We start from the raw sequence: 55,318 nt of genomic DNA, 5'->3' as shown, positions 1-55,318 counted from the left end.
CGGTGCACGACATCAAGAGCTGGGCCGACGTGAAGAACCGGCTCGACAGCGACCGGCGCTGCTACGGCTTCTTCCACCCTCGGCTGCCCGACGTGCCGCTGATCTTCGTGGAGGTCGCGCTGGTCGACCACATCAGCGACGGCATCGTGCCGCTGCTCGACGAGGCCGCGGCCCTGGCCACCGCCGCCAAGGCGACGACCGCGATCTTCTATTCGATCAGCAACACACAGACCGGACTGCGTGGCGTGAGCTTCGGCGATTCGCTCATCAAGCGCGTGGTCGAGACGCTGCAGGCCGAGTTCCCGAAGCTCAAGGTCTTCGCGACGCTGTCTCCGATCCCGGGCTTCCGGCAATGGCTCGGCAAGCATGCGGCCGAGGTGCTGCTGCGGCTGGACGACAAACGCGCCGCCGAACTCGGCCGCGCGCTCGGCTCGCTGCCGCCCACGCCGGACCGCCTGCTGGCCGCGGCCGACCAGGCGCTCGCGCTCGATCCCAAGTCGCCGGTGCGGCAGACGCTGATGCAGTGCGCCGCCGAGTACCTGGGCCGCGCCACGGTCGAGGGCAAGCCGGTCGACCCGGTGGCGCGCTTCCACCTGGGCAACGGCGCCCGCGTCGAACGCCTGAACTGGGCCGGAGACCCCTCGCCCAAGGGGTTGAAGCAGTCCTACGGGCTCATGGTCAACTATCTTTACGATCTCAAGCGGCTCGACAAGCACCGCGCCTTGCTCGCACAGGGCAAAGTGGCGGTGTCGGGCGACATCGACGCCCTGTTCCTCAAGGGCTGACCCGACATCCCTTTTCCCCAAGGGCCGAACCTGCACCGAAGGCCCCGGTGCGCAGCGATTCCAACAAGACAGGAGACACATCCATGACCCACCCTTTCCAGCGGCGCGACATGCTGCGCCTGGCCGCCGCCGCGGCCGCCGTCCTCGGTGGCGGCGCGCGCGCGCAGTCCGGCTGGCCGTCCAGGCCGGTCACGCTGATCGTGCCGTTCCCGGCCGGCGGCGGCACCGACGCCTTCGCGCGGCCGCTCTCGGCGCAGTTCTCGAAGATCACCAGCCAGACGCTGGTGATCGACAACCGCGGGGGCGCTGGCGGCACGCTGGGCGCGAGCATCGCGTCGAAGCTGCCGGCCGACGGCTACGGGCTCTTCATGGGCGCGGTGCACCATGCGATCGCGCCGTCGATCTACCCCCGGCTCGACTACGACATCCAGAAGGACTTCGTGCCGCTGATGCTGCTGGCCAATGCGCCGCAGGTGGTGGTGGTCAACCCGAAGCGGGTGACGCAGCCGACCATCCAGGAATTCATCGCCTACGCCAAGCGCAACCCGGCGAAGATGAACTACGGCTCGGCCGGCGCGGGCACCTCGCACCATCTGGCGGGCGAGCTGTTCAAGCAGCAGACCGGCACCTTCATCACGCACATCCCGTACCGCGGCGCCGGCCCGATGCTGCAGGACCTGATCTCTGGCAACGTCGACGTCTGCTTCGACGGCCTGGGCTCGTCGTCCGCGCACATCAAGGGCGGGCGCATCAAGGCGCTGATGATGTCCGGCGCCAAGCGCAACCCGGCCTTTCCCGACGTGCCCTGTGCGGCGGAGGTCGGCCTGCCCGACTACACCGTGACGACCTGGTACGGCCTGTGGGCGCCCAAAGGCACGCCGGCCGACGTGCAGGCGAGAATCGTCGACGAGATGAAGAAGGCCCTGGCCGCCGACGAACTCAAGACGATCTGGGCCGCCAACGGCTCGGACATTCCCAACGTCACGATGGCCGCCTACGGCGACTTCGTGAATGCCGAGGTCAAGCGCTGGGCGACGGTCGTGAAGGCCTCGGGCGCCAAGCTGGAGTGATGGATACATATGGCCGGTGAGATCAGGATCGAACGCGAAGGCGCCATCGCCGTCGTCACGCTGGTGCACGCGGGGCGGCTGAATGCCATGTCGCGCGCGATGTGGCGCGAACTCCGCGCGGCCTTCGAGACGTTCGGCGCCGACGCCGCACTGCGATGCATCGTCGTGCGCGGGGAGGGCGGTGCCTTCTGCGCGGGCGGCGACATCTCGGAGTACCCGGCCTTCCGTTTCGATCCGGCCGAACTGCGCACCTTCCACGAGGACGAGGTGGGCGCCGCGCTGCAGGCGATGCTCGACTGCAGCGTGCCCGCCGTCGCGCAGATCGAGGGCGCCTGCATGGGCGCCGGCCTCGAGATCGCGAGCTGCTGCGACATCCGCCTGGCCGGCGCGTCCGCCCGGTTCGGCGCGCCGATCGCCAAGCTCGGCTTCCCGATGGCGCCGCGCGAGGCCGCCGTGGTGCACCGCGCCGTGGGCGACGTGCTGGCGCGCGACATGCTGCTGGCCGCCGGCGTGCACGATGCGCGTCGGCTGCTCGACGCCGGCTTCCTGCTGCGTGTGGTGTCCGACGACACGGTGGCCGACGAAGCCATCGCCTACGCGCGTCGCATCGCCGCACTCGCTCCCGAGGCCGCACGCGCCAACAAGCGCGTGCTGGCCGCGCTCACGTCCCAGGCCATGGCGGGGGTTGCGGGCTTGCTGCCCACCGCCTACGACTACGCCGACGCTTCCGAACACCGTGAGGGCATCGCCGCCTTCCTGGCCAAACGACCGCCGCATTTCTGACAGATACCGAGACAACGATGACCTCGAACGCCAATCTCTTCGCCGCGCTTCGCGCCGCCTTCCCCGCCGACCTCGATGCGGTCGCCGTCGAGACCGACGACGGCCTGCTGTACACCTGGGGCGACCTCGACCGCGCCAGCGCGATGATCGCCAACCTCTTCGTCGCCCTCGACCTGGAAGAGGGCGCGCGCATCGCGGTGCAGGTCGAGAAATCGGTCGAGGCGCTGATGCTCTACCTGGCGACCCTGCGGGCCGGCTATGTGTTCCTGCCGCTGAACACGGCCTACCGCGGCGCCGAGATCGAGTACTTCATCGGCAACGCCGAGCCGGCCGTGGTGGTGTGCAGCAGCGCGAATGCCAACTGGGTCGGCCCGATCGCGCTGGCCGCGGGCACGCGCCACGTCTTCACGCTGAACGACGACCGCACCGGCACGCTGCTCGACATGGCCGTGCAGTGCGGCGACCGGCACACCGTGGCGCAGCGCGGGGAGGACGACCTCGCCGCCATCCTCTACACCAGCGGCACCACCGGCCGCAGCAAGGGCGCGATGCTGACGCACCGCAACCTGTTGTCGAACGCCGAGGTTCTGAAGGACTACTGGGGCTGGACGGCCACCGGAGGGCCTGACGGCCGGGGCGACGTGCTGATCCACGCGCTGCCCATCTTCCACGTGCACGGCCTGTTCGTCGCCATCCACGGCGCGCTGCTCAACGGCAGCAAGATGATCTGGATGAACAAGTTCGACCCGAAGCGCGTGGTCGCGCGGTTGCCGGAGGCGACGGTGTTCATGGGCGTGCCCACGCTCTACGTGCGCATGCTGGCCGAACCGGGCCTCACGAAGAAGGCCTGCAGGAACATGCGCCTCTTCATCGCCGGCTCGGCGCCGCTCCTGATCGAGACCTTCCATGAATGGCAGGCGCGCACCGGCCACACCATCCTCGAGCGCTACGGCATGAGCGAAACCGCCATGCTCACGTCGAACCCCTACAACCCGGTGCAGGGCGAGCGGCGCGGCGGCACCGTGGGCTTCGCGCTGCCGGGCGTGCAGCTGCGCGTGCGCATCACCGACGAGAACGGCGACACGCGCGACGCCGGCACCGACGAGATCGGCGACATCGAGGTCGACGGCCCCAACGTGTTCGCCGGCTACTGGCGCATGCCCGAGAAGACGAAGGAAGAATTCACCGCCGACGGCTTCTTCAAGACCGGCGACGTCGGCAAGATCGACGGGCTGGGCTACATCACCATCGTCGGCCGCAGCAAGGACCTGATCATCAGCGGCGGCTACAACGTCTACCCGGCCGAGATCGAGGGCGTCATCAACGAGATGGCCGGCGTGGCCGAAAGCGCGCTGGTCGGCGTGCCGCACCCGGACTTCGGCGAGGTCGGCGTGGCGGTGGTCACCGTGAAGCTCGGCGCCCGTGTCGACGGCGACGCCATCGTCGCGGAACTCAAGGCCAGGCTGGCCAATTTCAAGATCCCGAAGCGCTGTTTCGTCGTGCCCGAACTGCCGCGCAACGCGATGGGAAAGGTGCAGAAGGCGCTTTTGCGCGAGCAGCACAAGGACCTGTTCAAAAGCTGAGTGTGGGGTTAATCGGGGAGGTCAGGAAGGCCTAAGTCGAGCACCTGCCGCAAAGGGGTGTTTTGGGGCCGAAAACAGCGTTGACAGGCTGATTTCTCGCCCGGTATGGAGGTGTGCGCCGACCGGCGTGCAAGCGCGCCACAGCGGCGCGGGACGACATGGATGTGTCATGGGGCGTTTCTACCGTTGGTCGGCAGCGATCCCGCTGTCGAGCCCTGTGCGCAGGGCGTTCGAAGGGGTCGCGGCACGCATCCCTCTGGTCCAACAACACATCCCATATCCCATGAGAACCTCGACCCACACCAAGGTGTTGAACACCACGCTGACGCTGCTCGCAGCGTCCATCCTCGCCGCATGCGGCGGCGGTGGTGACGACCCCGCACCCGCCGCATCCGGCACGTCCGGCTCCGGCTCCACCTCCGTCAAGATCAGCGGCGTGGTGACCGCCACCAGCCTGGTCGCGGGCAGCGCGACCGACCCGACCATCCAGCCTGCGTACATCCAGGGTGCCAAGGTCTGCGTCGACGCCAATGCCAACGGCGTCTGCGACGCGGGCGAGGGCGGCGTGCTGACCGACGCCAAGGGCAGGTTCACGATCACGCTCGCGGCCAATGCGGCGCTGATCGCCGACATCGGCACCGATGCCGTCAACACCGCGAGCGGTGCCAAGGTCGCCAGCCGCGACGTGCTGCGCGCTTCGCTCGAGCAGGTGGTGGCGCAATCCGGCGGCGTGGTGATCAGCCCGCTGTCGTCCGAAGTGGCGCGCCTGCGCGAAGCCAACGGCAGCACGCAAGACACCGAGGTGCAGAACGTCGCCAAGCGCATCGGCGTGTCGGCGGCCACGCTGCTAGCCGACGTCAACACCGTGAGCGGTACCGACCAGCGCGCCATGCTCGCGGAAGCGCGCGCGCTCGACAACCGCTTCACCTACGCCGTCACCAAGCTCGACCGCGGCGACCTGTATCCCGATGACCTGGCCGTCGCCGGCGGCGACCCGCGCCTCGTCAGCCAGGCCAACGTGACGCAAGCCACGGTGCCGACCAAGCCCGACACCCGTGCCCGCATCACCTTCGCGCAATCGCAGCAGGCGGCCTTCGAGGTCGAAGGCGTGCCGCGCTACGACAACATCTTCGTCGTGATGCTGGAGAACAAGGCGACCTCGTCGATCCTGAACTCGGCCTTCGCACCAAAGATCAATGCGCTGCTCAAGGCGGGCAACCAGCTGACCAGCTACTACGCGACCGGCAACCCCAGCGAACCGAACTACACCGCGCTTGGCGGCGCCGACGACTTCGGCATCAGCGACGACAGCCAATGGAACTGCGATGCCACCGGCGCCAACGCCGTGCAGGACTTGCCGCTGCCCGACAACACGCAGCCCGGCCTTGCGAAGTCGCCATTCGCTGCGAGTTGCACGCAGGCCGCGGCCATCAACCACAACATTGTCGGCAGGCCGAACTTGTTCAACGCGCTGACCGCCGCCGGCCTGAACTGGCGCACCTACAGCGAGTCGATGAACCCGGGCCAGGACTTCCGCACCGACAGCGTGGCCGACGCCGCGGTGGTCGGGCAGGACCATGTCTACGCACCCGGCACGGTCGGCGGCAACCCGGCGACGGTGGGAACGACCGGCCTGAACCTGCCGATGCCGGCGGGCCTCTACAAGACCAAGCACCATCCGGGCATGGCCTACCAGAACGTGCGCAGCGCACCGGAATGGAAGTACAGCAACCGCACGATGGGCGGCGGCCAGTGGGATGCCGCACTGGCGAGCAGCACCGACTATGCGATCCCGACGGGCTACGACATCGACCAGCTCGGCACCGATCTGGCCAGCGGCAATGTGGGCAGCCTCAACTTCGTGATGCCGGACCAGTGCGACGACATGCACGGCATCACGGTGAAGGGTACGGTCGGCGGCGGCAGCACGCAGGTCACGGCGAGCGACTGCGGCGGTAGCGCCATCATCACGCGTGGCGATAACTACGTCGATGCGCTGGTCAAGAAGATCCAGGCGTCGCCACTGTGGCAGAACCCGCAGCGGCGCGTAGCCATCGTGGTGATGTTCGACGAGGGCACCGCGACGGGCGGCTTCAATTCCTGCTGCGGCTGGAACGTGTCGAACAGCACGCTCGCCAACCCGCTGAAGGACAACGGCGACGGCACCTTCTCGCCCGACACCTCGATCAACAACTATGCCAAGGGCAACCGCGGCCATGGCCAGAGCATCTTCGGCATCCTGACCAACCAGGCCGTTGCCCCCAAGGGCATCGTGGACGGCGACGCCTACAGCCACTTCTCGCTGGTGCGAACCTTCCAGGACATGTTCCAGCTGGCCGATCCGGGAGTCGAGGGCTCGTACATGAACCGCTCGAAGTACACCGAGCATTTCGTGGCGGCGAACATCCTGAAGTTGCCTGAGTACGCCGGCAGCGCCGACACCCACTTCGACGCGGTGCGGCCGATCAACCATGCGTGGGTGGCACCGTCGAACTACACGCAGAAGCAGTCGTCCGACGTCACGACGCCGGCACAGGTGGGGCCTGACGCCGTCCAGACCAGCGTCTGGGCACTGAAGTAAAGGGAACGGCGCCGACCGGCCCGCCGCAACGCGGGTGGGCCGGTCGGTCTTTCACCATGAACAAGCTCTTCATCACCCTCGCGCTGGCCGCATCGGCTGCGCTCATCGGTTGCGGCGGCGGCGGCGGCGACAGCGGCGCCGCACCCGCTGCGGCGGCCGCCACGCCCGTCACGCCCGTCACGCCAACGACGGCGGCCGCATCCACCGCCACCAGCCCACTCAGCCCCGCCGCGCAGGTCGGTCAGAAGATGTTCGTCGACGTCACGCTGTCCGGCTCCGGAAAGATGTCGTGCGCGAGCTGCCACGACGCGAAGTCGGCCTATGGGCCACCCAATGATCTGTCGGTCCAGCTCGGCGGCCCCGACCTCCAGGCACCCGGCACGCGCGCCGCGCCCTCGCTGCGCTACAAGGACGCCACGCCGGCCTATGCCGACCTGCTCGACAACCCCGACGGCATCAGCGTGCCCGGCCCCGGTGGCGGCTTCACCTGGGACGGGCGCGCGCCGACGCTGGCCGACCAGGCCCGCATCCCGCTGCTGGCTGCCAACGAGATGGCCAACGCGAGCATCGCCAGCGTCGTGGCCCGGCTGCGCGACGGCAGCTATGCGGACCTGTTCCGCCAGGCCTTCGGCAAGGACGCCTTCGCGAACGACGACACGGCCTTCGCCAACGGGTTGAAGGCGCTGCAGGCCTACCAGCTCGAAGACCGTGACTTCCATCCGTACAGCAGCAAGTTCGACCTGTACGCCGGCAACAAGATCGGTGGCAACCTCACGCCCGCCGAAACGCGCGGCCTCAAGGTCTTCGCGAACCCGGACGTGGGCAACTGCGCGTCGTGCCACTACCAGGGCGCGGGACTGAACGGCACCTCGGCGTTGTTCACCGACTTTTCCTACGAAGCGATCGGCGTGCCGCGCAACCGGAAGATCGCCGCCACCGACGACCCGGCGTACTTCGACCTCGGGCTGTGCGGCCCGGCGCGGACCGACCACCCGCCGGTCGCCGGCAACACCTTCTGCGGCATGTTCAAGGCGCCGACGCTGCGCAACGTGGCCACGCGCAAGAGCTTCTTCCACAACGGCGCGATGCACTCGCTGGAGCAGGTGATCCGCTTCTACAACACGCGCGACACGATGCCCGAGATCTGGTACCCGACCGTCGGCGGCACGCCCAAGGCGAAGCCCGATGCGGACTTCCCGACCTACGGCCTGATCACCACGCAGTACGTCGGTGGCACGGTGCAGAAGTTCGACGACCTGCCGCCCGGCTTCGTCGGCAACATCGACACGCAGATGCCGCAGGACGGCCGCCCCGTGCACAGCAAGCCGCCGATGTCCGAGCAGGACATCGCCGACCTGGCCTGCTTCCTCAACACCCTGACGGACGGCTACCAGCCGCCCGCCGACGCACCCACTTCCGGCCCATGCATCCAATGACCATTCCCCGCATCCTGTCATCCGCCGCGCTCTGCGTGCTGGCCCTGGGCGCCTGCAGCAGTGCCGACGCACCGAGCGACGCCGTCTTCGGCACCGCGGTCCGAAGCTATCTCGCGCAGCACGGCGACCTGTGCCTGGGCAAGAGCCGCTGGCCGATCGATGTCACCCAGCACGAGATTGACGTCGGCGGGCGCAACGCGCGGCAGATGCCGGTGCTGGAGCGCCTCGGCCTCGTGAGCTCGTCCGTCGCCGAGGTCGATGTCGACGACGAGGGCACGCTGCACCACATGAAGGTGCGCCGCTTCGCGTTGACCGACGCCGGCCTCAAGTACTACCTGACTCGCGCGGGCGGCAGCGGCGCGGCGGCCGGGCAGGGCGACTTCTGCGCCGGGCACCTGAGCCTGGACCGCGTCGTCGGCTGGAAGCTCGGCCCGCCCGGCGAAGGCGGCCCGCAGCGCGCCGTCGTCAGCTACACCTACACGATCGACCCGGCGCCCTGGACCGCCGACGCCGAAGTGCAGCGCGTCTTCCCGGTCGTCGCCGGCGTCGTGCGTGGCGCGGGCACCGCGCAATTGGAGGAGAGCTTCCGGCGGACGAAGGACGGCTGGGTGCCCGCCGACCTCGAGGGCATATGACCGGCAGCGCGCATCACGCCGCGCCGCAGGTCGTGCGCTTCGCACCCGCGCTCGGTGACTGGGTCCGGGGCCACCTGACCGACGGCCATGCGCCGGACGCCCTGGTCGATGCCATGCAGGCGCAGGGCATGGCGGGCGATGCGGCGCGGGCGATCGTCGCGGCCTTCGTCCGCGCGCTTCGCGAGGGCAAGGCGCCGCCGGTCGATGGGGTCGATCTGCCGGCGCCTGCGGCCGGCGCTGTCGGGCGTGTCGTCGCCCGCGCCGAGCCACTCAGGATGACCGTCCTCGACAACGTGATCGACGCGAACGAGTGCGAGGAACTCATCGCCTTGGCCCGCCCCCGGCTGAAGCCGTCGACCATCGTCGACCCGTCCACCGGACGCGACACCGTGAGCGGCCTGCGCGCGAGCTTCGGCATGTTCTTCCGGCCCCTGGAGAACCCGCTGGTCGAACGATTGGACCGGCGCATGGCGGCACTCATGAACCTGCCGGTCGCGCACGGCGAAGGGCTGCAGGTGCTGCACTACCCGGAAGGTGCGGGCAGTGCGCCGCACTTCGATTTCCTGGTGCCCTCGAACGACGCCAACCGCGCATCCATCGCGCGCAGCGGCCAGCGTGTCAGCACGCTGGTCACCTACCTCAACGATGTGCCCGAAGGCGGCGAGACCGCGTTTCCGGTGGTCGGCTGGACGGTGTCGCCGCGACGCGGCCATGCGGTGTACTTCGAGTACTGCAACGGGCAGGGCGAACTCGACCACGCGTCGCTGCATGCGAGCCAGGCCGTGCTGTGCGGCGAGAAATGGGTCGCGACCAAGTGGATGCGGTCGCGGCCTTTCGTCAGCGCCTGAGGCCGCGCTCGGCCGGTCACCATGTGGCGCGCGGGCGATCGTGGCGCCTTCGGTGTGCGCGGGAACCGTGCCGGGCGCGTCGATCGACGGCGGGGCCTTGCAGTACAGTGACGGCGGCAGCCCATCCCTTCGACGGCCACTCATGAAAAGCTCTCCTATCCGGCCTACGCTATCGAGTCCTTACCGCTGGGCCTCCTGGCTCGCAGCGGCGTCCATGGCCTTCCTTGTCACATCCGTTGAAGCCTCTCAATCCATGAGCTGCAACGGATGGCTCGTCGGCGAGGGTGACTCGCCTGTGTTGTTGCTTCAGAAGTGCGGCGAGCCGATCTATCGCCAGAGCGTCTGCGTGCCGATGCTGCAGCTGGGCTGGGTGGTGACCCCCTATCGTGGGGGTGGTCCTGCTGCGATTCTTGCGAACCAGTGCGTCCCCATGGAGGAATGGACCTACGACCGGGGACAAGGCGCGTTCTTCGGGATCGTTCGCATCTACAACGGCACGATCGAATCCGTGCGCGACGGCGACCGCAACCGTTGATCGGCGCACCACAGGGGAGCCGTGCAGGGACTTCTGCGAATGCGGTGCATGCCTGACCGGCAGCGGTCCTCAGCAGAATGCGCCAGCGCATCCGGCGCGAAGGAACAGGAGCAGGCGACATGAAAGCAGAACGATGCGAAGCCCTCATCGAGACATGGAAGCTGCGCTTCAGGCAGCACCAGCACCGGCACCCAGGCGTTGATTGGACCGACGTTCATGCCCGCTTGCAGCGCAGCCCGAGAAGCTCAAGTCGCTTGCCGAGATGGAGACGACGGGGGGCGAACCCGATGTCGTTGGCGCAGCGGACGAGGGCGGCGCCTACCTCTTCGTCGATTGCGCCCCGGAAAGTCCGCTGGGGCGCAGGAGCCTTTGCTATGACGCAGAAGCCTTGCGCTCCCGGAAACAGAACAAGCCGCAGAACAGCGCCATCGACCTGGCTGCCGCCATGGGCGTGTCGCTGCTGACCGAGGCGCAATACCGCGACCTTCAGCAGTTCGGGGAGTTCGACCTGAAGACGTCCAGTTGGGTGGCGACACCGCTCGACATCAGAAAACGGGGCGGCGCGCTGTTCTGCGACAGACGGTACGGCAAGGTCTTTGTATCACAACGGCGCTGAGTCCTACTACGCCTCGCGAGGGTTTCGATGCACGGTAAGCGTCTGAGCGTCGGCGCCGAAGTCGGGCAGAACCGGACATCATCGAGGAGTTGAGCGACCGACCGGCGGCCGGGGACGGTGAGTTTTCGGGTTCACCCACGCTTCGCCGCCCTGGACGAATGTGCACTCTCTTTCAAGCCAAGATAGCTCAGGATGCCTCCGGCGGACAAGAGAGCGACCGCCAGGGCAATCGACACATGCATGCCGTGCAGAAAGAGGCTTGGTTCTGTGTCTCGCACGAAGAACCCACACACAGCCACGCCCAGCATGCCTCCAATCTGTCGGGCCGAATTCAGGACGCCGGAAGCGATGCCTGCATACGCTGCATCGACGGATGACAATGTCGCGTTGGTCATGGTCGGAACGACCAATGCGATACCACTGGCTGCAAGCAGCATCGGCAATACCAGCGTCAGATAGGAGCGGTCTGCGTCGACTTGAAGCAGCAGCAGATAGCCCAACGACGCGAGCGCCAGTCCGGCGACCATCAAGGCGCGCGTACCCACGCGCGTGACCAATCGTCCGGCGACGATGTTCATGACCATCAGGATGGCCGTCATCGGCAGGAAAGCCAAGCCGGTCTGTTGCGGCGTGAGCTGCTGGACCGCCTGGAAGAACAGGCTGAAGACGAACACCAGCCCGTAGTACGCAAAGTTCACCACCAGACCCACCGCAGTCGCTGTCGAGAAGGTCGCACTGCGGAACAACGACAGCGGAAGCATCGGCGCCTGGCTGTGCTGCTCCAGCCGGTAGAACGCGGTTGCGCTGATGAGCGACAGGGCCATTCCGCCGCAGACCAAGGGATGCAACCATCCCAGCCGACTGGCTTCCGTCAACGCGGCGGTCAGCGAAGCGAGCGCAAGGATGGCTGCGAGTTGACCCGGCAGGTCGAGTCCACGGCCTGCCTTTGCGACTGCGGTGGGCGCATAGCGCAGGGTCAGTGCCAACCCGAGCACGCCAATCGGCAAATTGATGAGGAAGATGCCGCGCCATCCCACATGCGCAATGAGCAGGCCGCCCAGGACCGGGCCGGCTGCCAGCGCGATACCTCCAGCCGCTCCCCACCAACCGACCGCGCGGCTGCGTTGCGCAGGATTCGGAAATGCCTGCTGAAGCAGCAGCAGGGAACTGGGAACCAGGAGCGCCGCGCCCATACCCTGGACGATGCGCGCGACCACCAGCAACGTCAGGCTCGCCGCGAGACCGCATGCGAGGGAGGCCACCGTGAAAACGCCGAAGCCCGCCACAAAGACTCGTTTTGCGCCCATCCGGTCACCCAGCGCGCCGCAGGTCAAGAGCAGCGCCGCAAAGACCAATGTGTAGGCATTGACGACCCACTGCAGCCCGGCGACATCGGTGCCGAAATTGACGCGCAACGTCTCGAGCGCGACGTTGACGACACTGACATCGAGCAGCACCACGACGAAGCCCAGGCCCGCGGCAACCAAGGTCCCGCGCTGACGGCGATTTAGAGGAACAGTAGCCATCGAACGGCACCCCATGAGATTGAGAGGGTCGAATGCTAGGCAGGGCATCGCTGTGCGTAAATTCCCAAAAAATGCAACCCATCCTGGAGAAAATGCACAGATGTTCGATTGGGAAGACTTGAGGCATTTCATCGCCGTCGGCCGCGTGGGCACGCTGTCGGGTGCGGCCCGCGAGTTGAAGGTCGACCATGCGACCATCAGTCGCCGACTGACCTCTTTGGAACGCGATTTGCAGGTGCGTCTCGTGGAGCGACTGCCGCGGGCTTGCCGCCTGACGGATGTGGGGTCGCATGTGTTCACGTTGGCGCGGGCCTTGGAAGACGATGCGTTCGCCATCGAGCGAGCCGTCCGCGCCAGCCAGTCACCACTGGCCGGCAAGGTATCACTGAGCGTGCCACCGGTCTTGGCGGCGAGCTTCCTGGCGCAGCACCTGGCCGAGTTCCGCCAACGGTTTCCTGCCATCCAGCTGTCCGTCTCCGGCCAAGCGCAGCAGGTGTCTCTGAGTCGGCGCGAGGCGGACATCGCCGTTCGACTGGTGCGGCCCACGGAACCGGGCAGCGTCGTGCGGAAGTTGGGAACCATGGCCTTCGCTCTGTACGCGAGTCGCAGCTACGAGACGCTCTCGCACCCAGAGCGCTGGGAGTTCATCGCCTACGACGCGCGCTTCGAAGACATGCCACAGCAAAAATGGCTTCGCAGCGTGGCGGGCAAGCGCCTCATTGCCTGCGAACTCGGCGACATCAACGGCCACCACGCGGCAGTCCGTGCGGGCGCAGGCGTGGGCGGGCTTCCCTGCTTCCTGGGCGATGCAGACGAGACATTGCTGCGTGTTGCCGATGACGAGCCATCGTTTGGCAGAGACATCTGGCTGGTGGTCCATCGCGACCTGAAGAGCGCCGGACCGGTGCGTGCCGTGATGGACTTTCTTGTTGAGGTGATGAAACGAACCCCTGCCTTCAACGGCTCATCAGCGCTCGGCTGACCGGGACGTCCGCTTTCGAGAATCATGTACAGCCGGTACGCCCCAAAGCCGACAGCCGTCCCTCAAGAACATGCGTGGACTCGAGGCCGTCTGACGGCATCGACCCGCCAACCGTGCCCACGGTCGCATAGCCGCGGATTCCCCGTCGTCCCGCAGCCCGCCCTTTCCAGCAAGCAGCGGACGAACCCGCCCGCACGCCAACACGTACCATTGCCCCCGGCTCTTCGGCCGTCTTCCAACTTCAGCGTTCGCTCCCGATTCAGCGCGACCGCAAGGGCTCGACATGGACAAGTTGTCTTCGCGTGAACGTCTGGGCATCGGTACGGTGGTTCCGGTCACCTGCCTGTTGCTGCTGCTGCATTTCGGGCAGGACGTGCTGCGGCCGATCGCGATCGCCGCCGTGCTGAGCCTGGTCATCGCGCCGCTCGCGCGCAAGCTCACGCGCACCGGCATGGGCCGCACGGCCGCGACGCTGGTGTCGGTGCTGCTGGTCGCCGCGTGCGTGGTCTGGATGAGCGCGGTGCTGGCGATCCAGCTCGTCGCCGTGGGGGCGGGGCTGCCGCAGTACCGGGCCGCCATCACCTCGAAGGTCGAATCGGTCCGGGAGGTCGTGGTCCGGCCTTTCGAGCGGCTCGAGGCGGAAATCAGGGGGGCGGTGCCGCAGGCCACGCCCACGCCGACACCGGCCCCCTCCACGCGTGCGCGATCGGCCGCGCGGTCCAGCGCGCCGGTGGCGAGCACCGAGCCCTTGCCGGTGCAGATCCGCCAGACTCCGCCGTCGGCCGGCGACCTGGTGTCGAAGCTGCTGTCGTCGCTGTGGGGCCCCATCGGCGAGGCCGGCATCGTCTTCATTCTTCTGGTGTTCATCCTGCTGGAGCACGAGTCGCTCAGCGACCGCTTCATCCGGGTGATCGGCGTGGCCGAGCTCGGTCCCACGGTGCAGGCGCTGAGCGACACGGCGCAGGGCGTTTCGCGCTACTTCATGTCGCAGTTCGCCGTGAACCTGACCTTCGGGGCGGTCGTCGGCGTCGGGCTGTGGGCGATCGGCATCCCGCACGCGGCGCTGTGGGGGTCGATCGGCGCGCTGCTGCGCTTCATCCCCTACGTCGGGGTGCTCGGTGCCGCGGCGCTGATCGCCGTCTTCAGCGCCGCGGTGGACCCGGGCTGGTCGCTGGTGCTGTCCAGCCTGAGCCTGTTCGTCGTGCTGGAGTTGCTGGTCGCCCATGTGGTGGAGCCGCAGGTCTACGGGCACAGCACCGGGCTGGCGCCGCTCGCGGTGATCGTGTCGGCGCTGTTCTGGGGCGCGATGTGGGGGCCGGTCGGCCTGCTGCTGTCAACGCCGCTGACACTGATCATCGTGGTGGTCGGCCGCTACGTGCGCGCGCTGGAGCCGCTGTCCATCCTGCTGACCGATGCCCCGGGCCTGACGGCGGGCCAGCGCTTCTACCAGCGCGCGCTGTCGAACAACACGGCGGCGATCATCCAGGACGCGCAGCGCTATCTGCGGCGCGGCACCTTCGCCAAGTATTGCGACCAGGTGATGCTTCCGGGCCTGGCCATGGCGGGCGCCGACTTCCAGCTCGGGCGCATCGACGAGCGGCAGCGCGTGCGCATCGACACCACCGTGGTGGGCCTTGCCGAGAGTCTGGCGACGGCGCGGCTCGGCAAGCGGCCGGGGCGGCGGCGCTCGACCGTGTCGCTCGCCGATGCCAGCCTCGGCAGCTATCTGCGCCAGATCCGAGAGTCGCGCCTGGGGCCGTGGCAGGGGCGGCTCGACGTGCCCTCGCAGTCGATCGTGCTGTGCGTGGGCTTCGGTTCCGAGCGCGACGAGCTCCTGACGGAGCTGCTGGTGCGCGCGCTGCGCCAGGACGACGTGGATGCGCGCAGCGTGTCGATGGCCGACCCCCGGGATCCGGCGGCGGCCGACAAGTCGATCCTGATCGGCACGGTGTTCCTCGCGTACCCGCGGCAGGACGCGATCGAGGCGTGGCGGGCCGCGGCCGCCGACATGCGTGCCGCGCTGCCGCAAGCCGCGATGGCGACGGTGCGCCTGCCGCTGGACGAATCGGGGGCGCCGGAAGAACTGGTCAGGGCGTCGGTGGACCTGATTCTTCACTCCTACTCGGAGGCCGAGGCCTTCGTGATGCAGGGCGCAAAAGCCAGTTCGTAGCCAGTTCGCAGCCCGGCCGGTGCGCGGCCGGTGCACGGCCTGGGCTGCGGGGGCTACTTGACCAGCAGCACAGACACCGGGCTCTCGGCGATCACCTTGGTGGCGACCGAGCCCATCAGCGCGCGGCCGAACATGCCGTGTCCGTGCGTGCCCATCACGATCAGGCCGGCGCCGACCTCCTTGGCCGCGGCGACGATCTCCTCCGGTGCGTAGCCGTGGCGCAACTGGACCGCGTAGCCCGTGACGCCCTGCGCGTCGAGGTACTTCTTGACCGGGTCCATCACCTTGGCGGCCTCGTCGGCGTAGTAGCCCTCGACGATGTCCTTGGTGACGTGGCGCGTGACATTGGCCGGCAAACCGGTGCTCACGTTGACCAGCACGAGGTCGCTGCCCTGGCCGAACATGCTGCGGTTGGCGGTGAGATAGGCGAGGGCTTTCTGCGTGAAGGCGCTGCCATCGACGGCGACGAGAATTTTCATGGTGCTTTCTTTCCTTTTTCGTGAAGACGGGGCGGCCTCATGGCCGCACGGCGTGCATGTGACCACAGCGCCGCGGGGCTTCCAACGAAGCCCCCGGAACGGCTGCGGTCTTGTGCCGCCGCAGGTTCAGCGTAGCACCAGAACCGGCAGTGTCGAATGCGTCAGCACATGCTGCGTCTCGCTGCCCAGCAGCAGGCGCTTGATGCCCTTGCGGCCGTGCGAGGCCATGACGATCAGGTCGCACTTGTGCTTCTTCGCGGCGGCGACGATCGACTCGGCGACCAGGTCGGAACTGACCGTGACGGTCTTGACCTTCACACCGCTGCTCTTGGCTCGCGTGGCGACGGTGGCGAGCGTTTCCTCGGCGGCCGCCGCCCATTGCTTCTCGATGCGGGCGATGTCGTCCGGCGCGAACACCATGGCGCCGTCGAAGTAGGCCTTCGGGTAGCGCGGCACCACCGTCATCGCCACCAGGTCGGCGCCATGCTGGGCGGCCAATGCGATGCCGGTGGCCACGGCCTTGCGCGAGAGGGTGGAGCCGTCGGTGGCGATCAGGATGCGCTGGAACATGAGGTTTCTCCGTGTTGGGTATGGCTCGAGCCTAGGCGGCGCCCTGGCGCGCGGCTTGATCCAGATCAAGCGATTTCGCGCTACCCGCCGCTAGCCTTGCGGCATGCAAGCTGCCCTTCCGTTCGCCGCGCCAGGCCTCGCCATGCCGGACGCCGCTGGAACCGCGGTGCCGGCCTCGTCCGCCGCGCTCGACGACCCGGCCGAGTGGGCGGCCTTCGGCCAGCCGATCGACGGTGATGCTGCGGGCGGTCGCTGGTCGTCGCAGGTGGTGGTGGAGGGCATGCACTGCGCGGCCTGCGCCTTCACCGTCGAGGCCGCGCTGGCGCAGGTGCCCGGCGTGCTGCGCGCCGAGGTCAATGCGGCGACGCGGCGCGCGCGCATCGTGTGGTCGTCGGCCGAGGTGCAGCCCTCGCGCTGGTTCGCCGCCTCCGCCGCGGCCGGCTACCCGCTGGTGCCGGCCGGCGACCTGCAGGCCCGTGCGCAGCGGGCCCGGGTGGCGCGCCTGGCGCTGTGGCGCTGGCTGGTCGCCGGCTTCTGCATGATGCAGGTGATGATGTATGCGTACCCCGCGTACATCGCGCAGCCCGGCGACATGTCGGCCGACGCCGCGCAGCTGCTGCGCTGGGCCTCCTGGGTGCTCACGCTGCCGGTGGTCTTCTTCTGCTGCGGCCCGTTCTTTCGCAGTGCGTGGCGCGACCTGCGGCAACGCCGCGTCGGCATGGACCTGCCGGTCGCGCTCGGCATGGCCATCACCTTCGCCGTCAGCACCGCCGCCACCTTCGACCCCACCGGGCCGCTCGGCGCCGAGGTCTACTTCGACTCGCTCACGATGTTCGTGTTCTTCCTGCTGACCGGCCGCTGGCTGGAGACGCGGCTGCGCGACCGCACGGCCGGCGCGCTCGAGGCGCTGATGAACCGGCTGCCCGACAGCGTCGAACGGCTGGCGCCCGACGGCAGCTTCGTGCGCGTGGCCGTGCGGCGTCTGCAGGCAGGCGACACCGTGCGCGTGCTGCCGGGCGAAGCCTTCCCGGCCGACGGCGTGATCGTGCTCGGCGACACCAGCGCGGACGAAGCATTGCTCACCGGCGAGTCGCGCCCGGTGCCGCGCCCCTGCGGCGCGCGCGTGCTGGCCGGCAGTCACAATCTCGCCGCGGCCGTGCAGGTGCGCATCGACGCCGTCGGCGGCGGCACGCGTTTCGCGGAGATCGTGGCGCTGATGGAAAGCGCATCGCTCGGCAAGCCGCGCCTGGCGCAACTGGCCGACCGCGTGGCACGGCCCTTCCTGATCGGCGTGCTGGGTGCAGCCGCTCTGGCCGGCGCCTTGTGGTGGCAGGCCGGCCCGGGACATGCGCTGATGGTGGCGGTCGCGGTGCTGATCGTCACGTGTCCCTGCGCGCTCTCGCTGGCCACGCCCGCCGCGATGCTGGCCAGCGCCGGCTCGCTGGCGCGCGGTGGCGTGGTGGTGCACGACCTGCAGGCGCTCGAGGCGCTGGCCTCGATCGACACCGTGGTCTTCGACAAGACCGGCACGCTCACGCGCGACACGCCGCGGCTCGACCGGGTGTACAGCCGGCGCGGCGTCATGCCGGGCGACGCGGTCGAGCTGGCCGCCGCGCTGGGTGCGCAGTCGCTGCACCCAGCGGCGCGGGCGCTGGTCAACGCGTGGCAGATGCAGCATCGGGTGCCGCCGGACTGGGTTGCCACGCAGGTCAGCGAACAGGCGGGGCAGGGCCTCGAAGGGGTGCTTCAGCGGCGCCAGCACCTCGCAGGCGCCGCGCCGCGCCGCCTGCGCCTGGGCGCGGCGGACTTCTGCCGCGTGCCGGCCCTGGCGTGCGACGCCACGCAGGTCCATCTGGCCGACGAGGCCGGCTGGGTCGCGAGCTTCGTGCTGGCCGAAGACCTGCGCGAGGACGCTGCCGCCGCGGTCGACGCGTTGCAGGCGCAGGGCATCGGCGTGCAGCTGCTCTCGGGCGACCGCGACGCGGCGGCACGCGAGGTCGCGCAGCAGGCCGGCATCCGCGACGCACGCGGCGGCTGCACGCCCGAAGACAAGCTGATGGCCATGCGGTCACTGCAGGCGGCCGGATGCAAGGTCGCGATGGTGGGCGACGGCCTCAACGACGGCCCCGTGCTGGCGCAGGCGCACGCGTCCTTCGCCTTCGGCAAGGCGGTGCCGCTGGCGCAGGCGCGCGCCGACTTCATCGTGCTGGGCGATGCGCTCTCGGCCATCCCCGAGGCGATCGCGCAGGCGCGGCGCACGCTGCGCATCGTGCGGCAGAACCTCGCATGGGCCGCCGGCTACAACGCGCTGTGCGTGCCGCTCGCGCTGGCCGGCTGGCTGCCCGCGTGGCTCGCCGGGCTGGGCATGGCGGGCAGTTCGCTGGTGGTGGTGCTCAACGCCGCGCGGCTCGCGCGGCCGATGGCGCGGCACGCGATGCCGGCCATGCAAGCGCGAGAGCAGGGCGCCTGATGGACATCCTCTTCCTGCTCATCCCGTTCTCGGTCGTGCTCGTGCTGCTGATCCTCGGCGGCCTGTGGTGGGCCGTGGACCGTGGGCAATTCGACGACGTCGAACGCGAAGGCGAGCGCATTCTTCAGGGCGATTGATCTGTATCAATCCGTAGGACGTGTCTCACCAAGACACTGACCGGGTCTCATAGAAAAGGCCCGACGATGCAAGTTCCCAACCCTCCCGCGGCGGTCTACAGCGACACCGCTGTCCGTCAGTTCGCCATCATGTCCGTGGTCTGGGGCGTGGTCGGCATGCTGGTCGGCGTGATCATCGCGTCGCAGCTCGCCTGGCCCGAGCTCAACCTCGGCATCTCGTGGCTCAGCTACGGGCGGCTGCGCCCGCTGCACACCAACGCGGTGATCTTCGCCTTCGGCGGCTGCGCTCTGATGGCGACCAGCTTCCATGTGGTGCAGCGCACCTGCCAGGTCCGGCTTTTCGCGCCGGCGCTGGCGTCCTTCGTGTTCTGGGGCTGGCAACTGGTCATCGTGGCCGCGGCCATCAGCCTGCCGATGGGCTACACCAGCGGCAAGGAATACGCCGAACTCGAATGGCCGATCGACATCCTGATCGCCGTGGTGTGGGTGGCCTATGCGGTTGTGTTCTTCGGCACGCTGGCCGTGCGCAAGGTGCGCCACATCTACGTGGCGAACTGGTTCTACGGCGCCTTCATCATCGCCGTGGCGCTGCTGCACATCGTCAACAGCGCGGCCATTCCCGCCGGCTGGATGAAGAGCTATTCGGCCTACGCCGGCGTGCAGGACGCCATGGTGCAGTGGTGGTACGGCCACAACGCGGTGGGCTTCTTCCTCACCGCGGGCTTCCTGGGAATGATGTACTACTACATTCCCAAGCAGGCTGGCCGGCCGGTGTATTCGTACCGGCTCTCCATCGTCCACTTCTGGGCGCTGATCTTCACGTACATGTGGGCCGGCCCCCACCACCTTCACTACACCGCGCTGCCCGACTGGACGCAGTCCATCGGCATGGTGTTCTCGCTGATCCTGCTGGCGCCCAGCTGGGGCGGCATGATCAACGGCGTGATGACGCTGTCGGGTGCCTGGCACAAGCTGCGCACCGACCCGATCATCCGTTTCCTGATCGTCGCACTGTCCTTCTACGGCATGTCGACCTTCGAGGGTCCGATGATGTCCATCAAGACGGTGAACGCACTGTCGCACTACACCGACTGGACCATCGGCCATGTCCATTCCGGCGCTCTCGGCTGGGTCGGCTTCATCACGATGGGCTCGCTCTACTACCTGATCCCGCGCCTGTGGGGCCGCACCGAGATGCACAGCGTCAAGGCGATCGAGGTGCACTTCTGGATGGCGACCATCGGCATCGTGCTCTACATCGCCGCGATGTGGATCGCCGGTGTGATGCAGGGCCTGATGTGGCGCGCCGTCAACCCCGACGGCACGCTCACCTACACCTTCGTCGAAGGGGTGAAGGCCACCTATCCGTACTACGTGGTGCGCCTGCTTGGCGGCCTGCTGTACCTGGGCGGCATGCTGGTCATGGCCTGGAACGTCGCCATGACGGTGGTCGCCGGCCGCTCGGTGCGCGCACCGATTCCCGCACTGGTCCACGCCTGAAGAGAACAACACCATGAGTTCCAACGCACCCAAGACCGGCTTCTCCCACGAGAAGATCGAGACCAACAACTTCCTGATGATCGTGCTGATCCTGCTGGTGATCGCCGTCGGCGGCCTGGTGGAGATCGTCCCGCTGTTCTTCCAGAAGTCGACCACCGAGGCCGTGACCGGCGTGAAGCCGCTCGAGCCGCTGCAGCTCGTCGGCCGCGACATCTACACCCGCGAGGGTTGCTACAACTGCCACTCGCAGATGATCCGCCCCTTCCGTGCGGAGACGCTGCGCTACGGCCACTACTCGGTGGCGGGCGAGTTCGTCTACGACCACCCCTTCCAGTGGGGCAGCAAGCGCACTGGCCCCGACCTGCACCGCGTGGGCGGCAAGTACAGCGACGAGTGGCACCGCATCCACCTGAACAACCCGCGCGACCTGGTGCCCGAGTCGAACATGCCGGCCTACACCTGGCTCGCCGCTGCACCGGCCGACGCGGCCAGCATCGGCACCCACATGACGGCGCTGCGGCGCGTCGGTGTGCCCTACACCGACGAGCAGATCGCCGGTGCCAAGGAGGCCGTGGCCGGCAAGACCGAGATGGACGCCCTCGTGGCGTACCTGCAGTCGCTGGGCCTCGCGCTCAAGTAACCGAAGGAGCGAACCATGGACATCGACATCACCACGCTGCGCATCGCGGCCACGCTGGTTTCCTTCGTCACCTTCATCGGCATCCTCCTGTGGGCCTATGCCGGCCGCAACCGCCGGGGTTTCGACGAAGCCGCGCAGTTGCCCTTCGAACAAGACTGAAGCGAACATCATGAGCGATTTCATCAGCGGCTTCTGGTCGCACTACGTCACCGTCATCTCACTGGCCAGCATCGCGGCCTGCGCATTCCTGTTGTGGATCACCAACCGTGCGCGCGCCCCGGCGGGCGGCGACAACACCACCGGCCACGTCTGGGACGAGGACCTGCGCGAGATGAACAACCCCTTGCCGCGCTGGTGGGTGGGCCTGTTCGTGCTGACCATCGTGTTCGGGCTGGGCTACCTCGTGGCCTACCCGGGCCTGGGCAGCATGCGGGGCCAGCTGGGCTGGAGCACCGTCGGCGAATACGACAAGGAGATCGCCAAGGCCAACGCCGAACTGGCGCCGGTGTACGCGAAGTTCGCCGCGATGCCGACGGACCAGATGGCGCGCGACCCGCAGGCCATGGCGATCGGCGAGCGCCTGTTCCTGAACAATTGCGCGCAGTGCCACGGCTCGGATGCGCGGGGCAGCAAGGGCTTTCCCAACCTGAGCGACGGCGACTGGTTGCACGGTGGCGACCCCGCCAAGATCCAGGAATCCATCACGCTCGGGCGCATCGGCGTGATGCCGCCGATGGCCGCGGCCGTGGGCACGCCGGACGACGTGAAGAACGTCGCCAACTACGTGCTGAGCCTGTCGGGCAGCCCGCACGACTCGGTGCGCGCCGGGCTGGGGAAGGCCAAGTTCGCCGCCTGCGCGGCCTGCCACGGCACGACCGGCGGCGGCAACCAGGCCCTGGGCGCGCCCAACCTGTCGGACCGCATCTGGCTGCACGGCTACGGGCAGGACGCGATCATCTCGATGATCAACACCGGCAAGACCAACCAGATGCCGGCGCAGCAGGGCCGTCTGACCGAGGCGCAGATCCATGTGCTGGCGTCCTACGTCTGGGGCCTGTCGAACAACCCGCAGTCGGCTTCGCGCTGAGCGCGGCCGTCCATCGTCCGCACGCATGTCCGCATCCCCACGACCCCCACCGGCGCCCGCACCGGCATCCGCTGCGCCGCGCAAGGTGATTCCCATCGCCCCGGCAGAGGGTGAAAGCGTCGGCCTCTACGAGTCGCACAAGAAGATCTATGCGCGCAGCATCCAGGGCGTGTTCGCGCGCTGGCGCTGGGCCATGGTGTTCATCACGCAGATCGTCTTCTACGGCCTGCCGTGGCTCGACTGGGGTCAACGCCAGATGGTGCTGTTCGACCTGGCCGCGCGGCGCTTCTACATCTTCGGGCTGGTGCTCTACCCGCAGGACCTGATCTACCTCACGGGGCTGCTGGTCGTCTCGGCCCTGTCGCTCTTTCTCTTCACCGCCGTGGCGGGCCGCCTGTGGTGCGGCTACGCCTGCCCGCAGACCGTCTACACCGAGATCTTCATGTGGGTCGAGGAGAAGATCGAGGGTGCGCGCAGCGCGCGCATGCGGCTGGACAAGGGCACGCTGTCGATGGAGAAGGGCGTCAAGAAGACCTTCAAGCACGTGGTGTGGCTGTGCATCGCGATGTGGACCGGTTTCACTTTCGTCGGCTACTTCACGCCCATCCGTGAACTCGGCATGGCTTTCCTGCAGACGCAGATGGGCTCGTGGGAGGTGTTCTGGGCCATCTTCTACGGCTTCGCCACTTACGGCAACGCGGGCTTCATGCGCGAGCAGGTCTGCAAGTACATGTGCCCGTACGCGCGCTTCCAGAGCGCGATGTTCGACCGCGACACGCTCATCGTCAGCTACGACACGGTCCGCGGCGAGCCGCGCGGCGCCCGCGGCAAGCAGCACGAGCGCAACGGGCTGGGCGACTGCATCGACTGCACGCTGTGCGTGCAGGTGTGCCCGACCGGCATCGACATCCGCGACGGCCTGCAGTACGAATGCATCGGCTGCGGCCTGTGCGTGGACGCCTGCAATACCGTGATGGACAAGATGGACTACCCGCGCGGCCTGATCCGCTACGCCACGCAGAACGGCCTGGCCGCGCGCTGGTCGGCGCGCCAGGTGGCGGCGCGCGTGTTCCGCCCGCGCGTGCTCGTCTACACGGGTGTGCTGGCGGCGCTGTGCATCGGCCTGCTCGCGAGCCTGGTCGTGCGCACGCCGCTGAAGGTCGACGTGGTGCGCGACCGCGCTTCGCTCGCCCGCATCGTCGAGGGCGGCATGCTGGAGAACGTGTACCGCCTGCAGATCATGAACGCGACCGAGCGGCCGCAGCGCTACCAGATCACGGCACGCGGTCTCGAGGGCCTCGCCATCGCTGCCGGGGACTCGATCGAGGTGCTGCCCGCCGAATCGCGCTGGGTCGCGGTGCGCCTGCAGCTGCCCTATGGCGCCGCGCCTGCGGGCTCGCACCCCGTGTACTTCGACGTGCGGGCGGCCGAAGGCGGCGCCCATGTGTCGGAGAAGGCTATCTTTCTCGTTCCACGCTGATCTGTCAGGAGACAACCCATGAATGCCCTTGCATCGAAGCCGTCCAGCGGCACCGGCCGCACCGCCGAACCCTGGTGGAAGTTTCCGTACGTGTGGATGGTGATCGCCGGCCCGGCGATCGTCGTGGTGGCCGGCTTCGTCACGCTGTGGCTGGCCATCCGCACGCCCGACCCGGTGGTGTCGGCGGACTACTACCGCCAGGGCCTCGAGATCAACAAGACGCTGGCCGACAAGAAGCTGCTGCCCGCGCAGACCGGCCGCAACCATGCCGCCACACCGAGCGACGACGTGCCGTTGCCCAAGCGCTGAGACCGCCGCGATGAAACGCCGCATTCGCCGCCTGGCCTGGATTCTCTGGCCGTCGTTCCTGCTGGCCTGCGTGGTCGAGATGCTCGTGTTCGCCATGGTCGACCCGAGCGACGTGCACTGGCGCGGCGAGCCGCTGCCGCTGTCGCGCCAGGGGCTCTACACCGCGAGCTTCTTCGTCTTCTGGGTATTGGCGATGGGCTCGAGCGCGCTCACCGCGCTGCTCGCGATGTCGCGGCGCGAGGTCAACACGCCGGAGCGTTGACCAGCCGGCGCAGCTTGTCGGCATCGACGATGCGCACGTGGCGCTGCTGCACCGCGACGATGCCATCCTCGACGAACTTCGACAGCGTGCGGCTCACCGTCTCGAGCTTGAGACCGAGGTAGCTGCCGATCTCTTCGCGCGTCATGCGCAGCACCAGCTCCGACTGCGAGAAGCCGCGCGCGTGCAGGCGCTGCACCAGGTTCAGCAGGAAGGCCGCCAGCCGCTCCTCGGCCCGCATGCTGCCCAGCAGCAGCATCACGCCGTGCTCGCGCACGATCTCGCGGCTCATGATCTGGTGCACGTGCCGCTGCAGGGCCGTCACCTCGCGCGAGAGTTCCTCGATGCGGTCGAAAGGCATCACGCAGACTTCGGCGTCCTCCAGCGCGACGGCGTCGCAGGTGTGGTGGTCGTTCACGATGCCGTCCAGGCCGATGATCTCGCCGGCCATCTGGAAGCCGGTGACCTGGTCGCGGCCGTCCTCCGAGGTCACGCGGGTCTTGAAGACGCCGGTGCGGATGGCGTAGAGCGAGGTGAAGCGCTCGCCGTTGTGGAAAAGCGTCTCGCGCCGCTTGACCTTGCGGCGCGTGGCGACGATCTCGTCGATGCGCTGGAGGTCGGCGGGCTGCAGGCCGATCGGCATGCACAGCTCGCGCAGGTTGCAGTTGGAACAGGCGACTTTGATGGTTTCGGGAGTCATGGGCTGCGGGCGGACGGGCAGGCGAGGAGGGCGCTGCCGATACGCCGGTGGTTTGAATGAATTGTTCGCGAGCGACGGGTGCGCAGGCTTGACGGGCGTCAATGAAGAAGGGCCCCGTTGGCGGCACAGTCAAGGCGCCCTGAGCGCCCCACCACCATGCCATCCACCACCCTCTCCGAATCCGCCGCGCCGAGCCGGCTGCAGGCGGTCGCCGCGTCATCCGCCTCTGCCGCGCCCGCCATGACGCCGGCGACCCTCAAGCGCTTCGACGTCTCCGGCCCGCGCTACACCTCGTACCCGACGGCGGACCGCTTCGTCGAGGCCTTCGGCAGCGACGACTACGCGCAGGCGCTGCGCCAGCGTCGCATGGGCACCAGCGCCCGGGCGCTGCCGCTGTCGCTCTACGTGCACGTGCCGTTCTGCGAATCGCTGTGCTACTTCTGCGCCTGCAACAAGATCGTCACCAAGCACCACGAGCGCGCCGACGAGTACCTGCGTTACCTGGCACGCGAGGTCGACCTGCAGGTGGCGCAGTTGGGCCGCGGCGCGCTGGTCAGCCAGCTGCACCTGGGAGGCGGCACGCCGACCTTCCTGGACGACGCCGGCCTCGGCCGCCTCATGGACATCCTGCGCAGCGCCTTCGTGCTGGCGCCGGATGGCGAGTACTCCATCGAGATCGACCCGCGCACCATCGACGAGGGGCGGCTCGCCCGGCTGGCCGAACTCGGCTTCAACCGCCTGAGCTTCGGCGTGCAGGACTTCGACCCGGCCGTGCAGAAGGCGGTGCACCGCATCCAGCCCGCGGCGCAGGTGTTCGACCTGATGGCGGCGGCGCGGCGCCTGGGCTTCGCGTCGGTCAACGTCGACCTGATCTACGGCCTGCCCAAGCAGACGGCGGCGTCCTTCGACCGCACGCTGGCGCAGATCTGCGAGCTGCGGCCCGACCGCATCGCGCTCTATGCCTATGCGCACCTGCCGGAGCGCTTCAAGCCGCAGCGCCGCATCGAGGCGGCCGAGCTGCCCGACGCGGCGACCAAGGTCGACATGCTGTCGCGCTCGATCGCGGCACTCACCGCGGCCGGCTACGTCTACATCGGTATGGACCATTTCGCGCTGCCGACCGATGCGCTCGCCATCGCCAAGCGGCAGGGCCGGCTGCACCGCAACTTCCAGGGCTACAGCACCCAGCCCGACTGCGACCTGGTGGCGCTGGGCGTGTCGGCCATCGGCCGCGTCGGTGCCACCTACAGCCAGAACGCGAAGACGCTGGAGGAGTATTACGACCTGCTCGACCAGGGCCGCCTGCCGGTGGTGCGCGGCCTGGCGCTGTCGCGCGACGACGTGCTGCGGCGCTCGGTGATCATGGCGCTGATGTGCCAGGGCCAGGTCAATTTTGAGTCGATCGCGCTGGCCCACCTGATCGACTTCCGTCGCCATTTCGCCGCCGAGCTGGAGGCGCTCGAGCCGCTGGCCGCGCAGGGCCTGGTGACCCTCGGCGAGCACGAGATCGACGTGACGCCGACCGGCTGGTTCTTCGTGCGGGCCATTGCGATGGTGTTCGACCGCTACCTGCAGGCCGACCGCAACCGTACGCGCTTTTCAAGAATCATATGAATCACCCCCGATGCGCCTGCGGCGCCTCCCCCTCAAGGGGGCGATACCAGCGGCCCGGCGAAGCCGGTTCCGCGGTATCCCTGGTATGGAGCTGCGTCGGTTTCACTCGTCGCGGGCTATACGGCCGCGTGATGGAGGCTTGAGGCAAATCGATGCAGACCGCCCTTCTCGGAACCGCGCTGTTGATGGGCCTGGCCGGCGGGCCGCATTGCGTCGCCATGTGCGGCGCGGCCTGCGCCGGCGTGATCCGCATCGTGCGGCCACCGACCGGTGGCGGGGTGGCGGCGCTGCCCGCGGCCACGCCGACCGTGCCGGCCGCACTCGCTTTCCATGCAGGCCGCGCGGCCGGCTATGCGCTCGGCGGTGCCATCGCCGCCACCGCCGTGCAGAGCCTGGCGCTGGCCAGCGAACAGGTCGCCGCGCTGCGGCCGCTGTGGCTGCTGATGCACGTCTTCGTGTTCGCGTGGGGGATCGTGCTGGCCGTGTCGGGCCGGCAGCCGCTGTGGACGCATGGGCTGGGTCGATGGCTGGCGCGCGGGCTCAAGCCGATTGCGGGCTCGTCGTGGCGCGTGCTGGCCACCGGCGCCCTCTGGGTCGGCATGCCCTGCGGGCTGCTGTACTCGGCGCTGATGCTCGCCGCCCTCGGCAACGGGCCGCTGGAGGGCGCGGCCGTCATGGCCGCCTTTGCGCTCGGCAGCGGCGTGTGGCTGCTGCTGGCGCCCTGGCTGTGGCAGCGTCTGCGCAACGGCATCGGCCCCGTGCGGCGCGAATGGGGCACGCGCATCGCGGGCGCCTTGCTGGCGGCCGTCGCGCTGCAAGCCGTGTGGCACGACCTGAGCCGGCAAATCGCGATCTGGTGTGCGTGACTGGACTCACCCCCGAAGCGCCTGCGGCGCTTCCCCCTCAAGGGGGCGCACCCAGCGGCCTGGCAGAGCCAGTTCCGCGGGTGCCTTGGTACTTAGCTCGCTTGTTTCATAGGCCGCGGATGACTTGCACCCGCGATGGTGCCGCTCAGCCGGCCAGGCCCTTCCAGAGCATGTAGGCCGCCAGCACGTACAGGATGCTCGCGAACACCCGCTTGAGCTTCTTCACCGGCAGGCTGTGCGCCGCCTTGGCGCCCAGCGGCGCGGTGAACACGCTGCAGGCTGCGATCACGACCAGCGCCGGCAGCCAGATGTAGCCGAAGGCGCCGGCCGGCAGGCCCTGCACGTTCTGGCCGCTCACGATGTAGCCCGCCACGTTGGCCACGGCGATCGGGAAGCCGAGCGCGGCGCTGGTGGCGACCGCGTTGTGGATCGCGACGTTGCACCAGGTCATGAAGGGCACGCTGATGAAGCCGCCGCCCGCGCCGACCAGGCCCGAGATGAAGCCGATCACGCCGCCCGCGCCGAGTTGTCCCGCCGTGCCGGGCATCTGGCGCGTCGGCTTGGGCTTCTTGTCGAGGAACATCTGCGTGGCCGAGAAGCCGACGAAGAGCGCGAAGAAGATGGCGAGCGCCGTGCCCTTGAGCAGCGCGAAGACGCCGAGGCTGCCGACCAGGCTGCCGATGACGATGCCGGGCGACAGCCGCTTGACGATGTCCCAGCGCACGGCGCCGCGCTTGTGGTGGGCGCGCACGCTCGAGACCGAGGTGAAGATGATGGTGGCCATGGAGGTCGCGATCGCCATCTTCACGGCCAGGTCGGCCGGCACGCCGCGCTGACCCATGATGATCGTGATGAAGGGCACCATCAGCATGCCGCCGCCGATGCCGAGCAGGCCGGCGAGGAAGCCGGTGCCGATGCCCAGTGCGGCGAGTTCGAGGATGAGCATCGGTTCGAGCGGCATGCGGAAAAGCTTTCGTCAGAAAAGACGACGGCCCCGAAAAGGGGCCGTCGCGGGCTGAAAAGGTGTCTGCAGTGGGGTGCGCCGGACCCGCATCCTGAACCAGGGTTCAGGTGGGCGAGGGCAGCAAGACTTCGGGTTCATCTGACGCGAGATGATCACGCCCGTCAAGCGATGTACCAAGCCCGGCTCCGGAGAGCATTGGAACAAGGAAATATTAAGCCCGACGCGCACTGCAGACGGAGCCGATTCTACGCACGCATCGCCCCGGACGTGCAGGCGATCGGGCCACGTGGCCCGTGGTTTTTGCGTTGACAGCAACGCGTCGCTGGGTCAGTGGGGTCAGAGAAGCAGGCCGTCGCCCGCGAGCGCCTGGTCGAGGCGCTGGATCAGCTGCGCCGCGCGCGCGTCGTCGGGCGTGGCGCCGGCCGATGCAGCGGCCGCAGGCGCGACCGGCGCCGGCGCGGCGGCCGGCTGCTGGCCGAGGTCGAAGGCGAGGTTGAGCGCGGCCAGCACGGCGATGCGGTCGCGTGCCTTCACCTTGTTCGCGTCGCGGATCTTGCACATGGCGATGTCGACGCGCTCGACCGCTTCGCGCAGTTGCGCTTCGCCGCCCTCGGGGCAGCCGAGCAGGTAGCTCTGGCCCATGATCTGGACTTCGATCTGTTTCATGGTGCGCTGGAATCCTCGGAGGGTTCGATCGGCAGGCGTTCGAGCACCGCATCGATGCGCGCACGGGCCGCAGCGAGCCGCGACTTCAGGGCGTCGCGCTCGCGCGTGAGCATCTCGACCTGTGCCTGGAGCAATGCGCTGGTGCGCTGGACTTCTTCATGGCGCACGAGCAAACGTTCGACGCGCTCGGCGATCTGATCGAGGGGGCTCGGTGCGGGCATGGCTGGAGATTGTAGGGGCCGCGGCCCCTTAGAATCCGCAGCGTTGGTGCTCGTGCCGCGGTTCACGCGGTGCAGTTCAACGGGAAGCAGGAGCCAGAGCCCTTCGGGCCGCGGTCAGCCTGCGCTGCCCCCGCAACGGTCAAACAGACGGAACCTTCACCGGTTCCGCTTTCATCATCAGCCACTGGGCGCCCTGAAACAGGTGCCTGGGAAGGCGATGAAGGTCGCTCTGTCAGCCCGGATACCGGCCAACGAGGAGACCGTGCGTGCGCCCCTGGCCTGCGTGCGGTCGTGACGCCCACACGTCCGGCGGGGAAGCCGGACAGGGTTTTGTTCTCGAGTTCGTTCCATGATTCATTGCATTCCATCCGCAGGCGCTCGCCTGCCTGTGCGCGCACGCCTGGCGCTGGTTCCCCTGGCCGTGGCTGCCGCGTTTCCTGCCGTCGCGCAAGGCCAGGCCGGCGAATCCACGCTGCGCGAAACCGTGGTCACCGCCACGCGCGTCGAGCAACCGCTGTCGGACCTGGTGGCCGACGTGTCCATCGTCGACCGCGCGACCATCGAGCGCAGCGGCGCCACCGGCGTCGTCGATGTGCTGGCGCGCCTGCCGGGCATCGAGATCGGCCGCAGCGGCGGCATCGGCAACGCCAGCAGCGTGTTCATCCGCGGCGCCGAGTCACGCTTCACGGCGGTCTACATCGACGGTGTGCGCATCGACTCGCAATCGACCGGCGGTGCCGCCTGGGAAGGCATCCCGCTGTCGCAGATCGACCGCATCGAAGTGCTGCGCGGCCCGGCCGCTGCGGTGTATGGCTCCGACGCCATCGGCGGCGTGATCCAGCTCTTCACCCGACGCGGCGAAGGCGCGGCGACGCCCTTCGTCGGTGTGGGCATCGGCAGCCACAATCTGCGCCGTGCCGAGGCCGGCCTGAGCGGCTCGGCGGGCGAGGGCGGTGCCTTCGACTATTCGCTGGGCGTGTCGCACGAGGAGAGCGACGGCTACAACATCCAGCCGCTCGACAAGCGCACGCCGTCGCGCGACGGCTGGACCAGCCCCGACCGCGACGGCTACCGCAACACGGCGGCCAATGCGCGCCTCGGTTTTCAGATCAACCCGGCGCACCGTCTGGAGGGCACTTTCCTGTACAGCGACACCGTCGCGCAGTACGACAACGCATCGCGGACGGCCAGGCCGCCCGCCGTGTTCCCGGACGACACCGGCACCCACACCCTGCGCACCGCCGGACTGGCCTGGGTCGCCAAGTGGAACGACATCTACAGCACCCGCCTGCAGCTGACCGACGGCAAGACCGCCTACCAGACCGTGCCGTCGTTCTATCGCACCGAAACCGAAACGCGCGGCTACCTGTTCCAGAACAACCTGAACTTCGGTGCTCACCGCATCACCGCGGCGCTGGAACGCCGTGAGGACGAGCTCGACAACGCCGCCACGTCGGCCTTCTCGCCGCGGCTGGCGCGCGACCGTTCGCAGAACGCGGTGTCGCTCGGCTACGGCTTCGTGCAGGGGCCGCATTCGCTGCAGCTGCAGGCACGGCACGACGACGACAGCGAGTTCGGCGGCAAGACCACCGGCAGCGCCGCCTACGGTTTCGCGATCACGCCGCAATGGCGCGCGACCGCCTCGGTCGGCACCGCCTTCCGGGCTCCGACGCTGTACCAGCGCTTCAGCGAATACGGTCTCGCGAGCTTGCAGCCCGAGAAGAGCCGCAACGTCGAACTGGGCCTGCGCTGGGCCGAAGGCGCGACGAACGTCGGCGTGGTGGTCTACCGCAACCGCGTGACCGACCTCATCACCTTCGCCGGCTCCGCCACCGGCTGTGCCTCGGACTTCGGCTGCTATTCCAACACCGCGCGCGCCGAGTACGAGGGCCTCACGCTGAGCGCGGGGCACCGTATCGGCAGCGTGACGCTGCGCGCCTCCGCCGACTTCCAGGACCCGCGCGATGTCGACAACGACCGGCAACTGGCCCGCCGCGCACGCCGGCACGGCACGCTGGGCGCCGACTGGGCCGTGGCCGGCTGGACCCTGGGCGCCGAGGTGCAGACCTCGAGCATGCGCTACGACGACGCGGCCAACACCCGCCGACTCGGCGGCTACACCCTGCTCAACCTGGTCGCGAGCACCAAGCTCACGCCGTCGCTGACCCTGGTCGCGCGCCTGGACAACGCGGGCGACAAGGACTACACGCTCGCCCGCATGTACGCCACCGGCGGCCGCACCGCCTACCTCGGGCTGAAGTGGTCGCCGCAGTGAACCCGCACGCCACCTGCGCCGCCGTGCTGGTGGCGGCACCGGCCTCCGGCCAGGGCAAGACCACGGTCGCGGCGGCACTGGCGCGGCTGCATGCGCGGCAGGGCCGGCGTGTGCGCGTCTTCAAGTGCGGGCCGGACTTCCTCGACCCGCACTGGCTCGCGCTCGCCTCCGGTGCACCGGTGCATTCGCTGGACCTGTGGATGAACGGCGAGGCCGACTGCCGTGCGCGGCTGCACGAAGCCGCGGCGACCTGCGACCTGGTGATCGTCGAAGGCGTGATGGGCCTGTTCGACGGCACGCCGAGCGCGGCCGACCTGGCCGAGCGCTTCGGCCTGGCGGTCATCGCCGTGATCGACGCGCGGGCCATGGCCGGCACCTTCGGGGCGCTGGCCTTCGGCCTGCAGAACTTCCGCCCGGGCCTGCCCTGGGCCGGCGTGCTGGCCAACCGCGTGGGTGGCGAGCGCCACGCCGGCATGCTGAAGGAGGCCTTGCGCGATCCGGCGGACTGGCTCGGCGGCCTGTCCAGGGGCGAGGCCTTCGCCTTGCCCGAGCGCCACCTGGGCCTGGTCGGCGCCGGCGAACTCGGCGATGCGATGGCACGGCTCGACGCCGCCGCCGACGCCCTGGCCGAGACGCCGCTGGGCCAGCGCGCGCTCGACGCGCTGCCGCAGCTGCGCTTCGACAATCCGCCCGTGCCGGCCGCCCCCTCGACACCGTGGCTGGCTGGCCGCACCGTCGCCGTCGCGCGCGACGCCGCCTTCTCCTTCATCTACTCGGCCAACCTGGACCAGCTGAGCGCGCTGGGCGCGCACCTCGCGTTCTTCTCGCCGCTCGCGGGCGATGCGCTGCCGGCCTGCGATGCCCTTTGGCTGCCGGGCGGCTACCCTGAACTGCACGCCGAGGCGCTGTCGCGTGCCACGGCATTGCGCGACGCGCTGGCCGCACACGCCGCCGCGGGCAAGCCGCTCTGGGCCGAGTGCGGCGGCATGATGTCGCTGTTCGACACGCTGGTGACGGCCGACGGTGCCGAGCACCGCCTGTGGGGCCTGCTGCCGGGCCGCGTGACGATGCACAAGCGCCTGTCCGGCCTGGGGCCGCAGCAGCTCGAGGTCGGTGCGTTCACCCTGCGCGGCCACACCTTCCACTATTCTTCCTGCGAGACGCCGCACCCGGTCGCGCTGCGCACCGCGAAACCAGGCGCCGTGCAGGCGGTGGGTACGGGCGAGGCGGTCTACGTGAAGGGCGCCGTGCGTGCGAGCTATTTCCACGCCTGGTTCCCGTCGAGCCCCGACGCCACGGCGCGCCTCTTTCTTCCCGACCCCCTGGAGGGCCCGCATGCCCCGTGAAATGCCCCGTCAAATGCCCCGTGAACGCGAACTGATCCTCGGCGGCCAGAAGAGCGGCAAGTCGCGCCGCGCCGAAACGGCCGCCGCCGCCTGGCTGGCCGCCGACCCCGCGCGCGACGCCGTGCTGATCGCCACCGCGCAGCCGCACGACGCCGAGATGCGCGAGCGCATCGCGCGCCACCGGGCCGACCGCGCGGCGCGCGTGCCCGGCCTGCGCACGGTGGAAGAGCCGCGCGCGCTGCCCGACGCGATCGCGGCACTGTCGGCGCCCGGCACGCTGGTCGTGGTCGACTGCCTCACGCTGTGGCTCACCAGCCTCGCGATGCCGCTGCACGGCGCGCCCGTCGATGCCAGCGATGCCGCTGCGTCGCTGGTCGCCGCGCTGCATGAGGCGCGTGGCCCCATCGTCCTCGTCGGCAACGAGATCGGCCTGGGCGTGATCCCGCTGGGCCGCGAGGTGCGTGCCTTCGTCGACGCCCTGGGCCAGCTCAACCAGGCCGTGGCCGCGGTGTGCGACCGTGTCACGCTGATGGCGGCCGGCCTGCCGCTCACCCTGAAGGAACCCGTATGACGCGCTTCCTGCGCGCGCTGCTGGCCTGCGGCGCCTGGCTGGCCTTCGGCTGCGCGGCCCACGCGCTGCCGGTGACCGACGAACGTGGTGCCGTGGTCGACCTGCCGGTGCCGCCGCAGCGCATCGTCACGCTGCTGCCCTCGCTGACCGAAGCGGTCTGCGAGATGGGGGCCTGCAGCCGGCTGGTCGGTGTCGACCGCTATTCCAATTCACCCGCGGCGGTGCGCGCGCTGCCGCAGGTCGGCGGCGGGCTCGACCCGAACGTCGAGGCCATCGTCGCGCTCCGGCCCGACGCGGTGCTGCTGGCCAAGTCGTCGCGCGTCATCCAGCGGCTCGAATCGCTCGGGCTCAAGGTGCTGGTGCTCGAGCCGAAGAACCATGCCGACGTGCAGCGCGTGCTGGGCAAGCTCGACGAGGTGCTGGGCACGCACGAGGCCGCGCGCGTCTGGCGCGTGATCGATGCCAGCGTGTCGGCCGCGGCGCAGTCGGTGCCGCCCGCGGCGCGGGCCATGCGCGTCTATTTCGAGGTGAACAACGGTCCCTATGCGGCCGGCGAGAGCTCCTTCATCGGCGAGACGATGGCCCGCCTGGGCGTGCGCAACATCGTGCCGGCGTCGCTCGGGCCCTTTCCCAAGATCAACCCCGAGTACGTGGTGCGCGCCAACCCCGACCTGATCATGGTGGGCGAGCGCAGCGCCACCGGGCTGGAGCAGCGGCCGGGCTGGGCCGGCATCCGTGCGGTGCGCGAAGGGCGCGTCTGCCGTTTCACGGCGGCCGAGTCCGACGTGCTGGTGCGGCCCGGCCCGCGCATGGGCGAGGCCGCGCGCCTGATGGCGAAGTGCCTGGTCGACAAGGCGCCATGAAGCAGCACCGACGTCGCGCGCTGTTCCTCGCCCTCGCCCTGCTGGCGCTGTCGGCCGGCGCACTGCTGTTCGGCCTGGGCATCGGCAGCACCGGCTTCCAGAGCGTGCTGGCGGCGCGGCATGACCCGATCGCGCTGCAGATCGTCTGGGACATCCGGCTGCCGCGCACGCTCGGTGCCTGGCTGGCCGGCGGGCTGCTCGGGCTGGCGGGCGCGGTGGCGCAGGGGCTGTTCCGCAACCCGCTGGCCGACCCGTACCTGCTGGGCAGCGCGTCCGGCGCGTCGCTGGGCGTCGCCGTCGCGCTGCTGCTGTTCGGCGCTTCGCCGGGCACCACGCAATGGGTGGTGCGGCTGGGCCTGACCGGCGCCGCCTTCGTCGGCGCGGTGGTCGCCGTGCTGCTGACGCTGACGCTCGCGCGCGGCGTGCAGCAGACGCTGCGCCTGCTGCTGGCGGGCGTGATCGTCGGCGTGGTGCTCGGCGCGGTGAAGGACCTCGTCACCATCCAGTCGGCCGACATCCTGGTCGCGCTCACCGGCTTCATGCTGGGCAGCACCGGCCTGGTCGGCTGGAGCGCCTGCGCGCTGATGGCGGTGTTCGGCGCGGCCTGCCTGCTGCTGGGCTGGGCGCTGGCGCCGGTGCTCGACGGCCTGGCGCTGGGCGAGTCGACCGCGGCCAGCCTGGGCCTGCCGCTGGGTGCGATGCGCGCGGCGCTGGTGGCGGTGCTGGCACTGGCTACCGGGGCGGCGGTGGCGCAGACCGGCCTCATCGCCTTCGTCGGCCTGGCCGCGCCGCACCTGGTGCGCTCGGTCGTCAAGACCACGCATGCCTGGCTGCTGCTGCTGTCCACGCTGATGGGCGGGCTGCTGCTGATGACGGCCGACCTCGGTGCGCGCTGGCTGATCGCGCCGCAGGAGCTGCCGGTCGGCGTGCTGACCGCCGTGCTCGGCGGCAGCTACCTGCTGTGGCTGATGCGTCGCCGCAGCCTGCGAGGTGGCCGATGATGCCCACCGGTACGCCCGCACTGCAGGCCGAAGGCGTGTACGCCACGCTCGGCCAGACGGTGGTGCTGCACGGCATCGACCTGGCGCTGCCGGCCGGCCGCTGGAGCGCCATCGTCGGCCCCAACGGTGCGGGCAAGTCGACGCTGCTGCGTGTGATGGCGGGCCTGCTGGCGCACGAAGGCGCGGTGCGGCTCTTCGGCGAATCGCTGGCGCGCCTGCCCGGCCGCGCCCGCGCGCAGCGTCTGGCCTGGCTGGGGCAGGGCGGGGCGGGCGAGGGCAGCGCCGACGACCTGCTGGTCTACGACGTCGCCATGCTGGGGCGCCTGCCGCACCAGCGCTGGCTGGCGGCGCCGAGTGCGGCCGACCATGCCGCGGTCGAGCGCGCGCTGCGCAGCACGCAGGCCTGGGACTGGCGCGAGCGGCCGCTCGGCCAGCTCTCGGGCGGCGAGCGCCAGCGCGTGCTGCTGGCGCGCGCGCTGGCGGTCGAGGCCGAGGTGCTGCTGATGGACGAGCCGCTGGCCAACCTCGACCCGCCGCACCAGGCCGACTGGATGCACACGGTGCGCGCGCTGGTGGCCGAGGGCCGCACGGTCGTCAGCGTGCTGCACGAACTCTCGATGGCGCTCGCCGCCGACACCGTGGCGGTGATGGCCGAGGGCCGGCTGCTGCACCACGGCGAGGCCGCCGCTGCAGCCACGCACCAGGCGCTGGAACGCGTCTTCGACAACCGCATCGCCGTGCACCGCGTCGCCAACCAATGGATCGCGCTGCCCCGCTAGACAACCAAGGAATCTCATGCAAATCGAAACCCCACCCAGCGTCAAGCCCTACGAGAAGGCCGAGGGCGAACGCCGCGGCCTCGTCATCGTCAACACCGGCGACGGCAAGGGCAAGAGCACCGCCGCCTTCGGCCTCGCGCTGCGCGCCCACGGCCGCGGCAAGGCCGTGAAGATCTGGCAGTTCATGAAGGTGCCGACGGCGCGCTTCGGCGAGCACCGCATGTTCGAGCAACTCGGGATACCGATCGAAGGTCTGGGCGACGGCTTCAGCTGGAAGAGCCAGGACCTGGAACATTCGGGCCAGCTCGCGCGCGACGGCTGGGCGCGGGCCAAGGCGTCGATCCTCTCGGGCGAGCACTTCCTGGTGGTGCTCGACGAGATCACCTACCCGCTGATCTACGGCTGGCTGCCGCTCGACGACGTGCTCGCCACGCTGCACGATCGGCCCAAGGAGGTGCATGTGGTGCTGACCGGCCGCCGCTGCCCGCCGGAGATCGTCGAGCTGGCCGACACCGTGACCGAGATGACGCTGGTCAAGCATGCGTTCAAGGCCGGCATCCCGGCGCAGCGCGGCATCGAAGACTGACGACGATGAGCGCGCAGGACTTCACGGCGGCCGAGACGCGGGCCGTCTACCGCGCCATCCACGAGCGCCGCGACATGCGGCACTTCGCGGGCGGCGCCGTGGCGCCCGACGTGCTGCGCCGGCTGCTCGACGCCGCGCACCACGCGCCGAGCGTCGGCTTCATGCAGCCGTGGCGCTTCATCCGCATCCGCGATGCGGCGCTGCGCCAGCGGCTGCATGCCACGGTCGAGCAGGAACGGGTGCTGACCGCGCGGGCCCTCGGCGAGCGCGAAGACGAATTCATGCGCCTGAAGGTCGAAGGCCTGCTGGACGCAGCCGAGCTCATCGCGGTGACGCTGGCCGATGCGCGCGAGCCCCATGTGTTCGGCCGCCGCACGCTGCCGCAGATGGACCTGGCCTCGGCTGCCTGCGCCATCCAGAACCTGTGGCTCGCCGCGCGTGCCGAAGGGCTGGGCATGGGCTGGGTGTCGCTGTTCGATCCGGTGACTGTCGCGGCGCTGCTCGGCCTGCCCGCCGGCGCCGAGCCGATTGCCTTGCTGTGCCTCGGGCCGGTGCACGATTTCTACGACGAGCCGATGCTCCAGCGCGACCGCTGGGCGCGGCGCGCGCCGCTGGCGTCGATGGTGTTCGACGACCGCTGGGGTGCGCCGTCGACCCTGTTCGATTGAGCGCATGACGGTGTCCGCCTCCACGCTCGACGCGCTGCGCATGGCCGGCACGATGAGCGCGGCCCTCTGGATCGCGCTGCTGATCGACCATGTGTTCGGTGAGCCGCCCGCGCGCTGGCATCCGGTGGTGTGGATCGGTCACTACCTGGGATGGGTCGGCCGGCGCATCGCGCCGATGGGCGCATCGACGGCGCGCGCCTTGCCCTTTGCCGGCGGGGCGCTCGCCTGGTGTGTCGGTGCGGCCGTGGTCGGTGGGGTGGCCTTCGGCATCGAGCGCGCCTTGTGGATGTTGCCGTTCTGGGCCACCGCCCTCGGCCTCGGCCTACTGCTCAAGCCCTTGCTCGCCTGGCGCATGCTGCGCACCGAGGTGATGGCGGTCGAGGCTGCCTTGGGTGTGTCGCTGGAGGCCGGCCGCGCCCAGCTCGCCCGGCTGGTGAGCCGCGACGTGCGAGCGTTGAGCGCGGCCGAGGTGCGCGAAAGCGCGATCGAATCGCTGGCCGAGAACCTCAACGATTCGGTGGTCGCACCGCTCTTCTGGTTCGTGCTCCTCGGCCTGCCGGGCGCGGCGCTCTACCGCTTCGCCAACACGGCCGATGCGATGTGGGGCTACCTCGGCCTGCGCAACGGCCGCGACTGGACCTGGGCGGGCAAGTGGGCGGCGCGGGCCGACGACCTGCTCTCGTGGGGGCCGGCGCGCATCACCGCGCTGCTGCTGCACGGCCTGGCGCGACACCCGGGCTGGCGCGCGCTGCGCCGCGAAGCCCGCCGAACGCCGTCGCCCAACAGCGGCTGGCCGATGGCCGCGATGGCGTTGCGCCTGGGCGTGCGGCTGGGCAAGCCGGGCGTCTATGTGTTGAACGCCGACGGGCGGCTGCCGCAGTCCGTCGACACGCCGCGCGCGGCGCGCGCCGGTGGCCGTGCCGTGCGTGCGGCGGTGGCGCTGGCCACGCTGGCCTTCTTCCTGGGTGCCTGGGCCGTGCGCGGCTGAGGGGCCGCCTCGGGCCTTGCGTATCCTCCTTTCGCCATGGTTTCTCCCTTTCCCTCGTCGACGACCGCGGCCGTCGTGCACGGCGGCCCCGATGCACTGGGCGTCGCGGCGCACGACTTCTCGACCAACGGCAACGCCTGTGGCCCGTGCCCCGTCGCGCTCGCTGCGCTGCAGGCGGTCGACGCTGCGCACTACCCCGATCCGCAGTACACCGCGCTGCGCGAAACGCTGGGCCGTTTCCATGGCGTCGATGCCGAGCGCATCGTCGTCGCGGCCAGCGCGAGCGAATTCATCTTCCGCATCACCGCGGCCTTCGCGTCGCGCGGAGGGCGCCATGTCGCGCTGCCGCCGCACGGCTATGGCGACTACCGGCGCGCGGCGCGTGCCTGGGGGTTGACGGCGGTGACCTGGAACGACGGCGAAAGGGCGGGCGGCCCTGCGCCGTCGCTGCATTGGGCCTGCGATCCGTCGAGCCCGCTGGGCCAGCCGGAGGCGGGGCTCGGAGCGCGCATCGACCGGCTGCCGGACGGCGCGGCCTGCGTGCTCGACCTGGCCTACGAACCGCTGCGCCTGGACGGCGCCCTGGCGCTGAACGCGATGCAGCGGGATCGCGTCTGGCAGCTCGTCACGCCGAACAAGGCGCTCGGCCTGACCGGCATCCGCGCGGCCTACGCGATCGCGCCACGCGCGGACCGTGACCTGCGCGAGGCCGTGGTGCAGCTCGCGCCCTCGTGGCCGGTCGGCGGGCATGGGGTCGCGCTGCTCGCCGCCTGGACCTCGGCGGAATCACGGGCGCGTCTGGAACGCACTCGCGAAACGCTGGCCGGATGGAAGCTGCAGCAGATGGCGATGTGCGCATCGCTGGGCTGGGAATGCCTGCCGAGCGTCGCCAGCTTCTTCTGCGTGCGCCCCGGTGTGGAGCCTCTTGCGGCCCTGGCGGCCGGCCTGCGCGGCCATGGCATCAAGGTGCGCGAGGCGGCGTCGTTCGGGCTGCCGGAGGCGCTGCGGCTGGCGGTGCTGCCGCCGGCCTCGCAGGCGGCCCTGTATGCCGCGGTGCAGTCGCTGCGCGCACGCTGAGCGTCAGTCCCCGGACTTCTCCTCGCCGGGCTGCTCCTCGAGCTTCTTGTTGCGCACCTGCTTCATCATTTCCTCGCCCTCGGTGTCCTTGCCGTCGGTGGGCACGGATTCTTCCTGGGTGATCTCGGGCTCGTCGTGGTGGGCGGGCTGGCTGGGTCTGGGGGGCGTGGTCATGCGCATCTCCGTGGTGATTCGGTGGGTGATGCACGACCATGGCCCACCGACGGCGCCGGGCACGGCAGGTCAACGCGCCCCTGCGTGTCGGCGGAGGCCGACAGCCGACTCGCTGCTGCGCCGGTCAGCTGCGCTGCAGCTGCAGTTGCGGATGCTTGCCGAACAGCTCCGCCGTCCAATCGACGAAGGCGCGCACCTTGGCGCTCAGGTGCCGGTTGGGCGGGTACACCACGTAGATCGGCAGCGGCTCGCGGGTCCAGTCCGGCATGATCTGAACCAGTTCGCCGCGGTCCAGGTAGGGCTGGGCGATGAAGGTCACCATCTGCGAGGCGCCCAGCCCGGCCAGCACCGCCGTGGTGTGCGAGTTGCTTTCGTTGACCGCCAGGCGGTAGGGTGCATCGGGCTCGATGTGCTCGCCGTCCTTGTTGAACTCCAGCGGGTACATGCGCCGCGTGCTGCCGGAGAAATGGTTCACCACGCGATGGCTCTTCTCCAGGTCGTGCGGATGCTTGGGCACGCCGTGGCGGCGCAGGTAGCCGGGCGACGCGACGTTGATGAAGGGCAGGTGGCCGATGCGGCGCGCCACCAGCGACTGGTCGCTGATTTCGCCGACACGGATCACGCAGTCGACGTTGTCGGCGATCAGGTCGACGATGCGGTCCGACACGCCCATGTCGAGCTGGATGTCCGGGAAGCGCTCGTAGAAGCTCTCGATGGCCGGAATCAGCAGCAGGTTGGCCATCGACGAGCCGACGTCGATGCGCAATCGCCCCGACGGGTTGGCCTGCGCGTTGATCATGCTGGCGTCGAGATCGTCCAGTTCGGTGAGCAGCCGCGAGGCGCGTTCGTAATAGGCGGCGCCGTCGGGCGTGACCGTCACTCGGCGGGTGGTGCGGTTGAGCAGCTTGACGCGCACGCGCGCCTCCAGCGCCTGGATCTGCTTGGTGACCGTGCCCTTGGGCAGGGCCAGCGAGTCGGCCGCGCGCGTGAAGCTGCCGGTTTCCACCACGCGGGCGAAGACCCGCATTGCCTGGATCTGATCCATCCGATTGTTCCTGCTCTCTTGTCGGCTTGTGGCCGCTGGCTGCCGCAGCTCCCTGCTGCGTGGGCGGATTCTCACACGCAGGCGCGGCGTCGATTGTTCGTCGTGGGGAAACGGTGAGATGGCAAAGTACCTCTTCCGGTGCCGGCTGGCGCCCGTACATTTCATCCATCGTCTAACCACCCGACCGCCCACAGGTTCACCATGTCCACCCGTCCCGTGCCCACCGCCCCCGAGTCTTCCGGCCTAGCCGCGTTGCCGGCCGCGGCCGAGAACGACATCACGATCCTGCTGCCCAAGCGGGAACCGGTGGCCGCCCGCACCTACGGCGTGCGCACCGGGCGGGGCCTGCCCGCCGATCGGCCGCTGGTGCTGCACCTGCACGGCGGCAACTTCGCCAACGGCGACCTGGACGACGGCCGCGCCGTGGCGCGCATGCTGGTGGCGGCGGGCGCCACGGTGGTGTCGATGGCCTACCCGCTGGCGCCGCTGCATCCCTTTCCGGACGCGATCGAGGTCGGCTACGAAGCGCTCGAATGGCTCTACAAGCAGCGCACCAAGCTGGGCGGGAAGGGCGCACGCATCTACCTGGCGGGCGAGGAAGCCGGCGGCAACCTGGCCGCGTCGCTGGCGCTGATCGCGCGTGACCGGGCCCATCCGCCGCTGGCCGGCCAGATCCTGCTGTCGCCGATGCTCGACCCGTGCGCCGGCACCGCCTCGCTGCGCCAGGCCACGGGGGATGCGACCGACTGCAAGTACAGCGAAGGGTGGCAGAAGTACCTGCGCTGCCCGCGTGATGCGGAGCATCCGTACGCGGTGCCGGGCTCGTCCCGCCGCCTGGCCGACCTGGCGCCGACGCTGGTCCTGACTGGGCAGAGCGACCCGATGCGCGACGAGGCCGTGCGCTACGCGAAACGGCTCGAAGAGGCCGGCATTCCGGTGCGCAGCGAGGTCCTCGATGCCGCCAAGGGCTGGCCCGAGGCGCTGGCCGATCCGGCCACCTGCATCGACTGTCCGTGCGCACCGCTGGTGACGCAGCGTTTCCGCGAGTTCTTCGAGAGCACGCCCACGCAACCGCCGCACTAGGCGCCGGCCGGCGGGCCTCGGAGACAGGCCGCCGGCATCCCCTTCCATTCTGAATTTCGGCACCCGGATGCCCGGGGGCTGGCCCTTTTGTCGCCCGGCGCCATGCGCCGGATGGCCTTTTGCTTTCAAAAACCACCTCGAGGACGGAAATCACCATGAACAAGCAACCAGCCAACCCGCTCGTCGCCACCGCCCGCCGCGGCCTGTGGCCCACCGTGACCGTGCTGACCGCGGTCGCTGCCATCGTCTCGGCGCTGTTCGGGCTGCGCCCGATGGAGGCCGAAGCGAACACGCCCGCGGCCACCGCACCGCGCGCCACGCCGGTGTCGGTCGCGACCGTCGCCCAGACCGAGATCACCGCCTGGGACGAGTTCTCGGGCCGGCTCGAGGCGGTCGAGCGCGTCGATGTCCGCTCCCGGGTCGCCGGTGCGGTGCAGTCGGTGCATTTCCGCGAAGGCTCGCTGGTGAAGAAGGGCGACCTGCTGATCACCATCGACCCGGCGCCGTACGCGGCCGAGGTCGACCGCGCCGAAGCGCAGGTCGCGTCGGCCCAGGCCCGCGCCGCCTTCAGCCGCAGCGAGCAGGAACGCGCCAAGCGCCTGTGGGACGAGCGCGCCATCGCCCAGCGTGAACTGGACGAACGCAGCAACGCCGGCCGCGAGGCCGAAGCCAGTCTGCGTGCCGCGCAGGCATCGCTGCAGAGCGCGCGCCTGAACCTGGGCTACACGCAGGTGCGGGCGCCGGTGGCGGGCCGCATCGGCCGGATCGAGGTCACGGTCGGCAACCTGGTGGCCGCCGGCCCCGGTGCGCCGGTGCTGACCACGCTGGTCTCGGTCAGCCCGATCTACGCGAGCTTCGACGCCGACGAGCAGATCGTGGGCAAGGCGCTCAAGGACATGGCGAGCAGCGGCGCCGGCGCGCGCAGGCCACTCGACCAGATCCCGGTGCAGATGGGCACGGCCGCCACCGAGGGCACGCCCTTCGAGGGCAAGCTGCAGCTGATCGACAACCAGGTCGACGCCCGCAGCGGCACGGTGCGCGTGCGCGCCGCCTTCGACAACCAGGACGGTTCGCTGATCCCCGGCCAGTTCGCCCGCATCCGCATGGGCCAGGCCCACACCAGCCGCGTGGTGCTGGTGAGCGAGCGCGCCGTGGGCACCGACCAGAACAAGAAGTTTGTGATGGTCGTGAACGGCGAGAACAAGACCGAGTACCGCGAAGTCGTGCTGGGCGCGCCGGCCAACGGCCTGCGCGTGGTCACGCAGGGCCTGAAGGCGGGTGAACGCGTGGTCGTCAACGGCCTGCAGCACGTGCGCCCCGGCACGCTGGTCGAGCCGGCGGTGGTGCCGATGGACGCGGCGCAGGCCAAGACCCAGGCCGCTGCCACCCAGGTCGCCGCGACGAAGTGAGCCCGGGCGCGTTTCCCTTGCCGCCGCTCTGAAAGAACACCATGAATCTCTCCAAATTCTTCATCGACAGGCCGATCTTTGCCGGCGTGCTGTCGGTGCTGATCCTCATCGCCGGGCTGATCGCCATGCGGGCGCTGCCGATCTCCGAATACCCCGAAGTCGCGCCGCCCTCGGTGGTGGTGCGCGCCCAGTACCCGGGCGCCAACCCGAAGGTGATCGCCGAGACGGTGGCGACGCCGATCGAGGAGCAGATCAACGGGGTCGAGGGCATGCTCTACATGGGCAGCCAGGCGACCACCGACGGCGTGATGACGCTGACCGTGACCTTTAAGCTGGGCACCGACCCGGACAAGGCGCAGCAGCTGGTGCAGAACCGCGTCTCGCAGGCCGAGCCGCGCCTGCCTGAGGAAGTGCGCCGGCTCGGCATCACGACCATCAAGAGCGCACCCGACCTGACGATGGTCGTGCACATGGTGTCGCCCAACAACCGCTACGACATCAACTACCTGCGCAACTACGCGGTGCTCAACGTCAAGGACCGGCTCGCGCGCATCCAGGGCGTGGGCCAGGTGCAGATCTTCGGCGGCGGCGACTACGCGATGCGCGTCTGGCTCGACCCGCAGAAGGTCGCGCAGCGCGGCCTCTCGGCCAGCGACGTGGTGGCGGCCATCCGCGGCCAGAACATCCAGGCGGCGGCCGGCGTGGTCGGCGCATCGCCGGGTCTGCCCGGCGTGGACATGCAGCTGTCGATCAACGCGCAGGGCCGCCTGCAGAGCGAGGAAGAGTTCGGCGACATCATCGTGAAGACCGGCACCGACGGCGCCGTGACCCGCCTGCGCGACATCGGCCGCCTCGAGATGGGCGCCGCCGACTACTCGCTGCGCTCGCTGCTGAACAACGACCCGGCCGTCGGCATGGGCGTGTTCCAGTCGCCCGGCTCCAACGCGCTCGACATCTCGCGCGACGTGCGCGCCACGATGGACGAGCTGGCCAAGAACATGCCCGAGGGCGTGGAATACCGCATCGCCTACGACCCGACGCAGTTCGTGCGTGCGTCCATCGAATCGGTGGTGCACACGCTGCTCGAGGCCATCCTGCTGGTCGTGCTGGTGGTGATCCTGTTCCTGCAGACCTGGCGCGCGTCCATCATTCCGCTGCTGGCCGTGCCGGTGTCGGTCATCGGGACTTTCGCGGTGCTGCACATCCTGGGCTTCTCGATCAACGCACTGAGCCTGTTCGGGCTGGTGCTGGCGATCGGCATCGTGGTGGACGACGCCATCGTGGTGGTGGAGAACGTCGAGCGCAACATCGAGGCGGGGCTGAGTCCGCGCGACGCCACCTACCGCGCCATGCGCGAGGTGTCGGGCCCCATCATCGCGATCGCGCTGGTGCTGGTGGCCGTGTTCGTGCCGCTGGCCTTCATCAGCGGCCTCACCGGGCAGTTCTACCGCCAGTTCGCGGTGACCATCGCGATCTCGACGGTGATCTCGGCGATCAACTCGCTCACGCTGTCGCCCGCGCTCGCCGCCTTGCTGCTGCGTGGCCATGACCAACCCAAGGATGCGCTGACGCGCTTCATGGACAAGTACCTCGGCTGGCTGTTCCGCGGTTTCAACAAGCTGTTCCATCGCGGTTCCGAGGCCTACAGCGGCGGTGTCAAGGGCGTGATCGGGCGCAAGACGCTGATGATGGTGGTGTATCTGGCGCTGATCGGCGTGACCTTCGGCCTGTTCAAGGCGGTACCGAGCGGCTTCGTGCCAGCCCAGGACAAGCAGTACCTGATCGGCTTCGCGCAGCTGCCCGACGGCGCCACGCTCGACCGCACCGAAGACGTGATCCACCGCATGGGCGAGATCATGAAGAAGAACCCGAACATCGAAGACGCCATCGCCTTCCCGGGTCTGTCGATCAACGGCTTCACCAACAGCTCGAACTCGGGCATCGTGTTCGCCACGCTCAAGCCGTTCGCAGAGCGCGAGCGCAAGGACCAGAGTGGCGGCGCCGTCGCGGGCCAGCTCAACGGGGCTTTCGCCAGCATCCAGGATGCCTTCATCGTGATGTTCCCGCCGCCCCCGGTGGCGGGCCTGGGCACCACGGGCGGCTTCAAGCTGCAGGTGGAAGACCGCGCCTCGCTGGGCTACGACCAGATGGACGCAGCCGTGAAGGCCTTCATCGGCAAGGCACGGCAGGCACCTGAACTGGCCGGCATGTTCACCAGCTGGCAGGTCAACGTGCCGCAGCTGTACGCCGACATCGACCGCACCAAGGCGCGCCAGCTCGGCGTGCCGGTGACGGACATCTTCGACACCATGCAGATCTACCTGGGCAGCCTGTATGCGAACGACTTCAACAAGTTCGGCCGCACGTACTCGGTGCGGGTCCAGGCCGACGCACCGTACCGCGCCCGTGCCGAAGACGTGGGCCTGCTGAAGGTGCGCTCGACCACCGGCGAGATGGTGCCGCTGTCGGCGCTGATGAAGGTCAACGCGAGCTTCGGCCCGGAACGCGCCATGCGCTACAACGGCTACCTCACGGCCGACATCAACGGCGGCCCGGCCCCCGGCTATTCGTCGGGGCAGGCGCAGGACGCCATCAAGCGCATCGCCGCCGAGACGCTGCCGCAGGGCATCGGCTTCGAGTGGACCGAGCTGACGTACCAGGAAATCCTGGCCGGCAACTCCGCCTTCCTCGTCTTCCCGCTGGCGCTGCTGCTGGTGTTCCTGGTGCTCGCCGCGCAGTACGAGAGCCTGACGCTGCCGATCGCGATCATCCTGATCGTGCCGATGGGCCTGCTCGCCGCCATGACCGGTGTCTGGATCTCGGGGGGCGACAACAACGTCTTCACGCAGATCGGGCTGATCGTGCTGGTGGGGCTGAGTGCGAAGAACGCGATCCTGATCGTGGAGTTCGCCCGAGAGCTCGAATTCGCCGGGCGAACGCCGATCCAGGCCGCCATCGAGGCCAGCCGCCTGCGGTTGCGCCCCATCCTGATGACCTCGCTGGCCTTCGTGATGGGTGTGCTGCCCCTGGTGCTCTCGACCGGTGCCGGCTCCGAAATGCGCAAGGCGATGGGCGTGGCGGTGTTCGCCGGGATGATCGGCGTGACGGCCTTCGGCCTGTTCCTGACACCGGTGTTCTACGTGTTGCTGCGCCGCCTCACGGGCAACCGCCCGCTCAAGCAGCACGGCGAGGTGCCGCACGACGTCGAGGCGTTTGCCCCGGCCGGCGACCTCTCGGTGGTGCACGGCGGCGGCGGCGCCCCGCTGCACCCGCACCCGGCGGCACCCCGCCACCCGATCGAATGAACGGCGCACGACGCCCGACGCAGGAGCCTTTCCTCATGACAAGCCTTTCATCCTCTTTCGCCCACTGGCTCACGCCGCTGGCCGCCGCGCTGGTGCTCGCCGGCTGTGCCTCGGTGGCCGAGCTGCCGGCCACGGTGGCCGCCCCGGCGCAGTTCAAGGAAGCGCCGACGGCGCAGGCCGGCACGGCCCCTGTGCAGCCCGCCGGCGACTGGTGGCGCGCCTTCAACGACCCCGTGCTCGACGACCTGGTCGCCCGTGCCGGCGCCAGCAACACCAGCATCCAGCAGGCCGCCGCGCGGCTGGCCGAGGCGCGCGCGCTGGCGCGCAGCGTCGACGCCGACCGGTCGGTGCAGGTCGGCCTGGGCGGCGGCGCGAGCCGATCGCAGGGCCTGGACCGCAACCAGAGCAACCGGCCGTCGACCCTGCTGAACGCCGGTGCCAGCGTGTCCTACGAACTGGACCTGTTCGGCCGCCTCTCCGGCGCCAGCGATGCCGCGGCACTCGACGCGCAGGGCAGCGCCGCGCTGCTGCAGAGCGCCAAACTGCTGGTCCAGGCCGAGGTCGCGCAGAACTACCTGGCGCTGCGCGCGCTCGACGACGAGCGCACGCTGATGCGCGACACCGTCGAGGCCTACCGCGACACGCTGCGCCTGACCGAGCGGCGCGAGCGCGCCGGCGACCTGGCCGAGCTCGATGTCGCGCGTGTGCAGACCGAGCTGGCCTCGACCGAATCCGACGCGCTGGCGCTCGACCGCCAGCGCGCGCTGGCGGAACACGCCCTGGCCGTGCTGCTGGGCGAGACCGCCTCGCAGTTCAGCCTGACGCGCGAAGCGTGGCGCACCGCGCTGCCGAGCATCCCCGCCGGCCTGCCGTCGACGGTGCTCGAGCGCCGGCCCGACGTGCTGGCGGCGCAGAAGACCGTGATGGCCGCGCAGGCGCGTGTCGGCGTGGCGCAGACGGCGTGGTTCCCGAGCATCTCGCTGACCGGTGGCGGCGGCTACGCGTCGCCCGAACTGGGCGACTTGTTCAAGTGGTCGGCCCGCTCATGGGGCATCGGCGCGCTGCTGTCGCTCCCCATCCTCGACGGCGGCCGTCGCGAGGCGGGCGTGCAGAGTGCATCGGCCCGGCTCGACGGCGCGCTGGCCACCTACCGGTCGCAGGTGCTCGTCGCCTTCCAGGAGGTCGAAGATCAACTGGCCTCGTTGCGGCTGCTGGACGAGCAGGCAGTGGTGCAGGCGCGGGCCGTGAGTTCAGCGGCGCGGGCCACGGCGCTGTCGGATACGCGCTACCGCAACGGCTACGTCAGCCAGCTCGACCTGCTGGACGCCCGGCGCAGCGAACTGCGCAACCGCCGCCAGGCGCTGCAGGTGCGCTCGGCGCAGTACCAGGCGACGGTCGGCCTGATCCGCGCGATCGGCGGCGGCTGGGGCGATGTTCAGTTGGCCGCGACCGAGCCGGCCGCAGCCACGCGCATGAGTTCGGCCACGCCGATCGAGAAGGCGCTGGAGTAGGTGGCCTGCGCGGCCACCGCGGAGCAGGCTGGGCGGTAGTACAGGGCGTCGGAACCGGCGACCGGCTCCGTGGCCGCCATCATCAGCCAGACGTACTGGCCATCGGCGCGTTGCTGAACAGTGAGGGCGAGGTCGTGGGTGGCTTGCATGTAGTCTATTGTATTAACTTTCATGGGCGCGGGCTGTTCATCACGTCGACAGTTGGGTCAGGTCACCGTGGCATGTTGGGCGCACAGTCGCTCCTTCTCGCCTCACCTTCGGAACGACCATGTCATTTGGGGAATCGGCAGCGATCTACAACACGACGCGCCTGTCTTATGCCGAGGAAGTCGTCGACCGGGTCGCCGACATTGTCGGCGCGACGCGCGGTCACTCGATCCTCGACATCGGCTGTGGAACGGGCATCGCAACGCGGCAACTGGCGGCGCGCGGCTTCCGGATGGTCGGCACTGACGTGGACGCGGATATGGTCGATGAAGCCCGCGCGCTGGGCGCGGCAGGCCGCTACCAGGTCGCAACCGCCAGCCAGCTCGATTTCCCGGATGCGGCGTTCGACGGAGCCACGGCGTTCGGCGCGTTTCATTGGTTTTCCGATGAAGCGTCCGTTCGCAGCATCCAGCGCGTGCTGCGACGCGGCGCGGCCTTCGTCGTCGTCAACAAGAACGACGTCGGCGATTTTCGTGAATCCATCGTCGAGATCGTCAGCCGCCATGTCGCACTCTCGAGCGCCCGCCCGAAGCGCGACTACCGGCCCGCGACGACGCTCGACGCCTTCGGTTTCGATGCGGTCGAGGAGACCGTCATCCCGGTGATCGAGCATCTTTCCCTGACTCAGACCGTGGCACACGTCCGGTCCATGCGGCTGTGGGAGGAAGTACCGCCGTCGCTCCACGACACGATCGAAGCCGAGTTGCGTTCCAATCTCGCCGGCCGGCTCGATGCGCGCGGGATCTTTCAGCGTCCGCTGTCTGTTGCGATGGTTTGGGGGCGCAAGCCGTAGGCCACTTTGTCCCGATTGCCTCGGCGGCCGCCCCGACCGGCTATTTCACCGGCATCGCCACGTTCATCAAGAGCACCATCCCCAAGCCCACCAGCGCCACGATCGACTGCACCACCGTGATGGTCCGGGTCGCCTCGCCCATGGACATGCTGAACGATTCCTTCACCAGCCAGAAGCCGGCGTGGTTGGCGTAGTTGAAGAACAGCGAGCCGCTGCCGATCGACAGCGCCAACAGCGGCAGATTGAGGGTGGGGTCGGCACCGGCCAGCGGCGCCAACAGGCCGGCCGCGCCCACGATGCCGACCGTGGCGGAGCCGGTGGACACCGATAGCAGCATGGCGATGAGCCAGCCGAGGACGAGCGGCGGAAAGGCGAACTGCTGGGTCAGGTGCACGATCGCATCACCGACCTTGGCGCTGGTCAGGATCTGCTGGAAGGCGCCGCCACCCGCGATGATCAGCATGATCCCGGCGATGGGCTTGAGGCTGGCGCCCATGGCATCGCGCAGGTCTTCGGCGTCGCCACCGCGCGCATACACCAGGGCCACCGCAGCGAACAGCACGCCGAGCAGCATCGCGATGATCGGGTTGCCGATGAACGCCGCGGCACCGGCCATGGCCGAACTCTTGGCCAGAAACGTTTCGCTCAACGCGTGCACCAGCATCAGCAGGGCGGGCAGCAGCGCCGCGAAGGCGCCCAGGGCCACGCCGGGCGGGTTGGCGGCGCTGGCCGCATGCTTTTGCGTGAGCGTGAACTGGTCCAGCAAGGCCTGGTCGGGGCGGGTGGTCATGCGCGGCGCGATGAAGGCGCCGTACAGCGGCCCGGCCAGCACCATGGCGGGCAGGGCCGCGACGAAGCCGTAGAGCATCGTCGGGCCGACGCTGGTCTTGAGCGCGGCGATGGCGGTCAGTGGACCGGGGTGCGGCGGCACCATGCCGTGCATCGCGGCCAGCGCGGCGATGACCGGCACGCCGACGTACACATAGGCCGAGCCCTTGAAGCGCTCGCGCCCCTCGAGCTTGCGCGCCACGCTGAAGACCAGCGGCAACATCACCACCAGGCCCACCTCGAAGAACATCGGGATGCCGACGATGAAGGCGACAAGGGTCATGGCCCAGGGAATCAGGCGGTCCGAGGCGTGGCGCAGCAGCGCGTTGGCGATCTGCTCGGTGATGCCCGCATCGGCGAGGATCTTCCCGAGCATCGCGCCCAGCGCGATGACCACGCCGACCGCGCCGAGCGTCTTGCCGGCGCCGTTGGTGATATTCCTGGCGATCTCGCCGAGCTCCATGCCGGTGGCCAGCCCGACGCCGACGCAGACGACCAGCAAGGCGACGAGTGGGTGCATGCGCACGCGCGAGACGATGAGGGCGACCAGCAGCAGGACGCTGGCCAGGGCGGTGAGCAGGAGATGGATGTCGGTGGAAGTCATGTGATTGTTTGAAGGGGTCGTCCGCCGTCGGATGTCGCCCCTCGTTTTCGATCGATTCTATGAATTCGAGCCTGTTGTCGCTGACGCCCGCCCGCCGCGTTGACGCCGACGACAATCGCCCCATGACAGCGAAATGCGTGATGGTTCTGGGAACAACGAGCGGCGCCGGCAAGAGCTGGCTGGCCACCGCGCTGTGCCGCCACTACGCCCGACAAGGCTTGCGCGTGGCGCCTTTCAAGGCGCAGAACATGAGCAACAACGCGCGGGTGGTGGAGGGCGGCGAGATCGGCAGCGCTCAGTACTTCCAGGCGCTGGCCGCCCGCGCCATGCCCGAGGTGCGCATGAACCCGCTGCTGCTCAAGCCCGAGCGCGACACGCACAGTCAGGTCGTGCTGCTGGGGCAGGTGAGTGCCGAACTCACCGCGCTGCCGTGGCGCGGCCGCAGCGAGCGCGTGTGGCCGCAGATCGCCGCGTCGCTCGACGCGCTGCGCGCCGAGAACGACGTGGTGGTGATCGAAGGCGCCGGCTCGCCGGCCGAGATCAACCTGATGGCCAGCGACATCGTCAACCTGCGCGTCGCGCGCCACGCCGAGGCACGCTGCCTGCTGGTGACCGACATCGACCGCGGCGGCGCCTTCGCGCATCTCTACGGCACCTGGGCGCTGATGCCCGAGGCCGACCGCGCGTTGCTGCGCGGCTTCGTGCTCAACAAGTTTCGCGGCGACGCGGCGCTGCTCGCGCCGGCGCCGCAGATGCTGCAGGACATGACCGGCGTGCCGACCGTCGCGACGCTGCCGATGTGGTGGCAGCACGGCCTGGCGGAGGAGGACGGCGTTTTCGACGACCGTGAAACGTGGACCCCCACGCTCGGCACTGGCGTGTCCTCGCTGCCCCCCGAGGGGGCGCTCGCGCCTTGGGGCGGCCCGGCGGCGCTCGGTCGGCCACCGGTAATCGCAGTCGTGGCCTACCCACGCATCAGCAACCTCGACGAATTCCAGCCGCTGAAGAACATGCCCGGCGTGCGCCTGCGCTGGGTCCGCAGCCCGGCCGAGCTGTCCGATGCCGACTGGGTCGTGCTGCCCGGCTCCAAGCACACCAGCGGCGACCTGGCCTGGCTGCGCGCGCAGGGGCTGGACCGCGCCGTGGCGGCGCACGCCGCGCGCGGCGGCCGGGTGCTGGGCGTGTGCGGCGGGCTGCAGATGCTGGGCGAGGCGCTGATCGACCCGCACGGCATCGACGGCAACGCGCCGGGCCTGGGGCTGCTGCCGCTGGTCACGGTGTTCGCGCCCGACAAGACGGTGCGCCAGCGCGAGGCCACCTTCGCGAACCTGCACGGCGCATGGGCTGCGCTGTCGAACGTCGGTGCGCGCGGCTACGAGATCCACCACGGCCAGACGGCCGAGCACAGCGCGATGGCCGCGGCCGGCGACCGCGCGCATGCCGCGATGCCCGACGGCCTGGCCTGGCAGAACGCGGCGGGCAACGTGCTGGGCGTGTACCTGCACGGCCTGTTCGAAGACCCGGCCGTGCTGCAGGCGCTGTTCGGCGCCACCGCGCCCACACTCGATGCCGTCTTCGATGGCCTCGCCGATTTCATCGATGCGCATTTCGCACCCGGTGTGTTGTCTTCCCTGATCGATTGAGCCCATGTCCACACTCACGCTTCCTCCCGTCGTCGATCTGCACGACGCCGCCCTGACCGGTCGACTTCAGCACGCGATCGACAACAAGACCAAGCCGCTCGGCGCGCTGGGCCGCCTCGAGGCGCTGGCGCTGCGGATCGGCACGATCCTCGACAGCGAAGCGCCCAGGCTGGCGCAGCCGCAGATGCTGGTCTGTGCGGCCGACCACGGCCTGGCGGCGCGCGGCGTGTCGGCCTATCCGGGCGACGTGACCTGGCAGATGGTCGAGACCTTCCTGGCCGGCGGTGCCGCCGTGAGCGTGCTGGCGCGTCAGCACGGCCTGGCGCTGACGGTGGTCGACTGCGGCGTGCGCCGCGACTTCACGCCGCGCGACGGATTGGTCGTGCGGAAGGTGGCGCAAGGCACGGCCGATGCGTCGACCGGCCCGGCGATGAGCGCCGCGCAGTGCGCCGAAGCCGTGGCCAACGGCATGGCGATCGTGCGCGAGCTGCCCGGCAACGCGCTGCTGCTCGGCGAGATGGGCATCGGCAACAGCTCGGTGGCCGCGATGCTGCTGGCGCGTCTGGTCGGCCACGACATCGAGGCCTGCACAGGCGCCGGCACCGGCCTCGACGCCGAGGGCCGCGCCCGCAAGGCGCGCGTGCTGCGCGACGTGCTCGCGCTGCATGCCGATGCCGCCGCGCCGCTCGACGCGTTGGCCGCCTTCGGCGGCTTCGAGGTCGCGACCCTGGTCGGCGCCGTGCTACAGGCGGCCGAGGAGCGTCGCGTGATCGTGGTCGACGGTTTCATCGCCAGCGCGGCCGTGCTGGTGGCGCAGGCGCTGCGGCCGCAGGTGGTGCAGCGCTGCGTCGCGGCGCATGTGTCGGCCGAGCCGGGCCATGCGCTGCTGCTGGCGCACCTGGGGCTCGACCCGCTGCTGCACCTGGATCTGCGGCTGGGCGAGGGCTCTGGCGCCGCGCTGGCCTGGCCGCTGCTCGAATCGGCCTGCGCCGTGCTGCGCGACATGGCCAGCTTCGAGGCCGCCGGTGTGGCGCGCAAGGACGCGCCGTGAGCGGCGTGCGTCATTTCCTGCTGGCGCTTCAGTTCTTCACCCGCATCCCCGTCACCGGCCGGCTCGCGCAATGGGTCGGCTACAGCCCGGCGATGCTGCGGGCGAGTGCCGCGCACTTTCCGGCGGTCGGCTGGGTCGTCGGCGCGATCGGCGCACTGGCACTGGCCGGCGCGCTCGCGCTGTGGCCGCCGCTGGTCGCCGCGGTGCTGTGCACGGTGGTGACGGTGCTCGTCACCGGCGCCTTCCATGAAGACGGCCTGGCCGACGTGGCCGATGGCCTGGGCGGTGCGTCGACCCGCGAGCGTGCGTTGGAGATCATGAAGGACTCGCGCATCGGCGCCTTCGGCGCCATTGCCGTGGTGCTGGCGCTGGGGCTCAAGTTCGCGCTGCTGGCGGCGCTGGCCGGGCAGGGCGCCTTCGTCGTGTGTGCGGCGTTGCTGGCCGCCCATGTGCTGTCGCGGCTCGCGCCGCTGGCCGTGATGCGCGCGTCGCCCTACGTCGGCGGCGAGGGCGGCAAGTCCAAGCCGATGGCCGATGCGGTGAGCGGCGCCTCGGTGGCCGTGGCGGTGGGGTGGTCGCTGCCGGCCGCGGCGCTGCTGGTGGTCGTGGGCGGCGTCGTGAACGGCGTGGCGGCCTTGCTCGCGGCCGCGGGGGTCGCCGTCTTCATGGTGCGCCTGCTGCGCCGCCGGCTCGGCGGCTTCACCGGCGACGGGCTCGGCGCCACGCAGCAGCTGAGCGAACTCGCGATCTACCTCGCGCTGGCGGCGCGGCTGTGAGCGCACGGTGAGCACGCTCTGGCTGCTGCGGCACGCGCCGGTCGACGCGCCGGCGGGCCTTTGCTACGGCCGCACCGACCTGCCGTGCGCGGCCCAGGCCACGCAGGCGGTCGCCGCACAGATCGCGCCGCTGCTGCCGGCGGACATCACCCTCCACACCTCGCCCCTGCAGCGCTGCGCGGCGCTGGCCCGCGCCATCGCCGCGCAGCGACAGGCGCTGTCGCAAGCGACGATCGACCCGCGCCTGGCCGAGATGGACTTCGGCGCCTGGGAAGGCCAGCCCTGGGACCGCATCGCCCGCACCGACTTCGACGCCTGGATGGCCGACTTCGCCGATGGGCGCGCCGGCACGCATGGCGAGAGCACGCGCCTCTTCATGACACGGGTCGGCCAGGCGTGGGACGCCTGGCGCGTGTCGGGTCGCGACGCGCTGTGGGTCACGCACGCGGGGGTGATGCGCGCGGTGCTGTTGTTGCAGCGCGGGGTGCGGTGCCCGGCCCGAGCCGACGACTGGCCACGCGAGCCCATCGCCTTCGGCGAATGGCGGATCTTGGCGCTCGGAGCATCACATGCTGGCGGTCCGCAGGCGCAGGCGCAGGCGCAGGCGCAGGCGCAGGCGCAGGCGCAGGCACTGCGCTCGAGCACGACTTCCGGACGACCTGAACGCAAGATCACTTCGTCCCTTTCGTGCGGCGACGATCTTTGACGTTGGTGTCTTGATGAGACCTTCCGTAGGCGCAATCCAACGTCCATATATTTGTGCAGGGGTCTGGTCGCAAACCGATCTGAGTCGGTTATCTTCCGACGACCTGAACCGCAGAGTTCAGCAGGGAGAGGTCGATGACAGGCGTGGTCGCAGGCACGGCAGTAGCCGCTGCATTCTCGGGTCCGGAGGGTGAGTCAGAGGCTGCTCAGCGGGTCTCGGCTATGGCGCCGTTGGCGGCCCTTTGCACGATCGCCCGCTTCCATCACGTTGCAGCCGACCCCGCGACCCTGGCGCATCAGCTCGGCCTGTCACCCAGTGACACCAATGACACCATCGACACCGCGACGCTTCTGCGCGCAGCCAGACAACTCGGGCTGAATGCCAAGCGCAGCGCCACCGACCTGAAGCGTCTGGCCCTGGCGCCGCTGCCGGCCTTGGCAGTCCTCCGCGCCGACGATGGTCATGAGCGCTTCGTCGTGCTGGCCCAGTGCGACGCACAACGCGTTCTGCTGCAAGA

Annotated in this window: 54 protein-coding genes and 1 riboswitch (1 of these 55 cut by a window edge); of the genes, 43 read left to right on the top strand and 11 right to left on the bottom strand. The window is 69.6% G+C overall.

Annotation, left to right across the window (positions count from 1 at the left end; all coding sequences use genetic code 11):
- From N8A90_RS09210 to N8A90_RS09165, 10 genes are all read left to right on the top strand, one after another.
- Nucleotides 1–785, top strand: the 3' portion of a protein-coding gene (locus tag N8A90_RS09210; RefSeq protein ID WP_262074513.1) for a malonyl-CoA decarboxylase. Its footprint begins 697 nt before the window's first position; 785 of the gene's 1,482 nt are visible here — the last part of the coding sequence; its start codon lies off the left edge, out of view; it ends in the stop codon at nt 783–785.
- Nucleotides 786–868: 83 nt separating this feature from the next.
- Entirely contained in the window at nt 869–1,855 is a 987-nt protein-coding gene (locus tag N8A90_RS09205) for a Bug family tripartite tricarboxylate transporter substrate binding protein (protein ID WP_262074512.1), read from the top strand.
- A gap of 9 nt (nt 1,856–1,864) precedes the next feature.
- A complete protein-coding gene (locus N8A90_RS09200; RefSeq protein ID WP_262074511.1) occupies nt 1,865–2,638 on the top strand; it encodes an enoyl-CoA hydratase/isomerase family protein in 774 nt (257 codons plus the stop codon).
- 17 nt (nt 2,639–2,655) lie between these two features.
- The gene (locus tag N8A90_RS09195) at nt 2,656–4,221 is read left to right on the top strand and encodes a malonate--CoA ligase (RefSeq protein ID WP_262074510.1); all 1,566 of its coding nucleotides are present in this window, start codon (nt 2,656–2,658) and stop codon (nt 4,219–4,221) included.
- Nucleotides 4,222–4,504: 283 nt separating this feature from the next.
- On the top strand, nt 4,505–6,802 hold the full coding sequence (locus N8A90_RS09190) for an alkaline phosphatase family protein (protein WP_262074509.1): 2,298 nt from the start codon (nt 4,505–4,507) through the stop codon (nt 6,800–6,802).
- A 56-nt stretch (nt 6,803–6,858) separates the two neighbouring features.
- Nucleotides 6,859–8,238, top strand: coding sequence for a cytochrome-c peroxidase (locus tag N8A90_RS09185; protein ID WP_262074508.1), 1,380 nt, complete (start codon nt 6,859–6,861; stop codon nt 8,236–8,238).
- Nucleotides 8,235–8,873 carry a hypothetical protein gene (locus N8A90_RS09180; RefSeq protein WP_262074506.1) on the top strand — a complete coding sequence of 213 codons (639 nt, stop codon included), beginning with the start codon at nt 8,235–8,237 and terminating at the stop codon, nt 8,871–8,873. Before N8A90_RS09185 ends, N8A90_RS09180 begins: the two co-directional genes overlap by 4 nt.
- Nucleotides 8,870–9,721, top strand: coding sequence for a 2OG-Fe(II) oxygenase (locus tag N8A90_RS09175; protein WP_262074504.1), 852 nt, complete (start codon nt 8,870–8,872; stop codon nt 9,719–9,721). Before N8A90_RS09180 ends, N8A90_RS09175 begins: the two co-directional genes overlap by 4 nt.
- Nucleotides 9,722–9,935: 214 nt before the next feature.
- A complete protein-coding gene (locus tag N8A90_RS09170; protein ID WP_262074502.1) occupies nt 9,936–10,256 on the top strand; it encodes a DUF2845 domain-containing protein in 321 nt (106 codons plus the stop codon).
- A gap of 202 nt (nt 10,257–10,458) precedes the next feature.
- Nucleotides 10,459–10,872 (top strand): DUF4256 domain-containing protein, encoded by a 414-nt coding sequence (locus N8A90_RS09165; RefSeq protein ID WP_262074500.1) that lies wholly within the window; start codon nt 10,459–10,461, stop codon nt 10,870–10,872.
- A 131-nt stretch (nt 10,873–11,003) separates the two neighbouring features.
- Here N8A90_RS09165 and N8A90_RS09155 read toward each other — a convergent pair whose 3' ends face one another.
- Complete coding sequence (locus N8A90_RS09155; protein ID WP_262074499.1) at nt 11,004–12,398, bottom strand: MFS transporter; 1,395 nt, start codon at nt 12,396–12,398, stop codon at nt 11,004–11,006.
- 100 nt (nt 12,399–12,498) lie between these two features.
- Between N8A90_RS09155 and N8A90_RS09150 the strand changes: the two genes are divergently transcribed.
- The gene (locus N8A90_RS09150) at nt 12,499–13,380 is read left to right on the top strand and encodes a LysR family transcriptional regulator (RefSeq protein WP_262074497.1); all 882 of its coding nucleotides are present in this window, start codon (nt 12,499–12,501) and stop codon (nt 13,378–13,380) included.
- A 283-nt stretch (nt 13,381–13,663) separates the two neighbouring features.
- Nucleotides 13,664–15,550: an AI-2E family transporter gene (locus tag N8A90_RS09145; RefSeq protein ID WP_262074496.1), complete on the top strand. Its 1,887-nt coding sequence runs from the start codon at nt 13,664–13,666 to the stop codon at nt 15,548–15,550.
- A gap of 53 nt (nt 15,551–15,603) precedes the next feature.
- Here the strand turns inward: N8A90_RS09145 and N8A90_RS09140 are convergent, their stop codons facing one another.
- Complete coding sequence (locus tag N8A90_RS09140; RefSeq protein ID WP_262074495.1) at nt 15,604–16,029, bottom strand: universal stress protein; 426 nt, start codon at nt 16,027–16,029, stop codon at nt 15,604–15,606.
- Between the two features lie 126 nt (nt 16,030–16,155).
- A complete protein-coding gene (locus tag N8A90_RS09135) occupies nt 16,156–16,599 on the bottom strand; it encodes a universal stress protein (RefSeq protein WP_262074494.1) in 444 nt (147 codons plus the stop codon).
- A 103-nt stretch (nt 16,600–16,702) separates the two neighbouring features.
- Between N8A90_RS09135 and N8A90_RS09130 the strand changes: the two genes are divergently transcribed.
- The 9 genes from N8A90_RS09130 (at nt 16,703) to N8A90_RS09090 (ending at nt 24,484) form a co-directional block, all read left to right on the top strand.
- A complete protein-coding gene (locus tag N8A90_RS09130) occupies nt 16,703–19,069 on the top strand; it encodes a heavy metal translocating P-type ATPase (RefSeq protein WP_410087657.1) in 2,367 nt (788 codons plus the stop codon).
- A complete protein-coding gene (ccoS, locus tag N8A90_RS09125) occupies nt 19,069–19,206 on the top strand; it encodes a cbb3-type cytochrome oxidase assembly protein CcoS (protein WP_262074493.1) in 138 nt (45 codons plus the stop codon). The genes N8A90_RS09130 and ccoS overlap by 1 nt, the downstream gene beginning before the upstream one ends.
- Nucleotides 19,207–19,272: 66 nt before the next feature.
- Nucleotides 19,273–20,706, top strand: coding sequence for a cytochrome-c oxidase, cbb3-type subunit I (gene ccoN, locus N8A90_RS09120; RefSeq protein ID WP_262074491.1), 1,434 nt, complete (start codon nt 19,273–19,275; stop codon nt 20,704–20,706).
- A gap of 13 nt (nt 20,707–20,719) precedes the next feature.
- Nucleotides 20,720–21,346 (top strand): cytochrome-c oxidase, cbb3-type subunit II, encoded by a 627-nt coding sequence (ccoO, locus tag N8A90_RS09115; RefSeq protein ID WP_262074490.1) that lies wholly within the window; start codon nt 20,720–20,722, stop codon nt 21,344–21,346.
- A gap of 21 nt (nt 21,347–21,367) precedes the next feature.
- Entirely contained in the window at nt 21,368–21,505 is a 138-nt protein-coding gene (locus tag N8A90_RS09110) for a cbb3-type cytochrome oxidase subunit 3 (protein WP_262074837.1), read from the top strand.
- Between the two features lie 10 nt (nt 21,506–21,515).
- Nucleotides 21,516–22,433 (top strand): cytochrome-c oxidase, cbb3-type subunit III, encoded by a 918-nt coding sequence (gene ccoP, locus N8A90_RS09105; RefSeq protein ID WP_262074489.1) that lies wholly within the window; start codon nt 21,516–21,518, stop codon nt 22,431–22,433.
- A gap of 25 nt (nt 22,434–22,458) precedes the next feature.
- Nucleotides 22,459–23,913 (top strand): cytochrome c oxidase accessory protein CcoG, encoded by a 1,455-nt coding sequence (gene ccoG, locus N8A90_RS09100; RefSeq protein WP_262074487.1) that lies wholly within the window; start codon nt 22,459–22,461, stop codon nt 23,911–23,913.
- An 18-nt stretch (nt 23,914–23,931) separates the two neighbouring features.
- Nucleotides 23,932–24,222, top strand: a complete 291-nt coding sequence (locus N8A90_RS09095) for a FixH family protein (protein ID WP_262074486.1) — start codon at nt 23,932–23,934, stop codon at nt 24,220–24,222.
- A 10-nt stretch (nt 24,223–24,232) separates the two neighbouring features.
- Nucleotides 24,233–24,484, top strand: coding sequence for a hypothetical protein (locus tag N8A90_RS09090; protein ID WP_262074484.1), 252 nt, complete (start codon nt 24,233–24,235; stop codon nt 24,482–24,484).
- Here the strand turns inward: N8A90_RS09090 and fnr are convergent.
- Nucleotides 24,465–25,181, bottom strand: coding sequence for a fumarate/nitrate reduction transcriptional regulator Fnr (fnr, locus tag N8A90_RS09085; RefSeq protein WP_262074482.1), 717 nt, complete (start codon nt 25,179–25,181; stop codon nt 24,465–24,467). The genes N8A90_RS09090 and fnr overlap by 20 nt on opposite strands.
- Nucleotides 25,182–25,421: 240 nt before the next feature.
- Here fnr and hemN point away from each other — a divergent pair, with 240 nt between their 5' ends.
- Both hemN and N8A90_RS09075 read left to right on the top strand, forming a co-directional pair.
- Nucleotides 25,422–26,795 (top strand): oxygen-independent coproporphyrinogen III oxidase, encoded by a 1,374-nt coding sequence (gene hemN, locus N8A90_RS09080; protein WP_262074836.1) that lies wholly within the window; start codon nt 25,422–25,424, stop codon nt 26,793–26,795.
- A gap of 152 nt (nt 26,796–26,947) precedes the next feature.
- A complete protein-coding gene (locus N8A90_RS09075; RefSeq protein ID WP_262074480.1) occupies nt 26,948–27,661 on the top strand; it encodes a sulfite exporter TauE/SafE family protein in 714 nt (237 codons plus the stop codon).
- Nucleotides 27,662–27,806: 145 nt separating this feature from the next.
- On the opposite strand, the gene N8A90_RS09070 is transcribed toward N8A90_RS09075, so the two are convergent.
- The 3 genes from N8A90_RS09070 to N8A90_RS09060 all read right to left on the bottom strand — a co-directional run bounded on the left by N8A90_RS09070 (nt 27,807) and on the right by N8A90_RS09060 (nt 29,512).
- A complete protein-coding gene (locus tag N8A90_RS09070; RefSeq protein WP_262074479.1) occupies nt 27,807–28,622 on the bottom strand; it encodes a sulfite exporter TauE/SafE family protein in 816 nt (271 codons plus the stop codon).
- A gap of 339 nt (nt 28,623–28,961) precedes the next feature.
- Nucleotides 28,962–29,291 carry a cell division protein ZapA gene (locus N8A90_RS09065; protein ID WP_262074478.1) on the bottom strand — a complete coding sequence of 110 codons (330 nt, stop codon included), beginning with the start codon at nt 29,289–29,291 and terminating at the stop codon, nt 28,962–28,964.
- Nucleotides 29,288–29,512: a DUF904 domain-containing protein gene (locus N8A90_RS09060; protein ID WP_262074477.1), complete on the bottom strand. Its 225-nt coding sequence runs from the start codon at nt 29,510–29,512 to the stop codon at nt 29,288–29,290. Before N8A90_RS09060 ends, N8A90_RS09065 begins: the two co-directional genes overlap by 4 nt.
- 27 nt (nt 29,513–29,539) lie before the next feature.
- Nucleotides 29,540–29,780, top strand: a riboswitch (cobalamin riboswitch).
- A gap of 81 nt (nt 29,781–29,861) precedes the next feature.
- Here N8A90_RS09060 and N8A90_RS09055 point away from each other — a divergent pair.
- Genes N8A90_RS09055 through N8A90_RS09010 form a run of 10 tightly spaced genes read left to right on the top strand, consistent with a single transcriptional unit; the run spans nt 29,862 to nt 39,666 of the window.
- Nucleotides 29,862–31,787 carry a TonB-dependent receptor domain-containing protein gene (locus N8A90_RS09055; RefSeq protein WP_262074475.1) on the top strand — a complete coding sequence of 642 codons (1,926 nt, stop codon included), beginning with the start codon at nt 29,862–29,864 and terminating at the stop codon, nt 31,785–31,787.
- Nucleotides 31,784–33,133, top strand: coding sequence for a cobyrinate a,c-diamide synthase (locus tag N8A90_RS09050; RefSeq protein WP_262074473.1), 1,350 nt, complete (start codon nt 31,784–31,786; stop codon nt 33,131–33,133). Before N8A90_RS09055 ends, N8A90_RS09050 begins: the two co-directional genes overlap by 4 nt.
- 13 nt (nt 33,134–33,146) lie before the next feature.
- Nucleotides 33,147–33,704, top strand: a complete 558-nt coding sequence (locus tag N8A90_RS09045) for a bifunctional adenosylcobinamide kinase/adenosylcobinamide-phosphate guanylyltransferase (RefSeq protein ID WP_262074472.1) — start codon at nt 33,147–33,149, stop codon at nt 33,702–33,704.
- Nucleotides 33,701–34,567, top strand: a complete 867-nt coding sequence (locus N8A90_RS09040; protein ID WP_262074470.1) for an ABC transporter substrate-binding protein — start codon at nt 33,701–33,703, stop codon at nt 34,565–34,567. Before N8A90_RS09045 ends, N8A90_RS09040 begins: the two co-directional genes overlap by 4 nt.
- Nucleotides 34,564–35,568 carry a FecCD family ABC transporter permease gene (locus N8A90_RS09035; protein ID WP_262074468.1) on the top strand — a complete coding sequence of 335 codons (1,005 nt, stop codon included), beginning with the start codon at nt 34,564–34,566 and terminating at the stop codon, nt 35,566–35,568. Before N8A90_RS09040 ends, N8A90_RS09035 begins: the two co-directional genes overlap by 4 nt.
- Nucleotides 35,565–36,347: an ABC transporter ATP-binding protein gene (locus N8A90_RS09030; protein ID WP_262074467.1), complete on the top strand. Its 783-nt coding sequence runs from the start codon at nt 35,565–35,567 to the stop codon at nt 36,345–36,347. The genes N8A90_RS09035 and N8A90_RS09030 overlap by 4 nt, the downstream gene beginning before the upstream one ends.
- A gap of 16 nt (nt 36,348–36,363) precedes the next feature.
- Nucleotides 36,364–36,933 (top strand): cob(I)yrinic acid a,c-diamide adenosyltransferase, encoded by a 570-nt coding sequence (gene cobO / locus N8A90_RS09025; RefSeq protein ID WP_262074465.1) that lies wholly within the window; start codon nt 36,364–36,366, stop codon nt 36,931–36,933.
- A gap of 5 nt (nt 36,934–36,938) precedes the next feature.
- Nucleotides 36,939–37,601 (top strand): 5,6-dimethylbenzimidazole synthase, encoded by a 663-nt coding sequence (bluB, locus tag N8A90_RS09020; RefSeq protein ID WP_262074463.1) that lies wholly within the window; start codon nt 36,939–36,941, stop codon nt 37,599–37,601.
- A gap of 4 nt (nt 37,602–37,605) precedes the next feature.
- A complete protein-coding gene (gene cbiB, locus N8A90_RS09015) occupies nt 37,606–38,589 on the top strand; it encodes an adenosylcobinamide-phosphate synthase CbiB (RefSeq protein WP_262074461.1) in 984 nt (327 codons plus the stop codon).
- 36 nt (nt 38,590–38,625) lie between these two features.
- Nucleotides 38,626–39,666, top strand: coding sequence for an aminotransferase class I/II-fold pyridoxal phosphate-dependent enzyme (locus N8A90_RS09010; protein ID WP_262074460.1), 1,041 nt, complete (start codon nt 38,626–38,628; stop codon nt 39,664–39,666).
- Between the two features lie 3 nt (nt 39,667–39,669).
- On the opposite strand, the gene N8A90_RS09005 is transcribed toward N8A90_RS09010, so the two are convergent.
- Nucleotides 39,670–39,840: a hypothetical protein gene (locus N8A90_RS09005; protein ID WP_262074459.1), complete on the bottom strand. Its 171-nt coding sequence runs from the start codon at nt 39,838–39,840 to the stop codon at nt 39,670–39,672.
- 124 nt (nt 39,841–39,964) lie between these two features.
- On the bottom strand, nt 39,965–40,885 hold the full coding sequence (locus N8A90_RS09000) for a LysR family transcriptional regulator (RefSeq protein ID WP_262074457.1): 921 nt from the start codon (nt 40,883–40,885) through the stop codon (nt 39,965–39,967).
- A 201-nt stretch (nt 40,886–41,086) separates the two neighbouring features.
- Here N8A90_RS09000 and N8A90_RS08995 point away from each other — a divergent pair, with 201 nt between their 5' ends.
- From N8A90_RS08995 to N8A90_RS08980, 4 genes are all read left to right on the top strand, one after another.
- Complete coding sequence (locus tag N8A90_RS08995) at nt 41,087–41,968, top strand: alpha/beta hydrolase (protein ID WP_262074454.1); 882 nt, start codon at nt 41,087–41,089, stop codon at nt 41,966–41,968.
- A 155-nt stretch (nt 41,969–42,123) separates the two neighbouring features.
- Complete coding sequence (locus tag N8A90_RS08990) at nt 42,124–43,377, top strand: efflux RND transporter periplasmic adaptor subunit (RefSeq protein WP_262074453.1); 1,254 nt, start codon at nt 42,124–42,126, stop codon at nt 43,375–43,377.
- Nucleotides 43,378–43,418: 41 nt separating this feature from the next.
- Nucleotides 43,419–46,682, top strand: coding sequence for an efflux RND transporter permease subunit (locus N8A90_RS08985; RefSeq protein WP_262074451.1), 3,264 nt, complete (start codon nt 43,419–43,421; stop codon nt 46,680–46,682).
- 35 nt (nt 46,683–46,717) lie between these two features.
- The gene (locus tag N8A90_RS08980) at nt 46,718–48,193 is read left to right on the top strand and encodes an efflux transporter outer membrane subunit (protein WP_262074448.1); all 1,476 of its coding nucleotides are present in this window, start codon (nt 46,718–46,720) and stop codon (nt 48,191–48,193) included.
- Here N8A90_RS08980 and N8A90_RS08975 read toward each other — a convergent pair.
- Nucleotides 48,118–48,342 (bottom strand): hypothetical protein, encoded by a 225-nt coding sequence (locus N8A90_RS08975; RefSeq protein WP_262074447.1) that lies wholly within the window; start codon nt 48,340–48,342, stop codon nt 48,118–48,120. The genes N8A90_RS08980 and N8A90_RS08975 overlap by 76 nt on opposite strands.
- 119 nt (nt 48,343–48,461) lie before the next feature.
- Between N8A90_RS08975 and N8A90_RS08970 the strand changes: the two genes are divergently transcribed.
- Nucleotides 48,462–49,193, top strand: coding sequence for a class I SAM-dependent methyltransferase (locus tag N8A90_RS08970; protein ID WP_262074446.1), 732 nt, complete (start codon nt 48,462–48,464; stop codon nt 49,191–49,193).
- Between the two features lie 40 nt (nt 49,194–49,233).
- Here N8A90_RS08970 and N8A90_RS08965 read toward each other — a convergent pair whose 3' ends face one another.
- Nucleotides 49,234–50,625 (bottom strand): GntP family permease, encoded by a 1,392-nt coding sequence (locus N8A90_RS08965; RefSeq protein WP_262074444.1) that lies wholly within the window; start codon nt 50,623–50,625, stop codon nt 49,234–49,236.
- Nucleotides 50,626–50,684: 59 nt separating this feature from the next.
- Between N8A90_RS08965 and N8A90_RS08960 the strand changes: the two genes are divergently transcribed.
- From N8A90_RS08960 to N8A90_RS08940, 5 genes are all read left to right on the top strand, one after another.
- A complete protein-coding gene (locus tag N8A90_RS08960; RefSeq protein ID WP_410087656.1) occupies nt 50,685–52,268 on the top strand; it encodes a cobyric acid synthase in 1,584 nt (527 codons plus the stop codon).
- Between the two features lie 4 nt (nt 52,269–52,272).
- Nucleotides 52,273–53,319, top strand: coding sequence for a nicotinate-nucleotide--dimethylbenzimidazole phosphoribosyltransferase (gene cobT / locus N8A90_RS08955; RefSeq protein WP_262074442.1), 1,047 nt, complete (start codon nt 52,273–52,275; stop codon nt 53,317–53,319).
- Complete coding sequence (gene cobS / locus N8A90_RS08950; protein WP_262074440.1) at nt 53,316–54,095, top strand: adenosylcobinamide-GDP ribazoletransferase; 780 nt, start codon at nt 53,316–53,318, stop codon at nt 54,093–54,095. The genes cobT and cobS overlap by 4 nt, the downstream gene beginning before the upstream one ends.
- A gap of 7 nt (nt 54,096–54,102) precedes the next feature.
- A complete protein-coding gene (locus N8A90_RS08945; RefSeq protein WP_262074438.1) occupies nt 54,103–54,801 on the top strand; it encodes a histidine phosphatase family protein in 699 nt (232 codons plus the stop codon).
- A 134-nt stretch (nt 54,802–54,935) separates the two neighbouring features.
- The coding region (locus N8A90_RS08940; protein WP_262074434.1) for a cysteine peptidase family C39 domain-containing protein at nt 54,936–55,318 on the top strand (383 nt) is incomplete at its 3' end.

This window comes from Variovorax sp. N23 (assembly GCF_025486315.1).
GTDB lineage: Bacteria > Pseudomonadota > Gammaproteobacteria > Burkholderiales > Burkholderiaceae_C > Variovorax.
The sequence above is the reverse complement of the archived record's forward strand: the minus strand, read 5'-3'. Positions and strand labels throughout refer to the sequence as shown.

What these genes read in the sequence shown, in the direction of transcription:
- N8A90_RS09205 (WP_262074512.1), top strand. Translation starts at nt 869, where the DNA reads ATGACCCACCCTTTCCAGCGGCGCGACATGCTGCGCCTGGCCGCCGCC.
- N8A90_RS09200 (WP_262074511.1), top strand. Translation starts at nt 1,865, where the DNA reads ATGGCCGGTGAGATCAGGATCGAACGCGAAGGCGCCATCGCCGTCGTC.
- N8A90_RS09195 (WP_262074510.1), top strand. Translation starts at nt 2,656, where the DNA reads ATGACCTCGAACGCCAATCTCTTCGCCGCGCTTCGCGCCGCCTTCCCC.
- N8A90_RS09190 (WP_262074509.1), top strand. Translation starts at nt 4,505, where the DNA reads ATGAGAACCTCGACCCACACCAAGGTGTTGAACACCACGCTGACGCTG.
- N8A90_RS09185 (WP_262074508.1), top strand. Translation starts at nt 6,859, where the DNA reads ATGAACAAGCTCTTCATCACCCTCGCGCTGGCCGCATCGGCTGCGCTC.
- N8A90_RS09180 (WP_262074506.1), top strand. Translation starts at nt 8,235, where the DNA reads ATGACCATTCCCCGCATCCTGTCATCCGCCGCGCTCTGCGTGCTGGCC.
- N8A90_RS09175 (WP_262074504.1), top strand. Translation starts at nt 8,870, where the DNA reads ATGACCGGCAGCGCGCATCACGCCGCGCCGCAGGTCGTGCGCTTCGCA.
- N8A90_RS09170 (WP_262074502.1), top strand. Translation starts at nt 9,936, where the DNA reads ATGGCCTTCCTTGTCACATCCGTTGAAGCCTCTCAATCCATGAGCTGC.
- N8A90_RS09155 (WP_262074499.1), bottom strand. Translation starts at nt 12,398, where the DNA reads ATGGCTACTGTTCCTCTAAATCGCCGTCAGCGCGGGACCTTGGTTGCC.
- N8A90_RS09150 (WP_262074497.1), top strand. Translation starts at nt 12,499, where the DNA reads ATGTTCGATTGGGAAGACTTGAGGCATTTCATCGCCGTCGGCCGCGTG.
- N8A90_RS09145 (WP_262074496.1), top strand. Translation starts at nt 13,664, where the DNA reads ATGGACAAGTTGTCTTCGCGTGAACGTCTGGGCATCGGTACGGTGGTT.
- N8A90_RS09140 (WP_262074495.1), bottom strand. Translation starts at nt 16,029, where the DNA reads ATGAAAATTCTCGTCGCCGTCGATGGCAGCGCCTTCACGCAGAAAGCC.
- N8A90_RS09135 (WP_262074494.1), bottom strand. Translation starts at nt 16,599, where the DNA reads ATGTTCCAGCGCATCCTGATCGCCACCGACGGCTCCACCCTCTCGCGC.
- N8A90_RS09130 (WP_410087657.1), top strand. Translation starts at nt 16,703, where the DNA reads ATGCAAGCTGCCCTTCCGTTCGCCGCGCCAGGCCTCGCCATGCCGGAC.
- ccoS (WP_262074493.1), top strand. Translation starts at nt 19,069, where the DNA reads ATGGACATCCTCTTCCTGCTCATCCCGTTCTCGGTCGTGCTCGTGCTG.
- ccoN (WP_262074491.1), top strand. Translation starts at nt 19,273, where the DNA reads ATGCAAGTTCCCAACCCTCCCGCGGCGGTCTACAGCGACACCGCTGTC.
- ccoO (WP_262074490.1), top strand. Translation starts at nt 20,720, where the DNA reads ATGAGTTCCAACGCACCCAAGACCGGCTTCTCCCACGAGAAGATCGAG.
- ccoP (WP_262074489.1), top strand. Translation starts at nt 21,516, where the DNA reads ATGAGCGATTTCATCAGCGGCTTCTGGTCGCACTACGTCACCGTCATC.
- ccoG (WP_262074487.1), top strand. Translation starts at nt 22,459, where the DNA reads ATGTCCGCATCCCCACGACCCCCACCGGCGCCCGCACCGGCATCCGCT.
- N8A90_RS09095 (WP_262074486.1), top strand. Translation starts at nt 23,932, where the DNA reads ATGAATGCCCTTGCATCGAAGCCGTCCAGCGGCACCGGCCGCACCGCC.
- N8A90_RS09090 (WP_262074484.1), top strand. Translation starts at nt 24,233, where the DNA reads ATGAAACGCCGCATTCGCCGCCTGGCCTGGATTCTCTGGCCGTCGTTC.
- fnr (WP_262074482.1), bottom strand. Translation starts at nt 25,181, where the DNA reads ATGACTCCCGAAACCATCAAAGTCGCCTGTTCCAACTGCAACCTGCGC.
- hemN (WP_262074836.1), top strand. Translation starts at nt 25,422, where the DNA reads ATGACGCCGGCGACCCTCAAGCGCTTCGACGTCTCCGGCCCGCGCTAC.
- N8A90_RS09075 (WP_262074480.1), top strand. Translation starts at nt 26,948, where the DNA reads ATGCAGACCGCCCTTCTCGGAACCGCGCTGTTGATGGGCCTGGCCGGC.
- N8A90_RS09070 (WP_262074479.1), bottom strand. Translation starts at nt 28,622, where the DNA reads ATGCCGCTCGAACCGATGCTCATCCTCGAACTCGCCGCACTGGGCATC.
- N8A90_RS09065 (WP_262074478.1), bottom strand. Translation starts at nt 29,291, where the DNA reads ATGAAACAGATCGAAGTCCAGATCATGGGCCAGAGCTACCTGCTCGGC.
- N8A90_RS09060 (WP_262074477.1), bottom strand. Translation starts at nt 29,512, where the DNA reads ATGCCCGCACCGAGCCCCCTCGATCAGATCGCCGAGCGCGTCGAACGT.
- N8A90_RS09055 (WP_262074475.1), top strand. Translation starts at nt 29,862, where the DNA reads ATGATTCATTGCATTCCATCCGCAGGCGCTCGCCTGCCTGTGCGCGCA.
- N8A90_RS09045 (WP_262074472.1), top strand. Translation starts at nt 33,147, where the DNA reads ATGCCCCGTGAACGCGAACTGATCCTCGGCGGCCAGAAGAGCGGCAAG.
- N8A90_RS09040 (WP_262074470.1), top strand. Translation starts at nt 33,701, where the DNA reads ATGACGCGCTTCCTGCGCGCGCTGCTGGCCTGCGGCGCCTGGCTGGCC.
- N8A90_RS09035 (WP_262074468.1), top strand. Translation starts at nt 34,564, where the DNA reads ATGAAGCAGCACCGACGTCGCGCGCTGTTCCTCGCCCTCGCCCTGCTG.
- N8A90_RS09030 (WP_262074467.1), top strand. Translation starts at nt 35,565, where the DNA reads ATGATGCCCACCGGTACGCCCGCACTGCAGGCCGAAGGCGTGTACGCC.
- cobO (WP_262074465.1), top strand. Translation starts at nt 36,364, where the DNA reads ATGCAAATCGAAACCCCACCCAGCGTCAAGCCCTACGAGAAGGCCGAG.
- bluB (WP_262074463.1), top strand. Translation starts at nt 36,939, where the DNA reads ATGAGCGCGCAGGACTTCACGGCGGCCGAGACGCGGGCCGTCTACCGC.
- cbiB (WP_262074461.1), top strand. Translation starts at nt 37,606, where the DNA reads ATGACGGTGTCCGCCTCCACGCTCGACGCGCTGCGCATGGCCGGCACG.
- N8A90_RS09010 (WP_262074460.1), top strand. Translation starts at nt 38,626, where the DNA reads ATGGTTTCTCCCTTTCCCTCGTCGACGACCGCGGCCGTCGTGCACGGC.
- N8A90_RS09005 (WP_262074459.1), bottom strand. Translation starts at nt 39,840, where the DNA reads ATGACCACGCCCCCCAGACCCAGCCAGCCCGCCCACCACGACGAGCCC.
- N8A90_RS09000 (WP_262074457.1), bottom strand. Translation starts at nt 40,885, where the DNA reads ATGGATCAGATCCAGGCAATGCGGGTCTTCGCCCGCGTGGTGGAAACC.
- N8A90_RS08995 (WP_262074454.1), top strand. Translation starts at nt 41,087, where the DNA reads ATGTCCACCCGTCCCGTGCCCACCGCCCCCGAGTCTTCCGGCCTAGCC.
- N8A90_RS08990 (WP_262074453.1), top strand. Translation starts at nt 42,124, where the DNA reads ATGAACAAGCAACCAGCCAACCCGCTCGTCGCCACCGCCCGCCGCGGC.
- N8A90_RS08985 (WP_262074451.1), top strand. Translation starts at nt 43,419, where the DNA reads ATGAATCTCTCCAAATTCTTCATCGACAGGCCGATCTTTGCCGGCGTG.
- N8A90_RS08980 (WP_262074448.1), top strand. Translation starts at nt 46,718, where the DNA reads ATGACAAGCCTTTCATCCTCTTTCGCCCACTGGCTCACGCCGCTGGCC.
- N8A90_RS08975 (WP_262074447.1), bottom strand. Translation starts at nt 48,342, where the DNA reads ATGCAAGCCACCCACGACCTCGCCCTCACTGTTCAGCAACGCGCCGAT.
- N8A90_RS08970 (WP_262074446.1), top strand. Translation starts at nt 48,462, where the DNA reads ATGTCATTTGGGGAATCGGCAGCGATCTACAACACGACGCGCCTGTCT.
- N8A90_RS08965 (WP_262074444.1), bottom strand. Translation starts at nt 50,625, where the DNA reads ATGACTTCCACCGACATCCATCTCCTGCTCACCGCCCTGGCCAGCGTC.
- N8A90_RS08960 (WP_410087656.1), top strand. Translation starts at nt 50,685, where the DNA reads ATGAATTCGAGCCTGTTGTCGCTGACGCCCGCCCGCCGCGTTGACGCC.
- cobT (WP_262074442.1), top strand. Translation starts at nt 52,273, where the DNA reads ATGTCCACACTCACGCTTCCTCCCGTCGTCGATCTGCACGACGCCGCC.